The sequence below is a fragment of the Pseudomonas sp. 01L34 genome (genome assembly GCF_056400265.1).
In genome coordinates, this window is record NZ_JBFTSX010000011.1 from 57,172 (window position 1) to 112,715 (window position 55,544).

General features: G+C 60.0%; 54 protein-coding genes, 4 tRNA genes and 1 pseudogene (2 of these 59 only partly in view). 39 read left to right on the top strand and 20 right to left on the bottom strand.

Features of this window, described 5'->3' with window-relative positions:
- From fabB to AC1DQM_RS27690, 5 genes are all read right to left on the bottom strand, one after another.
- Positions 1-702, bottom strand: partial view of a beta-ketoacyl-ACP synthase I gene (gene fabB / locus AC1DQM_RS27670; protein ID WP_007937568.1) — the 5' portion only. Its footprint begins 519 nt before the window's first position; only the first 702 of its 1,221 coding nucleotides appear in the window; its start codon is at positions 700-702; the stop codon falls past the left edge of the window.
- An 11-nt stretch (positions 703-713) separates the two neighbouring features.
- Positions 714-1,229, bottom strand: coding sequence for a 3-hydroxyacyl-[acyl-carrier-protein] dehydratase FabA (gene fabA / locus AC1DQM_RS27675; protein WP_018926285.1), 516 nt, complete (start codon positions 1,227-1,229; stop codon positions 714-716).
- Between the two features lie 245 nt (positions 1,230-1,474).
- Complete coding sequence (locus tag AC1DQM_RS27680) at positions 1,475-3,376, bottom strand: ATP-binding protein (protein WP_477747122.1); 1,902 nt, start codon at positions 3,374-3,376, stop codon at positions 1,475-1,477.
- A complete protein-coding gene (locus AC1DQM_RS27685; protein ID WP_111455163.1) occupies positions 3,373-4,305 on the bottom strand; it encodes an ABC transporter substrate-binding protein in 933 nt (310 codons plus the stop codon). The genes AC1DQM_RS27680 and AC1DQM_RS27685 overlap by 4 nt, the downstream gene beginning before the upstream one ends.
- 1 nt (position 4,306) lies before the next feature.
- On the bottom strand, positions 4,307-6,424 hold the full coding sequence (locus AC1DQM_RS27690; protein WP_192350862.1) for a TonB-dependent receptor plug domain-containing protein: 2,118 nt from the start codon (positions 6,422-6,424) through the stop codon (positions 4,307-4,309).
- A 196-nt stretch (positions 6,425-6,620) separates the two neighbouring features.
- Here AC1DQM_RS27690 and AC1DQM_RS27695 point away from each other — a divergent pair, with 196 nt between their 5' ends.
- The 10 genes from AC1DQM_RS27695 (at position 6,621) to AC1DQM_RS27740 (ending at position 15,181) form a co-directional block, all read left to right on the top strand.
- A complete protein-coding gene (locus AC1DQM_RS27695) occupies positions 6,621-7,643 on the top strand; it encodes an NAD(P)H-dependent glycerol-3-phosphate dehydrogenase (protein WP_018926281.1) in 1,023 nt (340 codons plus the stop codon).
- 35 nt (positions 7,644-7,678) lie between these two features.
- Positions 7,679-8,029 (top strand): DUF4389 domain-containing protein, encoded by a 351-nt coding sequence (locus AC1DQM_RS27700; protein WP_018926280.1) that lies wholly within the window; start codon positions 7,679-7,681, stop codon positions 8,027-8,029.
- Complete coding sequence (gene sixA, locus AC1DQM_RS27705; protein ID WP_018926279.1) at positions 8,026-8,478, top strand: phosphohistidine phosphatase SixA; 453 nt, start codon at positions 8,026-8,028, stop codon at positions 8,476-8,478. Before AC1DQM_RS27700 ends, sixA begins: the two co-directional genes overlap by 4 nt.
- Before the next feature lie 100 nt (positions 8,479-8,578).
- The gene (locus AC1DQM_RS27710) at positions 8,579-10,246 is read left to right on the top strand and encodes an AMP-binding protein (protein WP_477747123.1); all 1,668 of its coding nucleotides are present in this window, start codon (positions 8,579-8,581) and stop codon (positions 10,244-10,246) included.
- 32 nt (positions 10,247-10,278) lie between these two features.
- Positions 10,279-10,722 carry a hotdog fold thioesterase gene (locus AC1DQM_RS27715; protein ID WP_019581216.1) on the top strand — a complete coding sequence of 148 codons (444 nt, stop codon included), beginning with the start codon at positions 10,279-10,281 and terminating at the stop codon, positions 10,720-10,722.
- A 151-nt stretch (positions 10,723-10,873) separates the two neighbouring features.
- Positions 10,874-11,680, top strand: a complete 807-nt coding sequence (locus AC1DQM_RS27720; RefSeq protein ID WP_477747124.1) for an alpha/beta fold hydrolase — start codon at positions 10,874-10,876, stop codon at positions 11,678-11,680.
- Positions 11,677-12,531, top strand: coding sequence for an alpha/beta hydrolase (locus tag AC1DQM_RS27725; protein WP_477747125.1), 855 nt, complete (start codon positions 11,677-11,679; stop codon positions 12,529-12,531). Before AC1DQM_RS27720 ends, AC1DQM_RS27725 begins: the two co-directional genes overlap by 4 nt.
- 50 nt (positions 12,532-12,581) lie before the next feature.
- Positions 12,582-13,241: a glutathione S-transferase family protein gene (locus AC1DQM_RS27730; protein ID WP_310398327.1), complete on the top strand. Its 660-nt coding sequence runs from the start codon at positions 12,582-12,584 to the stop codon at positions 13,239-13,241.
- Positions 13,242-13,249: 8 nt separating this feature from the next.
- A complete protein-coding gene (locus tag AC1DQM_RS27735; protein WP_018926273.1) occupies positions 13,250-14,056 on the top strand; it encodes a DUF4892 domain-containing protein in 807 nt (268 codons plus the stop codon).
- A gap of 69 nt (positions 14,057-14,125) precedes the next feature.
- Entirely contained in the window at positions 14,126-15,181 is a 1,056-nt protein-coding gene (locus AC1DQM_RS27740; protein WP_019581211.1) for an AI-2E family transporter, read from the top strand.
- A 38-nt stretch (positions 15,182-15,219) separates the two neighbouring features.
- Here AC1DQM_RS27740 and xopAW read toward each other — a convergent pair whose 3' ends face one another.
- From xopAW to AC1DQM_RS27755, 3 genes are all read right to left on the bottom strand, one after another.
- The gene (gene xopAW, locus AC1DQM_RS27745) at positions 15,220-16,071 is read right to left on the bottom strand and encodes a XopAW family type III secretion system calcium-binding effector (RefSeq protein ID WP_064616533.1); all 852 of its coding nucleotides are present in this window, start codon (positions 16,069-16,071) and stop codon (positions 15,220-15,222) included.
- 142 nt (positions 16,072-16,213) lie between these two features.
- Entirely contained in the window at positions 16,214-17,266 is a 1,053-nt protein-coding gene (locus AC1DQM_RS27750; protein WP_477747126.1) for a sensor histidine kinase, read from the bottom strand.
- Positions 17,266-18,024 (bottom strand): response regulator, encoded by a 759-nt coding sequence (locus AC1DQM_RS27755; RefSeq protein WP_019581208.1) that lies wholly within the window; start codon positions 18,022-18,024, stop codon positions 17,266-17,268. The genes AC1DQM_RS27750 and AC1DQM_RS27755 overlap by 1 nt, the downstream gene beginning before the upstream one ends.
- A gap of 292 nt (positions 18,025-18,316) precedes the next feature.
- Between AC1DQM_RS27755 and pyrF the strand changes: the two genes are divergently transcribed.
- On the top strand, positions 18,317-19,015 hold the full coding sequence (gene pyrF / locus AC1DQM_RS27760; RefSeq protein ID WP_477747127.1) for an orotidine-5'-phosphate decarboxylase: 699 nt from the start codon (positions 18,317-18,319) through the stop codon (positions 19,013-19,015).
- A gap of 72 nt (positions 19,016-19,087) precedes the next feature.
- Here pyrF and AC1DQM_RS27765 read toward each other — a convergent pair whose 3' ends face one another.
- A complete protein-coding gene (locus AC1DQM_RS27765) occupies positions 19,088-20,092 on the bottom strand; it encodes an NADP-dependent oxidoreductase (protein ID WP_477747128.1) in 1,005 nt (334 codons plus the stop codon).
- Positions 20,093-20,327: 235 nt separating this feature from the next.
- Here AC1DQM_RS27765 and AC1DQM_RS27770 point away from each other — a divergent pair, with 235 nt between their 5' ends.
- From AC1DQM_RS27770 to AC1DQM_RS27785, 4 genes and pseudogenes are all read left to right on the top strand, one after another.
- On the top strand, positions 20,328-21,089 hold the full coding sequence (locus tag AC1DQM_RS27770; protein WP_477747129.1) for an SDR family oxidoreductase: 762 nt from the start codon (positions 20,328-20,330) through the stop codon (positions 21,087-21,089).
- Between the two features lie 342 nt (positions 21,090-21,431).
- Positions 21,432-22,808 carry an aminotransferase-like domain-containing protein gene (locus AC1DQM_RS27775; RefSeq protein WP_442115366.1) on the top strand — a complete coding sequence of 459 codons (1,377 nt, stop codon included), beginning with the start codon at positions 21,432-21,434 and terminating at the stop codon, positions 22,806-22,808.
- 425 nt (positions 22,809-23,233) lie between these two features.
- Positions 23,234-24,298, top strand: a pseudogene (locus tag AC1DQM_RS27780) (HAMP domain-containing protein); the annotation flags it as partial.
- Positions 24,296-25,159: a methyl-accepting chemotaxis protein gene (locus AC1DQM_RS27785; protein ID WP_477747134.1), complete on the top strand. Its 864-nt coding sequence runs from the start codon at positions 24,296-24,298 to the stop codon at positions 25,157-25,159. The pseudogene AC1DQM_RS27780 and the gene AC1DQM_RS27785, both read left to right, overlap by 3 nt.
- Before the next feature lie 111 nt (positions 25,160-25,270).
- On the opposite strand, the gene AC1DQM_RS27790 is transcribed toward AC1DQM_RS27785, so the two are convergent.
- Positions 25,271-26,029 carry a hypothetical protein gene (locus AC1DQM_RS27790; protein ID WP_230139514.1) on the bottom strand — a complete coding sequence of 253 codons (759 nt, stop codon included), beginning with the start codon at positions 26,027-26,029 and terminating at the stop codon, positions 25,271-25,273.
- Between the two features lie 394 nt (positions 26,030-26,423).
- On the opposite strand from AC1DQM_RS27790, the gene AC1DQM_RS27795 reads away from it, so the two are divergent.
- From AC1DQM_RS27795 to AC1DQM_RS27810, 4 genes are all read left to right on the top strand, one after another.
- Positions 26,424-26,499 (top strand) — tRNA-Glu (locus tag AC1DQM_RS27795).
- Between the two features lie 2 nt (positions 26,500-26,501).
- A tRNA-Gly gene (locus tag AC1DQM_RS27800) sits at positions 26,502-26,577 on the top strand.
- A gap of 104 nt (positions 26,578-26,681) precedes the next feature.
- A tRNA-Glu gene (locus tag AC1DQM_RS27805) sits at positions 26,682-26,757 on the top strand.
- A 3-nt stretch (positions 26,758-26,760) separates the two neighbouring features.
- Positions 26,761-26,836, top strand: a tRNA-Gly gene (locus AC1DQM_RS27810).
- A 59-nt stretch (positions 26,837-26,895) separates the two neighbouring features.
- Here the strand turns inward: AC1DQM_RS27810 and AC1DQM_RS27815 are convergent.
- Positions 26,896-27,759, bottom strand: coding sequence for a helix-turn-helix transcriptional regulator (locus AC1DQM_RS27815; protein WP_436275170.1), 864 nt, complete (start codon positions 27,757-27,759; stop codon positions 26,896-26,898).
- A gap of 412 nt (positions 27,760-28,171) precedes the next feature.
- Here AC1DQM_RS27815 and AC1DQM_RS27820 point away from each other — a divergent pair, with 412 nt between their 5' ends.
- The 12 genes from AC1DQM_RS27820 (at position 28,172) to AC1DQM_RS27875 (ending at position 38,462) form a co-directional block, all read left to right on the top strand.
- On the top strand, positions 28,172-28,366 hold the full coding sequence (locus AC1DQM_RS27820; protein WP_018926261.1) for a Flp family type IVb pilin: 195 nt from the start codon (positions 28,172-28,174) through the stop codon (positions 28,364-28,366).
- A gap of 154 nt (positions 28,367-28,520) precedes the next feature.
- A complete protein-coding gene (locus AC1DQM_RS27825; RefSeq protein ID WP_018926260.1) occupies positions 28,521-28,715 on the top strand; it encodes a Flp family type IVb pilin in 195 nt (64 codons plus the stop codon).
- A 27-nt stretch (positions 28,716-28,742) separates the two neighbouring features.
- On the top strand, positions 28,743-29,273 hold the full coding sequence (locus AC1DQM_RS27830; RefSeq protein WP_018926259.1) for an A24 family peptidase: 531 nt from the start codon (positions 28,743-28,745) through the stop codon (positions 29,271-29,273).
- Between the two features lie 2 nt (positions 29,274-29,275).
- The gene (locus AC1DQM_RS27835; protein WP_442115295.1) at positions 29,276-30,601 is read left to right on the top strand and encodes an AAA family ATPase; all 1,326 of its coding nucleotides are present in this window, start codon (positions 29,276-29,278) and stop codon (positions 30,599-30,601) included.
- A 15-nt stretch (positions 30,602-30,616) separates the two neighbouring features.
- On the top strand, positions 30,617-31,423 hold the full coding sequence (gene cpaB / locus AC1DQM_RS27840; protein WP_064616549.1) for a Flp pilus assembly protein CpaB: 807 nt from the start codon (positions 30,617-30,619) through the stop codon (positions 31,421-31,423).
- A 75-nt stretch (positions 31,424-31,498) separates the two neighbouring features.
- Complete coding sequence (locus tag AC1DQM_RS27845; RefSeq protein ID WP_026286434.1) at positions 31,499-32,842, top strand: TadE/TadG family type IV pilus assembly protein; 1,344 nt, start codon at positions 31,499-31,501, stop codon at positions 32,840-32,842.
- An 8-nt stretch (positions 32,843-32,850) separates the two neighbouring features.
- Positions 32,851-33,330: a TadE/TadG family type IV pilus assembly protein gene (locus AC1DQM_RS27850; protein WP_018926255.1), complete on the top strand. Its 480-nt coding sequence runs from the start codon at positions 32,851-32,853 to the stop codon at positions 33,328-33,330.
- Entirely contained in the window at positions 33,330-33,824 is a 495-nt protein-coding gene (locus tag AC1DQM_RS27855; protein ID WP_018926254.1) for a TadE family protein, read from the top strand. Before AC1DQM_RS27850 ends, AC1DQM_RS27855 begins: the two co-directional genes overlap by 1 nt.
- Positions 33,818-35,038, top strand: coding sequence for an AAA family ATPase (locus AC1DQM_RS27860; protein WP_018926253.1), 1,221 nt, complete (start codon positions 33,818-33,820; stop codon positions 35,036-35,038). The genes AC1DQM_RS27855 and AC1DQM_RS27860 overlap by 7 nt, the downstream gene beginning before the upstream one ends.
- Positions 35,039-35,041: 3 nt before the next feature.
- Positions 35,042-36,481: a CpaF family protein gene (locus tag AC1DQM_RS27865; protein ID WP_477747130.1), complete on the top strand. Its 1,440-nt coding sequence runs from the start codon at positions 35,042-35,044 to the stop codon at positions 36,479-36,481.
- Positions 36,478-37,464, top strand: a complete 987-nt coding sequence (locus AC1DQM_RS27870) for a type II secretion system F family protein (protein WP_018926251.1) — start codon at positions 36,478-36,480, stop codon at positions 37,462-37,464. The genes AC1DQM_RS27865 and AC1DQM_RS27870 overlap by 4 nt, the downstream gene beginning before the upstream one ends.
- A 29-nt stretch (positions 37,465-37,493) precedes the next feature.
- Positions 37,494-38,462, top strand: a complete 969-nt coding sequence (locus AC1DQM_RS27875) for a type II secretion system F family protein (RefSeq protein ID WP_064616559.1) — start codon at positions 37,494-37,496, stop codon at positions 38,460-38,462.
- Positions 38,463-38,895: 433 nt separating this feature from the next.
- Here the strand turns inward: AC1DQM_RS27875 and AC1DQM_RS27880 are convergent, their stop codons facing one another.
- The 6 genes from AC1DQM_RS27880 to AC1DQM_RS27905 all read right to left on the bottom strand — a co-directional run bounded on the left by AC1DQM_RS27880 (position 38,896) and on the right by AC1DQM_RS27905 (position 43,957).
- The gene (locus tag AC1DQM_RS27880; RefSeq protein ID WP_018926249.1) at positions 38,896-39,168 is read right to left on the bottom strand and encodes a DUF3613 domain-containing protein; all 273 of its coding nucleotides are present in this window, start codon (positions 39,166-39,168) and stop codon (positions 38,896-38,898) included.
- An 18-nt stretch (positions 39,169-39,186) separates the two neighbouring features.
- Entirely contained in the window at positions 39,187-39,903 is a 717-nt protein-coding gene (locus AC1DQM_RS27885; RefSeq protein ID WP_026286433.1) for a tetratricopeptide repeat protein, read from the bottom strand.
- 122 nt (positions 39,904-40,025) lie between these two features.
- Complete coding sequence (locus AC1DQM_RS27890; RefSeq protein ID WP_442115296.1) at positions 40,026-41,255, bottom strand: type II and III secretion system protein family protein; 1,230 nt, start codon at positions 41,253-41,255, stop codon at positions 40,026-40,028.
- A gap of 572 nt (positions 41,256-41,827) precedes the next feature.
- Complete coding sequence (locus AC1DQM_RS27895; protein WP_138866990.1) at positions 41,828-42,466, bottom strand: LysE family translocator; 639 nt, start codon at positions 42,464-42,466, stop codon at positions 41,828-41,830.
- Position 42,467: 1 nt separating this feature from the next.
- Positions 42,468-43,238: a 2OG-Fe(II) oxygenase gene (locus AC1DQM_RS27900; protein ID WP_428634287.1), complete on the bottom strand. Its 771-nt coding sequence runs from the start codon at positions 43,236-43,238 to the stop codon at positions 42,468-42,470.
- Between the two features lie 92 nt (positions 43,239-43,330).
- Positions 43,331-43,957 (bottom strand): alanyl-tRNA editing protein, encoded by a 627-nt coding sequence (locus AC1DQM_RS27905; RefSeq protein WP_018926244.1) that lies wholly within the window; start codon positions 43,955-43,957, stop codon positions 43,331-43,333.
- A 90-nt stretch (positions 43,958-44,047) separates the two neighbouring features.
- On the opposite strand from AC1DQM_RS27905, the gene AC1DQM_RS27910 reads away from it, so the two are divergent.
- Positions 44,048-45,046 (top strand): LysR family transcriptional regulator, encoded by a 999-nt coding sequence (locus AC1DQM_RS27910; RefSeq protein WP_064616565.1) that lies wholly within the window; start codon positions 44,048-44,050, stop codon positions 45,044-45,046.
- A 69-nt stretch (positions 45,047-45,115) separates the two neighbouring features.
- Here AC1DQM_RS27910 and AC1DQM_RS27915 read toward each other — a convergent pair whose 3' ends face one another.
- Both AC1DQM_RS27915 and AC1DQM_RS27920 read right to left on the bottom strand, forming a co-directional pair.
- Positions 45,116-45,523 carry a PA2817 family protein gene (locus AC1DQM_RS27915; protein ID WP_007938686.1) on the bottom strand — a complete coding sequence of 136 codons (408 nt, stop codon included), beginning with the start codon at positions 45,521-45,523 and terminating at the stop codon, positions 45,116-45,118.
- Positions 45,524-45,631: 108 nt separating this feature from the next.
- Positions 45,632-48,088 (bottom strand): acyl-CoA dehydrogenase, encoded by a 2,457-nt coding sequence (locus AC1DQM_RS27920; RefSeq protein WP_477747131.1) that lies wholly within the window; start codon positions 48,086-48,088, stop codon positions 45,632-45,634.
- Between the two features lie 237 nt (positions 48,089-48,325).
- Here AC1DQM_RS27920 and AC1DQM_RS27925 point away from each other — a divergent pair, with 237 nt between their 5' ends.
- The 4 genes from AC1DQM_RS27925 (at position 48,326) to AC1DQM_RS27940 (ending at position 51,494) form a co-directional block, all read left to right on the top strand.
- Positions 48,326-48,985, top strand: coding sequence for a transglutaminase-like domain-containing protein (locus AC1DQM_RS27925; protein ID WP_018926241.1), 660 nt, complete (start codon positions 48,326-48,328; stop codon positions 48,983-48,985).
- A 43-nt stretch (positions 48,986-49,028) separates the two neighbouring features.
- Positions 49,029-49,652 (top strand): glutathione S-transferase family protein, encoded by a 624-nt coding sequence (locus AC1DQM_RS27930; RefSeq protein ID WP_018926240.1) that lies wholly within the window; start codon positions 49,029-49,031, stop codon positions 49,650-49,652.
- A 133-nt stretch (positions 49,653-49,785) separates the two neighbouring features.
- Positions 49,786-50,718, top strand: a complete 933-nt coding sequence (locus AC1DQM_RS27935; protein WP_018926239.1) for an ABC transporter ATP-binding protein — start codon at positions 49,786-49,788, stop codon at positions 50,716-50,718.
- Positions 50,715-51,494, top strand: coding sequence for an ABC transporter permease (locus AC1DQM_RS27940; RefSeq protein WP_018926238.1), 780 nt, complete (start codon positions 50,715-50,717; stop codon positions 51,492-51,494). The genes AC1DQM_RS27935 and AC1DQM_RS27940 overlap by 4 nt, the downstream gene beginning before the upstream one ends.
- 71 nt (positions 51,495-51,565) lie before the next feature.
- Here AC1DQM_RS27940 and AC1DQM_RS27945 read toward each other — a convergent pair whose 3' ends face one another.
- Positions 51,566-52,087: a DUF2062 domain-containing protein gene (locus tag AC1DQM_RS27945; protein ID WP_018926237.1), complete on the bottom strand. Its 522-nt coding sequence runs from the start codon at positions 52,085-52,087 to the stop codon at positions 51,566-51,568.
- 136 nt (positions 52,088-52,223) lie between these two features.
- On the opposite strand from AC1DQM_RS27945, the gene AC1DQM_RS27950 reads away from it, so the two are divergent.
- The 3 genes from AC1DQM_RS27950 to AC1DQM_RS27960 all read left to right on the top strand — a co-directional run.
- Entirely contained in the window at positions 52,224-54,458 is a 2,235-nt protein-coding gene (locus AC1DQM_RS27950) for a DNA internalization-related competence protein ComEC/Rec2 (RefSeq protein ID WP_442115298.1), read from the top strand.
- A 97-nt stretch (positions 54,459-54,555) separates the two neighbouring features.
- On the top strand, positions 54,556-55,191 hold the full coding sequence (locus tag AC1DQM_RS27955) for a MotA/TolQ/ExbB proton channel family protein (RefSeq protein ID WP_007941964.1): 636 nt from the start codon (positions 54,556-54,558) through the stop codon (positions 55,189-55,191).
- Positions 55,188-55,544, top strand: partial view of an ExbD/TolR family protein gene (locus AC1DQM_RS27960; RefSeq protein ID WP_105342963.1) — the 5' portion only. Its footprint extends 72 nt past the window's final position; only the first 357 of its 429 coding nucleotides appear in the window; the start codon lies at positions 55,188-55,190; the stop codon falls past the right edge of the window. The genes AC1DQM_RS27955 and AC1DQM_RS27960 overlap by 4 nt, the downstream gene beginning before the upstream one ends.

The following is a 55,544-nucleotide window of genomic DNA, read 5'->3' on the forward strand; positions in this document are numbered from 1 at the left end:
GCCGCCACCGCCGGCGATGACGAAACCGTCACGCTTGGCGTCGTAGGCACGGGAAGCTTTTTCCGGGGTTTCGTTGTATTGGCTGGACAGGGCGCCCATGGCGTCGAACAGGAACGACTGGCTCCAGTGCTCTTCTTCACCGCCGCCGGCGAATACGATGTCCTGCTTGCCCATCTGGATCTGTTCCATGGCGGTACCGATGCAGTGAGCACTGGTGGCGCAGGCAGAAGCGATGGAGTAGTTCAGGCCCTTGATCTTGAACGGGGTGGCCAGGCAAGCGGAAACAGTGCTGCTCATGGTCCGCGTTACGCGGTATGGGCCGACGCGCTTGACGCCTTTCTCGCGCAGGATGTCCAGCGCTTCCATCTGGTTCAGCGTGGAGGCGCCACCGGAACCGGCGATCAGGCCGGTACGCGGGTTGGAAACTTGCTCTTCGGTCAGGCCGGAGTCTGCGATGGCATCTTTCATGGCCAGGTAGGCGTAAGCCGCCGCGTGGCCGACGAAGCGATAGATCTTGCGATCGATCAGCTCTTCGAGGGGAAGGTCAATGGAGCCGGAAACCTGGCTACGCAGACCCATTTCGGCATATTCCGGGTTGAACCGGATGCCAGGGCGGCTTGCACGCAGGTTAGCGGAGACGGTCTCTTTGTCATTGCCCAGGCACGAAACGATGCCCAGACCAGTGATAACGACGCGGCGCATGCGGATAACCCTTAGAAGTTGTCAGTGGAGGTGAAAACGCCGACCCGAAGGCCTTCGGCGGTATAGATTTCGCGGCCGTCGACAGTCACGGAACCATCGGCGATGGCCATGTTCAGTTTGCCTTTGAGGACGCGTTTGATATGGATGTTATAGGTGACTTTCTTGGCGGTCGGCAGTACCTGGCCAAAGAATTTCACTTCGCCCGAACCCAGGGCGCGACCGCGGCCCGGCAGGCCTTGCCAGCCGAGGAAGAAACCGACCAGTTGCCACATGGCATCGAGGCCCAGGCAGCCCGGCATCACCGGATCACCTTCGAAGTGGCAGGCGAAGAACCACAGGTCTGGAGTGATATCCAGCTCGGCGACCAATTCACCTTTGCCGTACTTGCCACCCTCTTCGGAGATCAGGGTGATGCGATCGACCATCAGCATGTTCGGGGCGGGCAGTTGCGCGTTACCCGGGCCGAACAGCTCACCACGACTGCAGCGCAGCAGGTCTTCCCGGGTAAAGGCGTTTTGTTTGGTCATGCGAGCTCCTCAATAGTCCATGCGGCAGGGGGGCGAATCTTCCCGGCCGATCGAAGCGTTCATGCCTCGAGTCAGCAGCCTACTCATAGACTATTGCGTTGTAGTGAAAGTCACAGTACCAAGGACATGAATGTACACTTGTGCACTGAAATTATTATTCAAGCCCCTTTTAGGGCCTGTTCGGGTGCCTAAGACTGCCGCACTTTCGTCTTTCACGCCAGTCGCAGATCGTCGAAAGGCCTGCACTACTGCACCCAACGCTGCAGAATTTGCTGCAGATCAGTGCGTTTAAAGGGCTTGGCCAGGTAATCGTTCATTCCCGCGGACAAACAGGCTTCACGATCGCCCTGCAAGGCGTTGGCCGTCAGGGCAATGATCGGCACGTCAGCGCAGCCGGGCAGTTGGCGAATCTGTCGGGTGGCCTCGTAGCCGTCAATGACCGGCAGTCGGCAATCCATCAGAATCGCTTCGAAAATCAGGCTCTCGGCGCTGCGCACCGCTTGTGCACCATCGGTGACGACGCTGACAGTAAAGCCCAGGCTGCGCAACATTGCTTCAATGACGGTGCGGTTGACCGGGTTGTCTTCCACCAGCAACACATTGCGACCTTCGCCGTGGCCATTGCCGGTATGTACTCGCGGCGTCAGCACCGGCAACGACTGCTTATACAGCGCCAAAGGAATTTCCAGGGTGAACACCGAGCCGACGCCTTCTTCGCTTTGAGCACGCAAGGTGCCGCCCATTCGTTCTGCCAGAGTGCGGGCAATCGGCAGCCCCAGCCCGGTGCCACCGTAACGTCTTGAAATAGTACTGTCGGCCTGCTGGAACGCGTTGAACATCAATTCCAGGCTTTCGGCCGGGATGCCGATCCCGCTGTCGCGCACGGTGCAGGTGAACCACAGCAATTCGTGATCCAGCGACTGCCACTGCGGTTCGATCGTGACGCGGCCCCGTTCGGTGAATTTCAGCGCATTGCCGACCAGGTTGACCAGGATCTGCCGGATCCGCGTCGGGTCGCCCTGAACCTGCAGGGCGCGCATGTCCTCGGGGATCTGCAGTTGCAGGTCAAGCCCACGTTGCACTGCGCTGTGCTGGAACGACTGGGCGCAACTGGTGATCAGGTCCGCGAGGTTGAATGCAATGTGCTCCAGCTCCAGTTCCGAGCGTTCGATGCGCGAGAAGTCGAGAATGTCGTTGATCACTTTGAGCAGGTGTTCAGTCGATTCAGAAGCCAGCGCGGCGTACTCGATCTGTTCCTCGGTCATCGCGGTGGTTTCCAGCAGTTGCAGCATGCCCAGCACGCCATTCATCGGCGTGCGCAGCTCATGGCTCATCATCGCCAGGAAATCGGATTTGGCGTTGTTGGCCTTTTCCGCTTCCTCGCGGGTCTGGATCAATTGCGCCATGGCCTGATGCTGTTCGCGGCTGGCTTGTTCAAGGCCCTGGGCAAGGTTGTTGATGTGTTGTGACAGGGCGCCCAGTTCGGTGTCATCGACAATCGGCAGGGGCGTTTTGTAGTCGCCTTTCTGGATCGCCTTGACCGCATTGCCGATGTCATGGATCGGTTGCGACAGGCTGCTGGCCAGACGCCGAGCCAGCAGAAAGGTAAACAGCAGGGCGAACAGGGCCAGGATCCCGGCCTTGAACAGGATTTCCTGCTGGCGCTGGTTGAAGGCGTCATTGGACAGACCAACGATCACCCGGCCCAGGTAATCCTCTCCCGGCTTCGTGGGGGCGGTGCGGCTGTTCTGGAAGAAGTCATTGTTGAGCGCGATGCGTTGCAGCCGCACCGGTGCCTGGAACACTTCGACCTGGTGCGAACGATTGTGGGCTTCCGACGGTTGTTCGACGTACACCAGAACCCGGTTGGTGCTGTCCTGAACCTCCAGAAAACGCACATTGGGCGTGGCCAGGGTGGCTTTGAGCAAACTCTCGAGCACGTCGTTATTACCCGAGATCACCCCGTATTCGGTGGCCGGCGCCAGTTGGTTGGCGATCAGTTGACCGGTGTGGTTGAGCTCCTGGCGCAGGTCCTGGATTCGCACGAAGGTGAAGAAACTGATCAGCAGCAACGTCAGCAGCAGCGCCGGGCCGAGGCTGATGATCTGGGTACGGGTATTGATGTCCCAACCGCTATGGAAGGTCATGGGCGATGTTCTCCTTCGGCCAGCTGTGTTGCGACAGAGGCTTCATTCATCGGTTCAATGCTTAATGAACGAGCCACTTGCGGGTTGCTCAAGACCTTGAAGTGCTGCGGATAAAGGGTGCGCGGCCAGGTGCTGGAGGGGCGGTCGAGCAGTTCGTCGAGAATCTTCAGCCAATCGCTCTGGTCGCTGTAGGTGCTGGCGAGGCTGCCCGCCCTGACGAAGGCGGCATTGGGACCGATCAGCGGCAGCTGCCGTGCGTAGCTGCTGAGCAGCAGGTTTTTCACGGTTTTGGGGTTGTACAGATCAGGATCATCCAGGCCCAGCAGCACATCGCTGTTTTTCAGCAGGGCCTGCAACGGGCGACTGTCATTGGTGTTGTCCCAACGCTCGGTGACCACTTCAAGGCCCAGGGGCAGGGCTGCCTGATGCAGTTCCTTCAGCAGGAATTCGCTGTGGCTGTCGAACAGCACGCCGACCCGTCGAGCCTCGGGCAGGACGAGTCGGGTCAGGCGCAATTGTCGATCCAGCGGCGGATCGCTCCAGAGCAGGCTCAGGTGCGGTGGCGAAACATCGCCAAAGCGTTGGTGGGCTTGCAGACGGCTGATGCGCAGCACCAGCGTTGCCGGGCCTTGGGCGTCTTGCAGGCGCCAGTCGAGGCTTTGCAAGTCGAGCAGAATCAGGCGGGTGCTCGCAGGCAGTTGGCCGGGTGCCGGCAAGCTGGCGACCGGCTGGAAACGCACGCTGTCGGTGGGGCGCAACTCGCTCAGGGCCTGGACGAAAGACTGCACGCCAGGGCTGTCGTCGGCGCCGGTCAGCAGAATGTCGGCGGCCCGGGCCGGCAGATTGCACAGCAGCCCGGCAAACACCAGGCACAGCCCGGCCAGCAGGCGGCCAAGGGTTGGCGTCTTCCGTGGCAGGCAATACGGCATCTTAAAACTCCAGCTCCGCGCTGAAGTAGAGCACCCGGCGTTCGTCGTAGTTGTTGTCGACGAAAGTGGTGGGCTGATTGTCGAGGCGTTGCTGGAGGATCCCGGCCAGCTCCAGATTGGCCTTGCCCAAGCCGATACGTTTGGCGAGGCGGGTGTCGACCCGTTCGAAGCGGTAACCGTTGAGGGCGTCGGCGCCATAGTAGAAGAGCGCGCTGTTCCAGCCCTGGCCCCAGTTGCGCAGCCAACCGGCGGAGCCGCTGTTGCGCGCCGTTTGTTGTGCATCCAGCGGGTTGCTCGCCTCGGCATCGACATAGGCGTACGTCAGGCGCAGACGATCGGTGCTGCTGACGCGCCAGTCCAGTTGGGTTTCCGTCCCTGAGAATCGTGAGCTGTTCGAGTTGCTGGCAATGTACTGATTGTTGCGCAGCGGTTCGCTGATCATGCCGTTGATTTCGTCGTAGAACAGCTTCACATCGACCGTCAGCCCCCAGTCTGTGAAGTAGCCGTTGTAGCCCAATTCCCGGGAACGCATGCGTTCCTGTTCGAGGTCACCCGGGCCACGGGTCCTGACGAAATAGCGGGCGCTGGTCTGGCCATAGGCACTGGGTTGCAGGTTGGTCACCTGGTAACTCCAGTTGACGCTGTTCTCGAACATGTCCGGCGAGCGGACGGCTTCCGAATACACCGCGCGCAAACCGTGGCGCGGGTTGATCAGATAGTTGACCGCCAGTCGCGGGGTCAGTGAACTGCCGGTCAATTGCGTGTCTTCGAACATCGCCCCGCCTTGCAGCAACCAGTGCTCGGTGGCGCGCCACTCGAGTTGGCCGAACGCCCGCCAAGTGGTGTCGTCGAGTGTGCCATTGAAGTAGGTCTCGGAATCGGCCCGGTCGTAACGATAGTTCATGCCGCTGACCAGCCGCAGCGTGTCGGACAGGCTGAGGGTGTCTTGCAGTTCGAGGTCGTAGCGCGACTCTCGGGCACTCTGGTCGATGTCGCCGCACAGCGTTTTGTTCGCGCCGTTTCGCCATTGCGCCAAAACCTGATTGGCCAGGTCTTGTTCTGCCGCTGTACCGGGGGGCGCGCCGGTGAAACGAGCGATGTTGCGCGCCAGGCGTTCGGTGTAATTGGGATTGAGGTGCCAAAGTTGGGTCAGCTCCGGGCTGAACGAGATCTCGGCATCGCAGGCACGCCAAGTCTGCTGACGATCCCAGTGTTGCGCCGAGCCTTGAATATAAAGGCTGTGATCAGGGTTGATGTCCAGGTTCCAGCGCAGCGAGCCGGCGTAGTCCTTGGCGATGACGTCGGAATTGTTCCCAGCGGCGGTAATCCCTGAGAACACCGGGCTGTAGGTATAGGGCCGCTGGTTGGTCCCGTCCTTGGCGTTCAGTTGCCAATCGATGCTCTGATTCTCATTGAGCGTCTGGCTGACGGCGAGGCTGAAGCGATTCAAACGACGGTTGTCGCGATAATCGGCGCCGGTGCGGTCCGAGTCGAACCCATCGTCTTGTTGGCCGGACAGCGACAGGCGCAAGTCGCCGCTGTCCCAGCCCATACCCTGGCTGGCGTAGAAATCGTTGATGCCGCGTTGGCCTCGGGTGATTTTCAGCCGCGTGCCGTGGCTGTCGGCCGGTTTGCGGGTGATGATATTGACCACCGCCATCAGCGCGTTGGCGCCGTAGCTGACGGTGTTCGGGCCACGGAAAACCTCGATGCGCTCGATGTCTTCCATGGCCACCGGAATATCACTCCAGTCCACCGTGGCCAGGCCCGCGCGGTACACCGAGCGGCCGTCGATCAGCACTTGCATGCGCCGCGCTTCGCTGGCGTTGGTGCCGTGGTAGTTCACCGCTGCCTGGTTGCCGCTGATATTGCCGACCATCATCCCCGGCACCAGCCGCAGCAACTCACTGATGTCCCGCGCGCCGCTGGCGTTGATCAGTTCGCTGTCGATCACCGTCATGCTGCCCGGCACGGCCGCCGGCGACTGCTTCAGGCGCGTCGCGGTGAGCACTTGCGGCAACGGACCGTTGTCCAGGAACAGGTCGTCGGCCAGCAATGGCGAGCTGAACATCAGCGCCAGCACCAGTGGCGAGCGAGGAGAGGGAGAGCCAAAAGACACGGCACGGCCTTGATAGCGATTAATTGGCGCGCATGTTAACCGAGCGCAATGACTTTTCCAGTCACGTTGTGGGCATTTTCCTCGGTTTTCTTGGTCTTCTTCCTACAAGTGCCGGTAATTGATGTCGGGGCTGGCCGCGACTGGGCCGCTCCGTATAATGCGGGCATCGCCACTGGTATGGATTAACGGATTGCATATGACTGAACAGCGCCCAATTGCGGTCCTGGGAGGCGGAAGTTTTGGTACCGCCGTGGCTAATCTGCTGGCCGAGAACGGGCATCAGGTGCGGCTGTGGATGCGTGACCCCGAGCAGGCGGAGGCCATTCGGGTCAATCGCGAGAACCCGCGTTACCTCAAAGGCATCAAGATTCTTCCGGCGGTGGAGGCGGTCACAGACCTGCAAGCCACGCTGGAAGCCTGCGACCTGTGCTTCGTCGCGTTGCCCTCCAGCGCGCTGCGCTCGGTGCTGGCGCCTTACGCTCAGCTTTTGAGCGGCAAAATGCTGGTGAGCCTGACCAAAGGCATCGAAGCCCATACGTTCAAGCTGATGAGCCAGATTCTTGAAGACATCGCCCCGCAAGCGCGCATCGGCGTGCTGTCGGGGCCGAACCTGGCCCGTGAAATCGCCGAACACGCGCTGACTGCCACGGTAGTCGCCAGCGAAGACGAAGACCTTTGCCAGCAGGTTCAGGCCGCGCTGCATGGCCGGACCTTTCGCGTATACGCCAGCGCCGACCGCTTTGGCGTGGAGCTGGGCGGGGCGCTGAAAAACGTTTACGCCATCATCGCCGGCATGGCAGTGGCGTTGGGCATGGGCGAAAACACCAAGAGCATGCTGATTACCCGGGCACTGGCGGAAATGACCCGCTTCGCGGTCAGTCAGGGTGCCAACCCGATGACGTTCCTGGGGTTGGCGGGCGTCGGCGATTTGATCGTCACCTGCTCATCGCCTAAAAGCCGCAATTATCAGGTCGGGTTTGCCCTCGGCCAGGGCTTGAGCCTGGAGGATGCGGTGACGCGTCTGGGCGAAGTGGCCGAAGGCGTGAACACCCTCAAGGTGCTCAAGGCCAAGGCTCAGGAGGTCGGCGTGTATATGCCGCTGGTCGCCGGATTGCACGCGATCCTGTTCGAAGGGCGCACGCTGGATCAGGTGATTGGGTTGTTGATGCGTGGCGAACCGAAAACCGACGTGGACTTTATTTCCCCCAGTGGTTTCTAAGCACTTAACCGATACGAGCAGGGAGCGAGACAGACATGAACGATCCGAAAGTAGAAGAAGGCAAGTACGAATCCATCCTGCTGCGGGTGCTGTGGATGATTGTCTACGTGCTGGTCTGGCAAGTGGCGCAATTGATCCTCGGCGCAGTGGTGCTGGTGCAGCTGATCTATCGTTTGATATATGGCGCACCGAGCGCCAGCCTGATGAATTTCGGCGACAGCCTGAGCCAGTTTCTGGCGCAGATCGGTCGTTTCGGCAGCTTTCACAGCGACCAGAAGCCCTGGCCGTTCGCCGACTGGCCAGCGCCGCGTACACCGGAAGGTGAAGCCCCGCACGTTGTGGCGCCGGCGCCGCATCCGGCCCGAGATGAGGAACCGAAACTATGAAACTCTGGGTATTGCGTCATGGTGAAGCCGAACCTCACGGTACCCGTCCGGACTCCGAGCGGGCCCTGACCGATAAGGGGCGCAAAGAGGTGAAGCGCATCGCGGCCAAATTGAAGGGCAAACACCTGACTGCCATTTATGCCAGCCCTTACCTGCGAGCGCAGGAGACCGCAATGCTGGTGCGTAAGGAGCTGGGTTTTGCACCGGAGATTCGCACCGTCGAATGGCTGACGCCCGACAATAATCCGCAAGCAGTGGCAGAGCAGTTGGTTTCCGTGGATCACGCACTGCTGGTCAGCCACAACCCGCTGGTCGGTAACCTGCTGGGCTATTTGCAGCATGGTCACGTGCAAGACCCGGAGCGGGTCGGCACCGCCGGACTGGCGGAGCTTGAGGGCGATGAACTGCTGGTTGGGGCGATGAAGCTCAACGGCATCAAAACCCCGTAACCGGCTCCCACAGGACGCTGATTTTTGTGTGAAATAGTCAACCAAGCACTTGCTTGGTTGACTACGCTTGCTCCAGACCAGAAATATGGGAGCAAGTCGCATGTCTGCTGCTTTTCGTTTGCCACTGGACGTCTTCTACGAGCGCGAAGCCCGTCATCCACGCCAGCGCTTTCTGGTTCAGCCGACAGGGGGCGGCCAGGTCGAGACGCTGACCTGGGCCGACGTCGGTCATCAGGCGCGCTGTGCCGCCCACTGGCTGCGGGCTCGTGAATTGCCGCAAGGCAGCCACATCGCATTGATCTCGAAAAACTGTGCCCACTGGATCATCGCCGACCTGGCGATCTGGATGGCCGGGCATGTCTCGGTGCCGCTGTACCCCAATCTGACCGCCGAATCCGTGGCCCAGGTGCTCGAACATTCTGAAGCTGCACTGGCGTTCATCGGCAAGCTGGATGACTGGCCGGGCATGTCCGTCGGGATTAGGCCTGACCTGCCGACCATCAGCCTGCCGCTGTGCCCGGTGGGCACTTTCGATTTCAGCTGGGCCGACCTGCAACGCAGCTCACCGATTCAGGACGACCCCAAACCCGCCGCCGATCAACTGGCGACCGTCATTTACACCTCTGGCACCACGGGCCAGCCCAAAGGCGTGATGCACAGTTTCGGCACGCTGGGATTTGCCACCACCCATGGCACCCGGTTGTTTAGCCTGAATGAGTCGGATCGCCTGCTGTCCTACCTGCCGCTGTGCCATGTCGCCGAGCGGATGTTCGTCGAGCTGGCAGCGATCTACACCGGGCAAACGGTGTTTTTCGCCGAGAGCCTCGACACCTTCCTCACCGATTTGCAGCGTGCCCGACCGACCGCGCTGTTCGGCGTGCCACGCATCTGGACCAAATTCCAGATGGGCGTGTACGGCAAGATCCCGGCAAAACGCCTCGACTTCCTGCTCGGCCTGCCTTTCATCGGCAAACGGGTAGGGCACAAAGTCCTCGCCGGGCTGGGGCTGGACGCTTTGCGCATCGCCTTGTCCGGGGCGGCGCCAGTGCCGCAGACCTTGTTGGATTGGTATCGAAAACTGGGGCTGGACGTGCTGGAGGTGTACGGCATGACCGAAAGCTGCGGTTACTCCCACATCGGCCTGCCCGGCCAAAACAACCCTGGCTGGATCGGCAAGCCATGCCCGGAGGTCGAAGTACGGGTTGAGCCATCAGGTGAAGTGCTGGTGCGCAGCGGCGCGACCATGCTCGGCTATTTCAAGGAGCCTTTGAAAACCGCCGAAACCCTCACCGAGGACGGCTTCCTGCGCACCGGTGACAAGGGCGAGGAAGACGCCGAGGGCAACCTGCGCCTGACCGGGCGCCTGAAGGAAATCTTCAAGACCAGCAAAGGCAAATACGTGGCCCCGGCGCCGATCGAGAATCGTCTGGCGGTGCATTCGCGGATCGAACAAGTGTGCGTGGTCGGCGATGGCTTGAGCGCGCCACTGGGGTTGTGCGTGTTGTCGGCGGTCGGTCAGCAGGACGCCAGCGGGACGGCGAGGGCGGGTTTGCATTCAAGCCTGGAACAACTGCTGGAGGAGGTCAACGGCGTCCTCGACAGGCATGAACGCTTGCATCGGCTGGTGGTGGTCAAGGACAGTTGGGCGGTGGAAAACGGCTTCCTGACACCGACCCTGAAGATCAAGCGCAACATGATTGAAGCGGCTTACGGTGCGCGCTTCGAAGAATGGAGCGCGCGCAGCGAGGCGGTGCTGTGGCAGGATTGAGTCACGAACAACACCAACAAAGGAACGCAACGATGACTCTGTGGCGCACCACTCCCAACATCGAGCAGTTGAACGCTATCCAGAAAAACACCATCGGCGAAGTGCTGGATATTCGCTTCGAAGCCTTCGATGACGAGTCCCTGACCGCGAGCATGGTCATCGACCACCGTACGCACCAGCCTTATGGCTTGCTGCACGGCGGCGCTTCGGTGGTGCTGGCCGAAACCGTTGGCTCGATGGCCAGTTTCCTGTGCATCGACGCCAGCAAGTTTTATTGCGTGGGCCTGGAAATCAACGCCAACCATTTGCGCGGTCTGCGCAGCGGGCGGGTGACGGCGGTGGCCAAGGCGATTCACATCGGGCGCACCACCCATGTCTGGGATATTCGCTTGACCAGTGATGAGGGCAAGGCCAGTTGTGTGTCGCGCCTGACCATGGCGGTGGTGCCGTTGGGGGAGAAACCGCCGGCGCGTTGAAGCTGCAAGATCAAAAGATCGTGCCCCGAAGGCTGCGATCTTTTGATCTTAGCGACATCTCCTACCACCATTCCTGGCAGTTATGGTCATTGCTGTAGGACACGGTCTTACGGACAATCAACGTCTGTTTTTCGCACATGGATCTGCCGGTATGTCGCAACAGATATTTTTCGCCCACGCCAATGGCTTTCCTTCGGGGACCTACAGCAAGTTGTTCGCGGCGCTGGCGCCGGAGTACCAGGTGGCGCATCTGGAGCAGCACGCCCATGACCCGCGTTTTCCGGCGGACGATAACTGGAACAATCTGGTGGATGAGCTGATTCATCACCTCCAGCAGCAGCCGGAGCCGGTCTGGGGCGTCGGCCACTCTTTCGGCGGCGTGCTGCACCTTCACGCCGCGTTGCGTTGCCCTGAGTTGTATCGCGGCGTGGTCATGCTCGACTCACCGGTGCTGACCCGCACCGATCAATGGGTGATCCGTGCCGCCAAACGCTTTGGTTTCATCGATCGCCTGACCCCGGCCGGTCGCACGTTGGGACGACGGGAAGAGTTCGCCGATCTGGAAGCGGCCCGCCTGTATTTCGCCGGTAAAACCCTGTTTCGTGGCTTCGACCCGGAATGCTTCGAAGCCTATCTTCAACATGGTTTGCAAAAGGTCGGCGACAAGCTGCGCCTGCGTTTCGACCCGGCCACGGAAATCAGCATCTACCGCGGCGTACCGCACACCAGCCCTGGCCGCGCGCGACAGTTGAAAGTGCCGCTGGCAGTAGTTCGCGGGCACAAGAGCCGCGTGGTGATGCGTCATCACGCCCGATCCGTCGGGCGCATGCCGCTGGGCGAGTCCTTGACCCTGCCCGGTGGCCACATGTTTCCCCTCGAACGTCCACAAGACACGGCCACGTTGCTGAAGAACCTGTTCAGTCGCTGGGATGGTCGCCGCCAACAGGATTGCGCATGAACAGCGTCGTCGAAGAAGTTCGCCTGAGCCTGCCGCACATCGAGTTGGCGGCGCACCTGTTCGGTCCCGAGGACGGTTTGCCGGTGATTGCCTTGCATGGCTGGCTGGACAACGCCAACAGCTTTGCCCGGTTGGCGCCGAAGCTCAACGGCTTGCGCATCATCGCGCTGGACATGGCCGGGCACGGTCACTCGGGGCATCGGCCGAGCGGCGCCGGTTATGCGCTGTGGGACTACGCCCACGACGTGCTGCAAGTGGCCGAGCAGTTGGGATGGAAACGTTTTGCGCTGCTGGGGCATTCCCTGGGGGCGATCGTCTCGCTGGTGCTGGCCGGGTCGTTGCCGGAGCGGGTGACTCACCTGGCGTTGATCGACGGCATCATTCCTCCTACAGACAAAGGCGAAAACGCCGCCGAACGCATGGGCATGGCCCTGCAGGCGCAGCTGGATCTGCGGGAAAAACGCAAACCGGTCTACAACACCCTCGACCGGGCCATCGAAGCGCGCATGAAAGGCTTGGTGGCGGTCAGTCGCGAAGCCGCCGAACTGCTGGCCCAGCGCGGCTTGATGCCGGTGCCGGGCGGTTATACCTGGCGCACCGACAACCGCCTGACGCTACCGTCGCCGCTGCGTCTGACCACTGAGCAGGCGATGGCTTTCGTCCAGCGCGTCAGTTGTCCTGCACACCTGGTGGTCGCGGCTGACGGCATGCTCGCCAAACATCCCGAGTTGCTGGAACGTCTACCCTTTAGCCATGAACAGTTGCCTGGCGGCCATCACTTGCACCTCAATGACGAACCCGGTGCCGGTCTTGTCGCAGACTGTTTCAATCGGTTCTTCGCCGTTCCTTGACTTGCGTCGGGCAACTGTCGAGGCTGGGCGGGTTGAAATGGGAGACAACCATGATAGATCTGTACACCGCAGCGACCCCGAATGGCCACAAGGTCTCTATCGTGCTCGAGGAACTCGGCCTGCCCTACACGGTGCATGCCTTGAGTTTCGACAAAAAGGAACAGAAGTCCGAGGAGTTCCTCAAGATCAACCCCAATGGCCGGATTCCGGCGATTGTCGACCGCGCCAATGGCGATTTCGCCGTGTTCGAGTCCGGCGCGATTCTGATTTACCTCGCCGAGATGACCGGCAAACTGCTGCCCCAGGATCCGAAAGGGCGCTCGGTGGTGTTGCAGTGGCTGATGTTCCAGATGGGCGGCATCGGCCCGATGCAGGGCCAGGCCAACGTATTTTTCCGCTACTTCCCGGAAAAGCTCCAGGGCGCCATCGATCGCTATCAACATGAAACCCGACGCTTGTATGAAGTGCTAGACACGCGTCTGCAAACCGTGGAATTCCTGGCGGGCGAGTACAGCATCGCCGATATCGCGACCTTTCCGTGGGTCCGTGGCCATGACTGGTCCGGTGTCTCGGTGGACGGCTTGCCGGCCTTGCAACGCTGGCTGGCCGTCATGGAAGCACGCCCTGCGGTGCAGCGCGGTTTGCGGGTGCCGGAGCGCATCGATGATGCCAGTGTCATCAAGGGTGCCCAGGCCATGTTGATCCGATGAACCTATCCATGCGTTCACTCACTCTGCTGGCGCTGTGCAGTTTCAGTCCCTGGTTATTGGCCGCTGACATCCCTGGCAGTCAGGACCTGCCTATCGTGCCGCGCATAACCGATGCGCAGATCGTCGACTATCGCCCGACGGTAGAACTCGAGCGGATTTACCCGCTGGGTTCGATCCGCAAGATCAGCGGCCAATTGCGTTTCGACGGCCAGGTCACCGCTCGCGGTCAAACCACCTCGGTCACCTACGAATTGCCACCGGAGCATTCCTCCACCGATGCCTTCACCGCCGCCCGCGAAGCCTTGCAGAAGCAGGGCGCCGAGCTGTTGTTCTGGTGTCAGGCCCGGGATTGTGGCGAAAGCAGCCTGTGGGCCAATGAAGTCTTCGGTAACGCCAAGCTCTATGGCGCCGATAATCAGCAGGCTTATTTGCTGCTGCGTCTGGCGGCCCCCCAAGAAAACACCCTGGTGGCGCTGTACAGCATCACTCGCGGTAATCGCAGGGCTTATCTGCATGTCGAACAGTTCGATGCCTCGGCGCCGTTGGGTGATTTGCTGCCGACGTCCGCGACGTTGCTGCGCCAGCTCAAAAGCACCGGGAAACTCGATTTCCCCAAACTCGACGGCGACCCTGACGACACCTGGCTGCGTTTGATTTCCCGAGGCCTGAACCTGGACACCACACTGCGAGTCAGCGTTTCCGGGCCCAGTGCCGAAGCCTGGCGCCAGGCGTTGATCGGCCAGGGCGTGCGCACGGCGCGGATGGAAACCGGCAGCGTCGAAGGCTCTGGCCTGCACTTCGAACTGTTGCGATAAGCTTCATTTGGCGAATGCGTTCTGCGCATTCGCCAACTCTTTGCGGACTGACTTTTTTCGGGATCTTACATGGTCAATAACGATCGGCTGTTGGTGCAGATCCTGCTGCTGGTGCTGTTTGGCGCGAGTTTATGGGTAATGGCGCCGTTCTGGTCGGCGCTGTTCTGGGGGGCGGTGCTGGCGTTTGCCAGTTGGCCGTTGATGCGTCTGTTGACCCGTTGGCTCAATGGTCGTGAATCCCTGGCGGCGCTGTTACTGACCCTCGGCTGGATGCTGCTGGTGGCGGTGCCGCTGGTGTGGCTGGGGTTCAACCTGGCGGATCACGTGCGCGATGCCACGGCGTTCATCAAGGATGTGCAAGTCGATGGTCTGCCCGAAGCGCCGGCCTGGGTTGGCAGTATTCCTTTGGTCGGCGAGCGGCTGGTAGGGATCTGGAACAGCATCGATCAGCAGGGTGCGGCGATGATGTTGGCGATCAAGCCCTATCTGGGGCAGGTCGGTAACTGGTTGCTGGCACGCAGTGCGCAGATTGGCGGCGGGATCCTCGAGTTGACGCTGAGTATCGTATTTGTGTTCTTTTTCTACCGGGACGGGCCGCGTTTGGCGGTGTTTGTCCATGGGTTGCTGGAGCGGCTGATTGGCGACCGCGCCGGGTATTACATCGAACTGGTGGCGGGCACCGTGCAACGGGTGGTCAACGGGGTGATCGGTACAGCGGCGGCGCAGGCGGTGCTGGCGTTGATCGGCTTCCTGATTGCCGGCGTGCCTGGGGCGCTGGTACTGGGGATCGTGACGTTCTTGCTGAGCCTGATTCCGATGGGGCCGCCGTTGGTGTGGATTCCGGCCACGGCGTGGCTGGCCTGGAAGGGTGAGTATGGAATGGCGGTGTTCCTCGGGATTTGGGGCATGTTCATCATCAGCGGGGTCGACAATGTGCTTAAGCCGTACCTGATCAGCCGGGGCGGGAATTTACCGTTGGTGATTGTGCTGCTTGGGGTGTTTGGCGGGTTGATTGCGTTCGGGTTTATAGGCCTGTTCATCGGCCCGACGTTGTTGGCAGTGGCTTACAGCCTGTTGACCGATTGGAGCAAGAGCCAGGCTCGGGTTGAAGATCGCCGGCCCTAAGTTTTTTGTTGGGTCTTAGGGCCGCGAAGTTTTTTGACTCAGGTCGCCACGTTCAGGTGTTTGCCTACGGTCGCCACGTTGTCGAGCGAATACTGCTTGCTCAGGTTGGCGATCATTTTGTTCAGGGCTTCGGTCACGTTGAACTGATGGGTGGAGCTGTCGGAGTTCTGCTCGCGGCCGGCTTGCAGGACGGCTTTCAGTTCATCGTTGCTGACGCCACCGCTGCTGTCGCTATCGAGTACTTTGAGCAACGCGGCGCTGGTGTCGGTGGCGGTCGATGAAGTGCTGTCGCTCGCCTGCAACGCGCTGCTCAGTTCCGTGGCCGTGACACTGCCATCGCTGTCGGTATCGAGTTGGCTGAACAGCTCTTCGCTGGACATCTGCTGAGGTGGCGGTGGCGGCGGGGTCAGGCTGGCGGCGAGTTCGTCCTGGCTGACGGTGCCGTCTTCATTCTTGTCCAGGGCCGAGAAGATTTTCGAGCTGTCGGCCGTGCTGCCGGCACTGGTCAGGCCATTGCTCAGCTCATCGCTGTTGATGGCGCCGTCGCCGTCTTTGTCCAAAGCGCTGATCAGCGCATCGGCCAGCTCGGTGTTCGGTGCCTGATCGTGCGGCGGTGGCGTCGGAGGGGCCATCGCGGCCATCTCTTCGCTGCTCAGGCTGCCGCTTTTGTCGCTGTCCAGATCGCTGAAGTTCTTGCTCAGGCTGACCAGCAGACCATCGTCGTTTTTCTGCGACAGGGCGCTCTTGAGCTCATCCTGATCCACCGCACCGTCGCTGTTGTTGTCGAGTTTGGCGAGCAGTTCTTTCTGGAATTGCTGGCTACGGGCGCTGTTGGTGGCGGTACTGCTGGTGCTGGTATAGCTCGTGTAGCTGCTGACACTACCGATCATTGTGCTCACTCCTTGGAATGGGAAACCGGTGGGTGCACCGGCTTATGCAGCCTCAAGGGGCAAGTTGTCGTGGGTATGTGGGATTTGTACCGATGGGTACACACAACTTATCCAGTCAGACCCGGATCCTGTGGGTGCGGGCTTAGACGCGGGGCAGGCGGATGACGGCGGTCAGACCACCGCCGGGCGTTTCTTCCAGGCTCAACTGCCCGCCCAAACGCTCCGCGGCTTCCCGGGCGATGGTCATGCCCAGGCCGACGCCGCCGGAGTTGCGATTACGCGAACCTTCCAGGCGAAAGAACGGTTCAAACACCGCTTCACGTTTTTCCGCCGCGATACCCGGGCCATGGTCAATGACCCGGATCACCAGTTGTTCGCGACTGTCCTCAAGCGTGATCAGCGCGTCCCCGGCATAACGCAAGGCGTTGTCCAGCAGGTTGTTGATGCACGAGCGCAAAGCCATCGGTTGAACCTGCAGCGGGGCACAATGGCCGCGGGCCTGGACGTCGGCGCCTTGGTCCTGGGCGTTTTCGCTCAGGGACTCCACCAGCGCTTGCACGTCCATCCATTGTGGCGCCTCACTGGTGCGCTGCTCGTGCAGGTAGGTGAGGGTGGAATCGAGCATGCCGATCATGTCATCCAGGTCCTGACGCATCTGGCTTTGCAGCTTCTCATCGTCGATCTGTTCCAGCCGCAGCTTGAGTCGCGACAGCGGTGTGCGCAGGTCATGGGACACCGCGCCGAGCATGCGCGAACGTTGCTGCATTTGTTCAAGAATGCGTTTCTGCATCAGGTTGAAAGTGTGCGCCGCTTGCCGCGCCTCCCGTGGGCCGGACTCATCCAGCGGCGGACTGTCGAGATTTTCACTCAGGCGCTCGGCGGCGTCGCTCAGGCGCTGAATCGGGCGGGTCAATAGCTTGGCGCCGTACCAGGCGGCGATGATCAGCGAGACAAACTGAAAGGTCAGTGGCACCAGCGGCCCGCCGAACCATGGCCGCGGTGGTCGATTGCCGAAACGCGGGTCCATTGGTGGGGGAGGGCCGTCGAAGCGCTCGGAAAAACCCGGTGGCGGTGGGGGAGGCGGGGGCGGCCCGTAATGTTTGAACCATAAAAAAGCTAACAAGTGCGCCAGTACGATCGCCACCAACAGCACGCCGAACAGGCGGCCGAACAGCGTATCGAAGCGCGCACGCATCAGCTGATGTCTCGTGCGTCGAACAGATAACCCTCACCGCGAACGGTCTTGATCAACTGCGGGGCTTTCGGGTCGTCGCCCAGTTTCTGGCGCAGGCGCGACACCAACAGATCGATGCTGCGATCAAACGCTTCGATCGAGCGACCGCGCGCCGCGTCCAGCAGTTGTTCGCGGCTGAGCACCCGGCGCGGCCGTTCGATGAACACCCAAAGCAAACGGAATTCGGCGTTGGACAGCGGCACCACCAGGCCATCGGCGGCGATCAACTGGCGCAACACGCTGTTCAATCGCCAGTTGTCGAAGCGAATATTCGCACGCTGTTCAGTACGGTCGTCGCGCACCCGACGCAGAATGGTCTGAATCCGCGCAACCAGTTCCCGCGGCTCGAACGGCTTGGCCATGTAGTCGTCGGCGCCCAGCTCCAGGCCGATGATCCGGTCGGTGGGTTCGCAGCGGGCGGTGAGCATCAGAATCGGGATGTCCGATTCGGCGCGCAGCCAGCGGCACAGCGACAAACCATCTTCACCCGGCAGCATCAGATCGAGCACCACCACATCGAAATGCTCGGCTTGCAGCGCCTGACGCATGGCGGCGCCGTCAGAGACGCCGCTGGCGTGGATATTGAAACGGGCCAGGTAGTCGATCATCAGTTCGCGGATCGGAACGTCATCGTCGACGATCAGGGCGCGAATGCTCCAGCGTTTGTCATCGGCCGGCGCTTTTTGATCGTCGTTCAGAGGTGCTGGGGAGTTGTGCATGCGTGCGTTCATCTGCCAGGTAGGCTGCCAACCACAAAGATAGGCTGCGAGGTTGTGGCTTCAGCATAGGCGTCCGGCCGTGAGGCGGGAAGTGCTGTAGGGCTTGTTGCGGCTGACGAGGGTAGCGTTGAAGGGTGTTGTGGGCGTGTCGTGTGTGTATCGGGGTCGACACAATTGCCGCAGCAGCTAGTCTTGCCTGAGCCGCGACGACGAATTACCGATCATCGGGTCCCGCAGCGGCGCTGGTTCCGCTACAATGCGCGCCGATTTCGACTTGCCTGAGAGCCCACTCATGTCCGCCTGCCAGACGCCTATCATCGTCGCCCTGGATTTCCCCACCCGTGACGCCGCACTGAAGCTGGCCGATCAACTGGACCCGAAACTGTGCCGGGTCAAAGTCGGTAAAGAACTGTTTACCAGTTGCGCTTCGGAAATCGTCGGCACCTTGCGCGACAAGGGTTTCGAAGTATTCCTGGACCTCAAGTTCCACGACATTCCGAACACCACCGCCATGGCCGTCAAGGCGGCTGCGGAAATGGGCGTATGGATGGTCAATGTGCACTGCTCCGGCGGCCTGCGCATGATGGCCGCCTGCCGCGAAGTGCTCGATCAGCGCTGCGGCCCGAAACCGCTGTTGATCGGCGTGACCGTGCTGACCAGCATGGAGCGTGAGGATCTGGCGGGTATTGGCCTGGACATCGAGCCGCAGGAGCAGGTGCTGCGCCTGGCCGCGCTGGCGGAAAAGGCCGGGATGGACGGTCTGGTCTGCTCGGCCCAGGAAGCCCAGGCCTTGAAAGCCGCCCACCCGTCGTTGCAACTGGTGACGCCGGGGATTCGTCCGGCGGGCAGTGCCCTGGACGATCAGCGCCGCATCCTGACGCCGCGTCAGGCGCTGGATGCCGGTTCCGATTACCTGGTGATCGGCCGTCCGATCAGCCAGGCGGCGGATCCGGCCAAGGCGTTGGCGGCGGTCGTCGCAGAAATCGCTTAAGCGGCGATTCGCGGGCAAGCCTCGCTCCTGTAGGAGCGAGCGGTGCGGCGATCCGACTTGCCCGCGAAGCTTTTATACCTTCAACACCAACTTCCCGAAATTCTCGCCGCTGAACAACTTCATCAGCGTCTCCGGGAATGTTTCCAGTCCCTCGACGATGTCTTCCTTGCTCTTGAGCTGCCCCTTGGCCATCCAGCCGGCCATTTCCTGCCCGGCAGCGGCGAACTGTGCGGCGTAATCCATCACCACGAAGCCTTCCATCCGCGCGCGGTTGACCAGCAAGGCCAGGTAGTTGGCCGGGCCTTTGACCGCTTCCTTGTTGTTGTACTGGCTGATGGCACCGCAAATCACCACCCGTGCTTTCATGTTAAGGCGGCTCAGCACGGCGTCGAGAATATCGTCGCCGACGTTATCGAAATACACGTCGACGCCTTTCGGGCATTCACGCTTGAGGCCGGCGATCACGTCTTCGTTCTTGTAATCGATGGCACCGTCAAAACCCAGCTCATCGATCAGGAACTTGCACTTGTCCGCGCCGCCGGCGATGCCGACCACCCGGCAACCTTTGATCTTGGCGATTTGCCCGGCGATGCTGCCCACCGCACCGGCCGCGCCCGACAACACCACGGTGTCGCCGGCTTTCGGCGCGCCGACATCGAGCAGGGCGAAGTAGGCGGTCATTCCGGTCATGCCCAGCGCGGATAAGTAACGCGGCAGCGGCGCCAGTTTCGGATCGACCTTGTAGAAACCTCGCGGCTCGCCAAGGAAGTAATCCTGCACACCCAAGGCACCGTTGACGTAGTCCCCCACGGCAAAGCCCGGATTGTTCGAGGCGATGACTTTGCCTACGCCCAATGCACGCATCACTTCACCAATGCCGACCGGCGGGATGTAGGACTTGCCCTCGTTCATCCAGCCACGCATGGCCGGGTCCAGGGACAGGTATTCGTTCTTGACCAGGATCTGACCTGCCGCAGGCTCACCGACTGGTACTTCTTGATAGGTGAACGTCTCGCGGGTAGCTGGCCCCACGGGACGTTTGGCGAGCAGGAACTGGCGATTGGTCTGGGTAGTCATGACAGGCACTCAAGATGAATGAAACCTTGTTGATAGACCTTCATGGACGATGCTGCAAGGTTGGCTGACACGGCGAATGCACATCGATCCAGTGCAGTGATAGTCAGGGCGGCAGTTCCATCACTGCTACTCATGGGCGCCCAACCGGCCTTCTGATAGTGCTGCCGTGTCACAAGGCGCTGTGGCTAACTGAAAACACGTGACTCCCCACATTCTTCTCTTCGAGGACATAACAATGAGCATGACGTTTTCCGGCCAGGTCGCCGTTGTGACGGGCGCGGCCAATGGGATTGGCCGCGCAACCGCTTTGGCGTTCGCCGCCGAAGGGTTGAAAGTGGTGGTGGCCGATCTGGACGTGGCCGGTGGTGAAGGCACTGTGGCGCTGATTCGCGCTGCCGGCGGTGACGCGACCTTCGTGCGCTGCAATGTCACTGTGGAAAGCGATGTAAAAAATCTGATGGACGAGGTCGTGAATGTCTACGGCCGTCTCGACTATGCCTTCAACAATGCCGGCATCGAAATCGAGAAAGGCAAACTGGCCGAGGGCACGCTCGATGAGTTCGACGCGATCATGGGCGTCAACGTCAAAGGCGTCTGGCTGTGCATGAAGTACCAGTTGCCATTGCTGCTGGCCCAGGGCGGCGGCGCGATCGTCAATACCGCTTCGGTCGCCGGCCTGGGGGCTGCGCCGAAGATGAGCATCTACGCCGCCTCCAAACATGCGGTGATCGGCCTGACCAAATCGGCGGCCATCGAATACGCCAAGAAAAAGATTCGCGTGAATGCGGTGTGCCCGGCGGTGATCGACACCGACATGTTCCGTCGGGCCTATGAAGCGGACCCGAAGAAGGGCGAGTTCGCCAATGCCATGCACCCGGTCGGACGTATCGGCAAGGTCGAGGAGATTGCCAGCGCGGTGCTGTACCTGTGCAGCGACGGCGCGGCGTTCACCACCGGTCATTCGCTGGCGGTGGATGGTGGGGTCACGGCGTTTTAACTCTTTCCAGGCCGCGATGGTTTGGAATCTGTGGATGTTGTGGGAGCGGGCTTGTGTGGCGAGGGGGCTTGCCCCCGTTGGGTCGCGAAGCGGCCCCCGGCGCCCGTCCAGACGGACCGAGTTGTCTGGATTTACGACTGCTTCGCAGCCGAACGGGGGCAAGCCCCCTCGCCACACAAGCCCGCTCCAGGTTTTTATCATTCGGCGCCAGGTTCCGTGAAAGCACTGGGCATTGTGTTTCAAATGGTTAGAACCGACGGTTTTGGCGGTTTTGTCGCACATCTTGTCGAGCGCTCCTGTGATTAACTGTTTTCCGCAAAACAGACAGGAGTTTGCTTGCTCATGGAGTTGAGAATCGATCGACAGGCATTGGTGCCGGTCGTGCAGCAAATCGTCGACGCGATGGCCGACTGGCTCCATCGTGGCGAGGTGTCGCCGGGGACACGTTTGCCTTCCGTGCGGCAAATCGCGCGGATCAATCTGCTCAGCCAATCCAGTGTTGTCGAGGCCTGTGAACGGTTAGTGGCCCAAGGTGTGCTGGCCACGCGTAGCGGGGCGGGTTTCTTTGTCGCGGCAACGGCGCTTGCCGCTCACGGGCAACGGGATTTTTCCTGGTTCGAGGGGGTTGAGCAGCAGAGTGGCGTCGCGGGCGAACTGAAGCTGGGTAGCGGCGGATTACCCGAAAGCTGGCGCGAGACTGACGACCTGAGCTATGCCATACGCCAGGTCAGCCGCACCGATATGGCCGGTTTGTTCAACTACAGCACACCGCTGGGCCTGCTTGCCCTGCGCCAACAGATCCTCAAACGACTGAAGCAGCTGGATATCGCGGTGGATGAAAGTCGAATCCTCACCACGGCGGGTGCCAGTCATGGGCTCGACCTGATCGTGCGCACGTTGTTCAAACCGGGCGATTGCGTGGTGGTGGAGAACCCCGGTTATTCGATGCTGTTCGATTTGCTCAGGCTGCACGGGGTCAGCATGATCGAAGTCCCACGAACGCCTCACGGACCCGACACCGAAGCACTCCAGGCACTGTTGCTGAAATACAAACCCCGTGGCTTGTTCATCAACAGTTTTTATCACAACCCCACCGGCAGCAGTTTGACCCTGGGCGTGGCTCGGCAGGTTATGCAGCTGGCCAGAAAGCATGGCGTACTGGTGATCGAAGACGACGTCTATGCGGATTTGTACCGCGGTCCCGGGACGCGTCTTGCGGCACTGGGTATCGATGACAACGTGATCTACGTCGGCAGCTACTCCAAAACCCTCAGCAGTTCGTTGCGGGTCGGCTTTGTCGTGGCGGGTGCCGACGTCATTGCACGACTGGCCGAGGTCAAGATGATCAGCAGCATGGGTGCTTCACGGTTTTGCGAATCGGTGCTGGCTTCTTTATTGGCCAGTGGTGCCTATCGCAAATTGGTGCAGCGTCAGCGCCAGCGTTTAAGCACCGACAGGGACGCGGCCTTGCAGGTGCTTGAAGACGCGGAATGGGAGGTTTTCGGCAAACCCGCAGGTGGCCTGTTCATCTGGGCGCGATCGCGCAAGGCCGACGCCGTTCAGGTGCAGGTTCAGGCGCGACGCTTCGGCATCCTGCTGTCTTGCGCAACGGCATTCAGCCCCACCGGCGAGGCTCATGACTGGCAGCGCATCAACGTTGCCTATGCCTGTGATCCTCGTGCTCGGGCATTTTTTCAGGCTACCGCCAGGGTCTGTTGACGTTTGGTGGCGAGCCGCGTTGCGATGCCAACGTGCGCGAGGCAAGGCGCGGGATGCCGCCAATGGTTGTTCCCTTGGCAAATCCCGCAACGCAGCCTCGCGCACGTTGGCGCGCAACCCGAAGGGACGGAGCCAACGTTGCGCAGGGCTGCGTTGCTCGGAACTTATTTGGAACAACCAAACCACGTTCCTCGCGCCTTGCCCTGCGCAACGTTGGCATCCGTCGCGGTCGTCACCAAACGTCAACAGACCCTGAGGATCGACCTAAAGCATTCTGAAAACGACGCGGGCGTAGCTTTTTGCCATTATTCCGACGTCAGAGACTTGTGTTGGCACAAGCCCGTTGCGAATCTGCATCAACAGATAATGGCAGGGGACTAAGCGCAATGATTTCGGCCGTGCAAGGACGTTTTGCCAACCTCGGTATGGCGAAAAAACTGGGTGTCGGGTTTGTACTGGTGCTGCTGTTGACAGCCCTGGTGGCGGCCATTGGCGTATGGTCCCTGCAAACCATCAGTCATCGCTTCGACGGGCTCAAGCAGATGTCGTCGCTCAACAGCCGTTTGCTCAAGGTGCGTCTGCTTGAGCAGGACTACGTCTTGCGCGGCGACCCGAAAACCGTGGAAGCCTTGCACGCGGGGGTGGACGCGTTGATCGCGCTGGCGACCGAGCTCAAGGCTCAGTCCGCAGCCAACGTGCCGGTCATGAATGACGTCGAACAGTCTCTGGGGGCTTATCGCAAGGCCTTTGACGAGTTCGTCTCGCTGAGTCAGGCCAAGGACCTGGCGCTGGAAATGGCCAGTTGGTCGGTGTCCAGTGTGGCCAATAACCTGGATGTGCTGCAGTCCGGGCTTAGCGATGATGGCGCCTATGCCTTGAAGGAGTCCGAGGGCAAGGACGGTGCGCAATTCATCGAGCAGGCGAATCAGGTCAGCCAGGTCTCGCGACTGATGTTGCAGGCCATGAACGAAGCGCACGTACGCCTGGATCAGAGCCGCAAGGGCGACGACAGTGCCGGGCAGGGCAAGATCGAGCAAGCCGACCAGGCGCTGGCCCAGGCCGAACAGTTGAAAGCTACCGTAAAGGATGAGGGTTACCAGACGGTCCTCAATGAAGTGTCGGGTCATATCGGCAGTTTCACTGAAAAACTCGCCGAGTACACCGGCCTGTTGGCGCAGGAAAAGACCGTCTCCGAGCAACTCCACCAGCGCGCCGCGCAAGTGGTGGAGCGGGTGGATCAGGCCTATGTTGCCGAAGACCGGTCGATGCAGGCAGAGCTGAAAAAGAACTCGCTGTTGATCATCGGCTCCTCGGCACTGGCCTTGCTGGTCGGGCTGATTGCCGCGTGGGTGATTACCCGATTGATCGTCGCACCGTTGCGCAGTGTGATCCGTGTCGCCCAGCAGATCGCCGCGGGCGATTTGAGCGCGACGATTGAGGTGACCCGCCGTGACGAGATCGGCCAGTTGATGCAAGCCATGCAGCAAATGGGCGCTGGGCTCAGCAGCATTGTCAGTGGTTTGCAGGCCGGTATCGAACAGCTGGCAAGCTCTGCGCAATCGCTGTCGGCGGTGACCGAGCAGACCAACTTTGAAGTCAGCAGCCAGAAAGAAGAAACCGAGCAGGTCGCCACTGCGATGAACCAGATGACCGCCACGGTGCACGATGTGGCACGTAACGCGGAGGAGGCCGCCCAGGCGGCGCAGACTGCCGATGGCAAGGTCGAAAGCGGTCAGCAGGTGGTGCGTCAGAGCATGGCGCGAATTGAGCAACTGGCGGACTCGGCCACCTCGGCCAGCTCCAGCATCGAAAGCCTCAGTGCAGAAATCCAGAACATCGGCACGGTGCTCAGCGTGATCAAAAGCGTTGCCGAGCAGACCAACCTGTTGGCGCTCAATGCGGCCATCGAGGCGGCGCGGGCCGGCGAGCAGGGCAGGGGATTTGCGGTGGTGGCCGATGAGGTCCGGGCGCTGGCCAGGCGAACCCAGCAATCGACCGAGGAAATCGAACGCCTGGTTAGTGCCTTGCGCTCGGCGGCGCAATCGTCGGTGCAGCAGATTCAGAGCAGTGGCGAGTTGGTGAAGCTGGCGGTGAGCGATGCGTTGCAGACCGAAAGTGCATTGGGGAGTATTGCGGCGGCGGTGTCGCTGATTCAGCAGATGAACCAGCAGATAGCAGCGGCTGCGGAGGAGCAGAGCTCGGTGGCCGAGGAGATCAATCGCAGTGTCACGAGCATTCGCGCCAGTGCGGATCAGTCTTCATTGGCGATGCAGGGCAATGCGGCGTCGAGTATTGAACTGGCGCAGTTGGGGAGTGAGTTGAGGGGGATGGTGGGGCATTTCAAGCTGTAGCAGCTGCCGAAGGCTCGGGCTGTGTCCGGATGATCTATTGACTCTGGCGGGCATCAATCCCAACGCAAAAAAAAAGCCACCTGACCCGGTGGCTTTTCAGCATTTGCATGATCAGTCGTAGATCACTTTCTTCTTCCAGTCGGCGTCAGCCTCGACGTCTTTGAGCCCTTCAGTCAGTTGGTTCACTTCGCCTTCAACCGGGGCGATCTTGTCCATGACCTGGTCGTTGGCGCGGGCCAGGAGTTTTTCCAGGTACTCGAGTTGTTCGCTGTAGACCTGGGGCTCCGGCTGTTTGCGCAGGTATTGCACGCCGCGTTCGAAGGCCAGTCGGGCCTGGCCTGGCTGGTTTTGTTGCAGGGCATGCTGGCCGAGGTTGTTGAAGAACTCGATGTGCAGCAGGACCAGGATGTGGCGGACCTCGCGGATCCAGTGCTTGGCTTCGTTGGTCGGCAGGTAGCCGTCCTGTGCGGCACGGGTGATCTGGCCATGCAGGGCTTCGAGCAGGAAGCGCACGTCTTTGGCCTTGGCTTCGGTCTGGATCGGTGCCGGCGGGTTGTTGACCGGGATCGATTCGCCCTGAGCGACCAAGGCACTGAGCTCGGTAATCCGTGGCTTTAGCGTGGGGCTGGTTTTTTCCAGGTTGAGCAGGCGCTGGCAGACGTTCAGTTCCAGACGGGTCAATAGCAACTTGAGCGCGGGTGTCATGAACTGACCGGGAAAGGTCTCGGTGATTTCGCCGCAGCGACGCAGGCGGTCGTTGAGTTCAACCTTGGTGCGGGCTTTTTCCAGCTTATTGTTTTCCACCACATGGTTCATGTAGCCAATGGCGATCAATAGTGCGATCCCGGCTACGACTAGCAGGGTGATCATGAGTGGTGTCACCGGTAAGACCTCTTTATGGGGTTCGCGTTCGAGTCGAGTGTAGTTGGCTTGGCATATGGGCGCATAGGGTTGCTCGACGAGTGAATCGGCTATAGCTCTTCTTATATCGGCCGCAATGCCGCTTCTATAAGTAAATAGCGTGCGAGGTGCACATTGCCATCATCTCGGCATGGACTATAGCGTCTTGATGGATGCCAGAATATAGGCGCCAAAGGTCAGGCGACACAAAAGCCTGAATCGCTGCCAAAAGCAGGGCGAAGTCATTGATTTAAATAAATTTATATCTGGGGGTTGACGACCCCTCAATCCATCCATAGAATGCGCGCCACTTACAGCGTAAAGCACACAGCGAAACGCGGTAGGGAGTGAATGTTGTACGTGTGTCCCCTTCGTCTAGTGGCCTAGGACACCGCCCTTTCACGGCGGTAACAGGGGTTCGAGTCCCCTAGGGGACGCCAATGCGGGAATAGCTCAGTTGGTAGAGCACGACCTTGCCAAGGTCGGGGTCGCGAGTTCGAGTCTCGTTTCCCGCTCCAATTTTAAACAGCGTTGCTTTCGGGCAAAGCTGAGTGAAACCAGAACCAAGTCTTCGGATACGGGTCTGGGCACCGAAACACACACCATGTGTTCCGGGCAGCGTGTCCCCTTCGTCTAGTGGCCTAGGACACCGCCCTTTCACGGCGGTAACAGGGGTTCGAGTCCCCTAGGGGACGCCATTTGCGGGAATAGCTCAGTTGGTAGAGCACGACCTTGCCAAGGTCGGGGTCGCGAGTTCGAGTCTCGTTTCCCGCTCCAAATTCAAAAAAACGCCGCTCATTTGAGCGGCGTTTTTTTATGCGCGTAAAAAACCTGCTTCAATTTCCAAGGCTCTGCACCAGGCTTTCAAGTGCTTCAATGGTTGTATCTTCCAGGGGCGGTTGCGCTGCTACCGCTCTAAGTTGGCTGGCCAAACGGTATTCGCTGGGCGTGCAGTTGACGAACTGCTTGAAGGCGCGGGCGAAGTAGGAAGGATCCTTGAAGCCGGCCTCATAACCGATGCTGGTAATCGGCATCTGGCTGTTGTCGAGCAGCTGTTTGGCAAAACTCATGCGCTTGTCCAGGATGTAATCGGTGAAACCGACGCCATTGGCTTCCTTGAACAGGCGACTGAAGCGAAAAGTCGTCATGCCGCAGCGCTTGGCCAAATCCCTCTGATCGATGCTGTCCCGAAAGTGCTGGTCGATGTACAGCATGGTATGGCTCAGCGCCTGGTGTTTTTGGTGCCCGGAGGTCAGGCGGATGCTCTCTGGCAGAGTGGGCGAGTGGTCGATCAGCAATGTCTTGTCCTGACCGGCATTGCGGCGCAATTCGCAGAGCTGCATCAGTGCCGTCAGGTAGCGCTTCCTCTCGGCGTTGGTGAGCGGGAGCACCATGTATTCCCAGACACTGGAGCGCATGGCCCAGACGGCCAATTCTTCTGAGTGCTGCACGGTGAACATGGTAATCGGGATGGTAGGGGTGGTGCGTTTGATCTCCAGCAACAACCTCAAGCCGGGGGTGTCGGGGCGATCGAAATGGATGCAGATCATGTCTGCCTGTTCCCCGCTGGGCAGCACGGAATTTTTCGCCAGTTTGCAGTCGCAAGTCTCCTCGAACTGCGCGATGAGTTCCTTCGTGGAACGATCGTGAGTCAGATCGAACCAAAGCAGCGATGGCCTTCTGGTCATGTTGGACGTCATGTCTCTACTCTGCGGTTCTACGGGCCCCTCTTCGCTGAGTAGTATTGCTAACGTGCCATCACTTTGCAGATTAAATACTGATAAGAAAGACGAATTTTAGTTCTATCCGCTCTATGCGTTGCCTGGAAATCAGTCCCAGGCAACAGCCTGTTGGTGTGTCGTCTATGAACCAGGTATCAGCCGCTCGTCGCTTGTAAATCGAAGTCAGTGGTATTCGCGAGCCATCCCTTGTTTTACCCCTCCTGCTACTTCTGCAAAGGCCAATAACCGTATTTGGCCGCACCCGCAAAAAAGTCCTAGTGATGTGCAAAATCTTCCTAACGCCCATGCCTTGCCCCTGACTAGGGTTGCATCAGGCAGTGCAGAACGTACTGCCTTCCGGAAAAAACAACATTCGAGTGAGGTGGGCAAAATGAATCTGCAGACAATCAAGGCTTCGGTAGTGAAGTTCGCCAAAGACGAAGACGGCCTGACCATCGTGGAATACGCCGTGGCCGGTGGGCTGATTACGGTAGCTGTTGCCGCTGCGTTCGTTCTTTTGGGCGGTGCCGTGAATACCAAAATCAGGGCGCTGTGCCAGGCCGTCAACGGCAACGTTGCGTGCTGATAACGAAATTTACGGTGGCGGGACGCGGCGAAGTCCATGAATGACCGGTTGTTGCTGTTTTGCTGATAGAGCGACCGGATAACTCAATGGACTTCGCGCTGTCCCCGCCAATGTACTTTCCGAGCCGTATGACCGCTGAAGTGAGGTACACAAAATGACTCTGCAAACAATCAGAACTTCGATAAGCAAGTTCGCCAAAGATGAAGATGGCCTGACCATTGTGGAATACGCGGTGGCAGGTGGGTTGATTACGGTAGCTGTGGCTGCAGCCTTCGTTCTTTTGGGCGGCGCTGTAGATACCAAGATCAGAGCGCTGTGCCAGGCGGTCAACGGCAACGTTGCCTGCTAACGATAATCCCGGTAGGGGAGACGCGCCATGTCCATGGAATTGCTGGTGTCGACTGTTTTACTGCTAGGACTGCTGGGCGTCGCGGTGGTGAGCGATCTGCTTCGCCACCGTATCCCCAACACGCTGGTCCTGTTGGGCATTGCCCTGGGATTGGCCGGTCAGACTTATTCAGGTGGTATCAGCGGATTGGGTGACAGCCTGTTGGGTATCCTGATCTGTTTTGCGTTCTTTCTGCCGATGTATGCCCTGGGAGGCATGGCCGCCGGCGACGTCAAGTTGATGGCCATGGTCGGCAGCTTTCTTCCGTTCCATTTCGCCTTGTGGGCAGCCATGTTCAGCCTGATAGCTGGTGGGGTGTGCGGTTTCCTGATCGTGCTGGTTCGCGGGCAATTGTTGCAGACCCTGGGGCGTTATTGGCTGATTCTCAGGGCGCAGGCCTATCTGGCGCCGACTTCGGATGAAGTCGCCGGCAAACCTTTTCCTTATTCGATCGCAATCTTGATCGGCACTTTAAACAGCGTCTACTGGCAACTGGTTGCCGGTGGATTGGGAGGTTAGTCATGCACGTCATTGTCGATAGTGATGCCTACTCCAGCGATCGGGAAGCGGTGCAACGGCTGGCTCCTCAGCCTTGCACAATCCGCGAGACGGGTCTGACCGACAGTTTTCTCGGTGAGTTGGTATGCAAGCATTTGTACGACGCCGGCGTGCTGGACATGCCGCGACTGGTGGAGCGCCTGGCGCTGACTGGCGCCGTACTTGAAGAAGTCCTGGCGTTTCTGCGCAAGGACGGTCGTGTCGAAGTCCTGGGTCAGGTGGGGCAATCGGGTGGGCAGCTGCGTTATAGCCTGACCGAACGCGGTCGCAGTGCTGCCCGCGATGCCCTGTCACGCAGCGGCTATATTGGCGCGGCCCCCTTCCCGGTGAGTACCTACCGTTCCCTGATCAAAATCCAGACCATTCACCATGGTCGCATCAGCTCAAGCGATATGCACAAGGCCCTCACCGGCGTAGTGCTCACGGAGGGGATGCTCGATCAACTGGGTGTGGCCCTGAACTCCGGGCGCGCAATCATGATTTATGGCCCCGCGGGTACCGGCAAGACCTACGTCAGCAGTCGGTTGATTCGTCTGTTCGCCGAGGCCATCTGGGTACCTCATGCCATCGTGATCAACGAGTCGGTGATCGAGATCTATGACCCGCAGGTGCATCAGCGGCTGGATGACAACGGTCAACAGAACAATCTGATGCTCAACGAAGGGATCGATCGTCGACTGCTGTGCTGCAAACGCCCGGTCGTCATTACGGGCGGTGAGTTGAGCATGGAACAGCTGGATGTTCGCTATGACCCCTTCACCCGCCAGTACCAGGCCGCCTTGCAGCTCAAGGCCAGCAATGGCCTGTTCATCATCGATGACATGGGCCGCCAGCGCATGGCACCCGCCGAGCTGTTCAATCGCTGGATCGTACCGATGGAGGAGAAGCGCGACTTCCTCAATTTGGGCGGTGGTCGGCATTGCGAGCTGCCATTCGATCTGATTCTGGTGTTCTCCACCAACCTCAATCCCCTGGAACTGGCTGATGAGGCCTTCCTGCGGCGGATTGGCTACAAGTTGCAGTTCGGTTACCTGAAGCCCGAGGAGTACGAAAAGATCTGGCGTCAGGAATGTGAGCGTATGGGTATTCCTTTTGACCCCCTGCTGCTGCGTTATGTACTGCAAAGGCTTTATGCAAGTGAAGGCATGCCCCTGGTGCCTTGCCATCCCCGAGATCTCCTGAACATGGCCCTCGATCGTCAGCGTTATATGGGCGGTTCCGGAGCCTTGTCGCCACAAGAGTTGGAATGGGCCTGGCACAACTACTTCGTCCAGCTCGACTTTCTTTGATACGGAGATACTGACATGAGCTCTCGTACTGTTTCCCTGATAGGCGTTTCCTTGGTCATGGGCCTTGGGGCCGCATGGATGGCCGACTCCTGGCTGAGCGCGAGGCTCAATGCCACTCCGGACGACCATCTTCGAAGCGTGGTAGTCGCCACGGTAGAGATTCCATTCGGGCAGATGGTCGAGGCCCAACAGGTCACGACCGTACGCATGCCCATGGACACGATCCCGGACGATGCTCTCGACTCCAGCGACAAGGCCGTGGGCAAGATCGCAACGTTCGACATCTTGCGTGGCGACGTCATGCGCAGCGCACGCCTGAGCGAGCACCTGGGCGGCAGTACCCTGGCCTCTCTGATTGCCACAGACAAACGTGCCATTTCGGTACGCGTGGACGACGTGGTGGGTGTGGGCGGATTCCTCCTGCCAGGTAACCGGGTCGATGTACTGGCGACCAAAACCACCAGTGCCGGCAGCAACAGCGCCGTGTCCAGGACCATCCTCGAGAACTTGCGGGTGTTGGCGGTGGACCAGACGGCGGGTACTGACAAGACCCAACCGGTGGTGGTGCGCGCAGTGACGCTGGAGATGACGGCCGCCGAAGCTGAAACCCTGGTCACGGCGCAAACGGAAGGCAAGCTGCAACTGGCGCTGCGCAATCCGCTGAACTCCGAGAAAAAAATCGTGACCGCCGCGCCTGCTGCGCCGGCCCCCATGGTTGTGGCCGCCGCCCCGGTGCAAAAACGCGTGGTGCACCGTGCCGAGGGTGGCGGGGCTGTCACCATCATTCGCGGGATCCAGACCAGTTTAGTGAAAGTTCGTTGACAGAGCGGTAGGGGTGCCTGTGCACCAAGGTATTGGCGGAGCCGATCCGGATCAGTATCGGCAAACGAGGGCTTGATGATGAATCTTCGTATCCAGCGGCCGTTCACTGCGACGCCAAGGCGCCAGGGAGGAGCGGTGAGCGTACTGATGGTGATCGCCTTGGCGGCGATTTCCATGATAGCGGCGTTGGCTCTGGACGGCGGGCACATGATGTTGAACAAGACGCGCCTGCAAAACGCTGTGGATGCCGCCGCCCTGAGTGGCGCCAAAACCCTGCTTGAGGTGGCAGGTGCTGCCACCATGGCCAGCGCGACACGCACTGCCGCGCTCAATACGCTGACGCAAAATGCCAATGCCACGGGCAACACCGAATTGGCAACGGCGGTCGCCGGCAACCCAGGCGCATTTGCGACGGTGGAACTCTCCAGCAGCGTCTATGGCCCGTTCTCCTATCCCGGGCCGGCAAATGCCAAATACGTTCGGGTATCGGTACCGAGCTATCGCCTGACCGGTTTTTTCTGGAGTTTCGTCCAGACATTAGGCACTGCGGGCCTTGGGAACAAGGCCGTGGCGGCAATCGCCACCGCCGGCCCCAGCCCTACCAGCCCCTGTGATCTTGCACCATTGATGGTCTGTGGCGACCCGACTAAATACAACCCGGCCGCCGGCGTGTTCTGGGGCTTCCAGTTTGGCGATTTGCAGGTGTTGAAGACGGCTGCCGGCAATTCATCTCCCATTGGCCCAGGCAACTTTCAGTTGCTCGACTTTGGCTCCGGCGGCAGTACCGTCAGGGATGACCTGGCCGGAGGCGGCACGGTTTGCCGCAACGTCGGGCAAAATGTCCAGACCGCCCCTGGCAACAAGGTCGGCCCTACCTCTCAGGGGTTGAATACGCGCTTCGGCATCTACAACGGCCCGGTCAGTGCCTCGGACTACCCGCCAGATCTGGTAACCACGTCCAGCACGCCCGCGATCACATACGACGATGCAACGGGACAAAAGATGTACAAGGGGCAAACCGTCACATCGAGCGGCGGCAATCTCACGGCGGGCGCCAACGCGATACTGGACTACAACGACTGGCGTGCAAGCACTGCCGCGTGTGTGGCCGGGACCGGCAGCGGCTGTCAGAGCGGTGGGGTGTTCGAGCGTCGGATGCTGAAAATCGTGGTGGGCGACTGCACCGGTAAACAGGGGGGTACAACCTCGGTGCCGGTCCTGGGTTTTGGTTGCTATTTCGTGGTGCAGCCCATGAGCAACGGCGGCACGGAATCGCAGATCTTCGGCCAGTTTGTGAAGGAGTGTACAGGCGACAACGTAGCCGGCCCCTCGCCGTCCACCGATGTCGGCCCGCAGATCATTCAACTCTACAAAACCTATATTGGCAGCGGCACTGGCACTCCGAGCACAGACTCGTAGGAGGCGTCATGGGACTTCACTCATTCAAGCGACCACAGGCTCAGCAAGGCGTGGCATTGGTGGAATTCACCCTAGTCCTGCCGCTGTTGCTTCTGTTGTTACTGAGCCTCGGCGAATTCGGCCGCATGCTCTATCAGTACAACGTCCTGTTGCAGGCCAGCCGTGATGCCGACCGTTTTGTCGCCAGCCAGGCCTGGGACTCGACGCTCGGCGCTATCGCTCTGAGCAATACGCTGCTGACCCAGACGAAAAACGTCGCGGTCTATGGCGTGCCCAGCGCTACCGGCAGCGCTGTGGTGTCAGGGTTGACGACCGCGAACGTAGCGGTCGCCGCGGTAGGCACCGACCATGTGCGAGTCACCATCACCTATAGCTTCTGCCCGGTGATTGGCAGTGGCAATTGTGTCGGCACGTTTCCTGGTCTTATCGGTGGGCAGTTTGCGCTGGCCATTCCGTTGGTTGCCACCACTGTCATGAGGGTGCTGTGATGAATAAAAAACGCATGCACGGCACCTATGTCGTGGAGTTCGCCTTCATCGGCATGCTGGTGTTCATCCTGTTGTTCGGCGTGGTGGAAATGGGCCGCCTGTACTTCACGGTCAGTGCGCTGGATGAAGCCGCGCGGCGTGGTGCGCGGCTGGCAGCGGTGTGCAACATCAGCGATCCGGTGGTCTTGCGGCGGGCAATTTTCAACGCCTCGACCGACGCCGGTACGAGCCAGCTGATCACAAGTCTGGCCACCACCAACCTGACGCTGACCTATCTGGACGTTAACGGTGCTGTGGTGGCCAATCCCGGCGACCTGGTCAGCGCCACTGGTTTTCGTGCCATCCGTTATGTCCAGTTGAGTCTGCAAGGCTTCGTTTTCAATCTGTTTATTCCCGGGTTCGGCGTGCCCATTACCTTGCCTGCATTCAAGGCAACTTTGCCACGCGAAAGCCTCGGGCGTCATTCCGATTCCGGGGAGATCACACCATGCTGAATACCAAGGACACCCCGCTCTCCAGCTCGACCGGCAAGACCGGGCTGCGGTTGCTGATCAGCAGTCGTGATGCCACCTCGTTGCGCGATCTGCAGAGTGTCTGCCAGCGCATGCCCTGCCTGGAGGTGAGCACTCGCCTGGTGAGTAATGGGCATGTCGACCCGCTCTACGGCCTGGACCGCATGCCCGATCTGTTGCTGTTGCGCGTCAGCCATCTGTGGCGCGAAGAATTGGCGGCGCTGTTGCAGCGTCCGGCCCATGAGCGTCCGCCGATGTTGGTGTGCGGTCTGCTGACCGAGCAGGAAGGCATGCGCCTGGCGATGCAGGCCGGCGCCCGTGACGTGCTGCCGGAGCCTATCGCCGAGACCGAACTGGTTGCCGCCTTGAATCGCCTGGTCATGGAGGTTCGCACCGGCAGCGGGACAGAAGGGAAATTGATCGCCGTGATGAGCGCCAAGGGCGGCTCCGGCGGAACCTTGCTGGCTTGCAACCTGGCTCAACAGCTCAGCGTCAAGGGCGGCAGTACCCTGCTGTTGGACATGGACTTGCAATTCGGCAGTGTGACGCATTACCTGGATGTGGCGCAGACGCACAGCCATCTCGAGGTGTTGCATCAGATCGATGGCATGGACAGCGTCGCGCTACGCGGTTTTTGCAGCCACTTCAGCCCGACCTTGCATGTGCTGGGTGGTCGGGCCGGTGAGCTGTGCCTGCCGCAGGACGCCCAACCCGAGCAACTTGACACCCTGTTGCAACTGGCCCGCGCCAGCTACGACTGGGTGGTGATCGACCTGCCGCGGCAAATCGACCACCTCACCGGCTCCGTGCTGGAACAGGTGGATCGGGTGTACGTGGTGGTGCAGCAGAGCGTCAGTCATCTGCGCGATGCCAGCTCCCTGGTGCGGATTCTTCGCGACGATCTGGGTGTGCGCGGCGATCAGTTGCAGATTGTGGTCAACCGCTATGACAAGGCCGCAGCGATCAGCCTCAAGGATATTGGCGAGGCACTGCGCTGCACCAATCTGTCGAAATTACCCAACGACTTCAACCTGGTCAGCCAGAGTCAGAACACTGGCGTGCCGTTGGGGCTGCATGCGCCGAGGGCCGCGATTACTACCGCCCTGCGCGACATGACCGAGGACCTGGTCGGTCAACAGGTGGCCGGGAACAAAGGCTTACTCAAACGCGCCTTCAACCGTTTTTTCGGGGGATGACCCATGATCAGCGACTTTCGTAACCGCTTGCGCAAACAGTCCGGTAAACCCGCAGCATCGTCAGCTGCTCAGGGCGACGACCTGCTGGATCCGGCAGAGGAAACAATGGCGTGGGAGCGTGCAACACCGGACGTTCTTTACGAAACCAGAAGCCAGGTCACCCCGGTGGAAGCCGAGTGGCGGGAAAAAATCTACCAGCAATTGCTCAAGGTCATGGACCTGTCCTTGCTGGACTCCCTTGAACAGGCCGAGGCCTCACGGCAGATCCGTGATATTTGCCAGCGCCTGCTCGACGAGCATTCGGCACCGGTGAGTACCACCAGCCGCCAGTTGATCATCAAGCAGATCACCGACGAGGTGCTCGGTCTGGGGCCCCTGGAGCCGTTGCTGGCCGATCACAGCGTGTCCGACATTCTGGTCAACGGCTATGCCTCGGTCTATGTCGAGCGCTTCGGCAAACTGCAACGGACCGATGTGCGTTTTCGCGATGATCACCATTTGCTGAATATCATCGACCGCATCGTGTCCAGCCTGGGTCGGCGTATCGACGAGTCCTCGCCATTGGTGGACGCCCGGCTCAAGGACGGTTCGCGGGTCAACGCGATTATCCCGCCGCTGGCCATCGACGGCCCGAGCATGTCGATTCGCCGTTTTGCGGTGGACCTGCTCAATACCGACAGCCTGATTCAGGTGGGGACATTGACCCCGGCCATTGCGCTGCTGCTCAAGGCGATTGTCCGCGGGCGCCTGAACGTGCTGATTTCCGGCGGTACCGGTAGCGGCAAAACCACCATGCTCAACGTGTTGTCCAGTTTCATCCCGCACAACGAACGGATCGTCACCATCGAAGACTCGGCCGAGCTGCAACTGCAGCAGCCCCACGTGGTTCGCCTGGAAACCCGGCCTTCGAACATTGAGGGGCGTGGCGAGGTGAGTCAGCGCGAGTTGGTGCGTAACAGTTTGCGGATGCGCCCGGACCGCATTGTGATCGGCGAAGTGCGTGGCGCCGAGGCGCTGGACATGCTGACCGCCATGAACACCGGCCACGACGGTTCATTGACCACGATCCACGCCAACACCGCGCGCGATGCGTTGGGGCGAGTCGAGAACATGGTGTCGATGAGCGGGGCGACCTTCCCGATCAAGGCCATGCGTCAGCAGATCGCGTCGGCCATCGATGTGGTGATCCAGCTGGAACGTCAGGAGGACGGCAAGCGCCGGCTGGTCAGCGTGCAAGAGATCAACGGCATGGAAGGCGAGATCATCACCATGACCGAAATTTTCTCCTTTGCGCGCCAGGGCATGGGTGAAAACGGTGAAGTGCTTGGCGATTATCGCCCCAGCGGCATGATTCCGGCCTTCCGCGATGTGCTGGCCAAGCGCGGCATCGAGTTGCCGCTGACGATGTTCAGGCCTGAATGGATGGAGGCACGGCAGCCATGAGCCATATTCCTGCTGAATTCATTGTGATGTTCCTGGGCATGGTGTTTATCGCCGTGTTCCTCTTGTCCCAGGGCGTGGTGGTGCCGGTGTTCGGCGAAGCGGGCAAGATGCGCAAGCGCATCCGCGGCCGTTTGCATGTACTGGAAAAAGCCAACAATTTGCCCAACATGCAGACGGTGTTGCGGCAGAAATACCTGACACGTTTGTCGCCACTGGAGGCCATGCTCGAGCAGTTGCCGTTCATGGCGAGCCTTACGCAGATGATCGAGCAGGGCGGCCATGAATACCGCGCTTATCGAGTGATCTTGCTCGGGCTGTTCCTGGGCGTGTGTGCGGGCATCTCGATCTGGATGGTCGTGACCGTCTGGTGGATGGCGTTGCTGGCAGGCTTCGGGGTGTTCTGGTTACCCCTGCTGAAAATTTCTCGTGACCGTAGCAAACGTTTCGCTGCGTTTGAGGAAGGCCTGCCGGATGCGCTGGATGCCATGTGCCGGGCCTTGCGTGCCGGGCACCCGTTCAACGAAACCCTGCGTCTGGTCGCCGAGGAGCACAAGGGGCCGGTCGCTCATGAGTTCGGCCTGACCTTTGCCGACATCAACTATGGCAACGATGTTCGCCGGGCCATGCTCGGCCTGCTGGAGCGCATGCCCAGCATGACGGTGATGATGTTGGTGACTTCGATCCTCATCCACCGCGAGACTGGCGGCAATCTGACGGAAGTGCTGGAGCGTCTGAGTCGGCTGATCCGCGGGCGTTTCCGCTTTCAGCGCAAGATCAAAACCCTGTCGGCGGAAGGGCGCATGTCGGCCTGGGTGCTGGTGGCGATTCCCTTTGTGCTGGCTATTGCGATCGTGCTCACAAGCCCCAGCTACATGCCTGTGCTGCTCAATGATCCCATCGGCCACAAGCTGATCATCGGGGCTTTCTGCGCCATGTTGATCGGGATTTTCTGGATACGAAAAATCATCCGGATTCAGGTTTAAGCGATATTCGCTACCGGGAGGTACAGGTCATGGACTTTTTACTCGGGTTGTTCAGTCGGTTCACGGGGAACGAGGAAGTAGCGCGCCTGTTGTTCCTTGGCGCGATCGGTTTGAGTACGGTGCTTGCGGTCGTCGCCTTGATGTTGCTGATGCTGGGTCTCCAGGACCCGGTACAGCGTCGTCTGGCGCTGATCAAGCGCGGTTATTTGGGCAATACGGCAGGGCAGGAAGCGCCGAGTAATCTGCAGCTGTTGCTGGAGCGGGTCGGCCAGCGCTTTGCCTCGGCTGAATCGGCCCAGGCGTCAGTTACCCAGACTCTGTTGACGCATGCGGGTTACCGCTCCTCTTCGGCGGTGCAGATGTACTGGGCGGTGCGCTTGATGTTACCGCTATTGATGGTCGGCCTTGCGTTGTTGCTGTTGCCGCTGATTCCCAAGGTTTCCCTGGCTGTGGGGCTGTTGTTGGTGGTCATGGTGGCCGGTATCGGATGGTTGCTGCCAGCGCTGTATGTCGCCAAGCGTAAGCAGGCGCGTCAAAACCGACTGCGTATCGCGTTTCCAGATGCGCTGGATCTGATGGTGGTCTGCGTGGAGTCAGGCCTGTCACTGCCCACGACCATTGAACGGGTGGCTGAAGAAATGTCGGTCAGTCATGTTGAACTGGCTGAAGAGCTGGCCCTGGTCAATGCGCAGATCCGCGCGGGCATCACCAGTACCGAGGCGCTCAAACAACTGGCCATACGCACCGGTCTGGAGGACGTGCAAGGGTTGGTCAGCTTGTTGGCGCAGAGTATTCGCTTTGGTACCAGCGTGGCCGACACCCTGCGCATCTATGCCGATGAATTCCGTGATCGGCGTACGCAGGCCGCCGAAGAGGCGGGGGCGAAAATCGGCACCAAGCTGATATTTCCACTGATTTTCTGCCTGTGGCCGAGCTTCTTTCTGGTCGCCATCGGCCCGGCCATGATTGGCGTAATGAAAGCATTCGGAAATATGTAAGAGGATCGGGTGGGGGGCTGTCGAATCAGATGGCCTTGCCACCCGAACCTGATCTGTACTTCCCCTCCCAAGATCTACACCGCTCGCTCCTACGGGCAATGTTGTTCACTTAAGCCGTAATGCGATCTGTAGCAGCTGGCGAAGCCTGCGTTCGGCTGCGAAGCAGTCGTAAAATCAGCCATTGCGGTGCGTCAGGTACATCACGGCAGCCGGACTCACGACTGCTGCGCAGCCGAACGCAGCCTTCGGCAGCTGCTACAAAGAATGCGTCGCGGCTGAAACTGTTTAAGTGAACAGCATTGCGCTCCAGGGGGACTCGGTCAGAACTGAACAATGTGTAGATGCCAATACTTTCCAGCAGACGTGATTAAGCCTGGCGTTTTAGCCAGGCTACTCTGGACGATGCCAGAGGTTGATCATCCATTGACGTCCCTCAGTTGCTGCTGGAGGTCATTTTCCCCCCAGCCTTCTGCTCAAAGAACATCGGGATCGGGTAGGTGAAGCTGTTCAGCCAGCGCTGGAAGGACAGGTCACGCTCAGTGACCGATGCAGTTTGTCGAAAAGGGGAGGCAACCACACCACGAATCTGTAGCTGCATCCACTGTTCGGTGCCCTTTTGCGGCGCCGAGGAGGGACCTGGCTCAATAGCCCAGGCACTGGTGGACAGGCAAGCCATGCACACAATCAACAGCCCTTTGGTATTCATCTCGACTCCTCGTACGTTCTACTTGATCGCAGCATTGGCTGAGGCATCGACTACGGCCTCAGTCTTGCGATTCCCCTCGGAAGCCACCGCTTTTTTGGCAGAGGCCTTGAGTTTTTCCGCTCGGGTTTGAGCCTCTGCAACTTGCTGGGGACTCAAGCTGGCGCGGTTCGCGAGTTCGGCAGCCGCCTTCCAGTTATCCTGATAGATCAGCAGCGTCACCATGTTGAGTGCCGCCAGTGAATCCGCCTGCTTGAGCTCCATGGCCGTCATGAACTCGAAGCGTGCTTCAGGGATCCGTCGCTGATTGAGGTAGACGACCCCCAGGTCATTGCGCATCTTGTCGTCGGTGGGGGACATCTTCACCGCGCGTTCGAGGTGAGTGGTAGCGCCGGCGTTATCATTTTTGGCCGCGGCCAACTGGCCCAGGCCATGTTCCCCTTCAGCGGCCAGACAGGTGCCGAGCAGGCTTTGATACAACGGCTCCGCATCTTTACGCCCCATCAAGCGCAGCACCCGGGCCTTGCGCAGACGAACCTGGACCAGGTCATCGGGCAAACCTTCCAGGTTCGCCAGGCTGGCATACAAACGGCCTTCGTTGGCCATGTTGTCGGCCAGGTTCAGGGCCAACTCTTGCTCCGAAGCGGGTTTGGCACAACTGCCCGGTCGCGAAACAATACCGTTGGTGGCACAACCTGCGAGCATCAATGTCGCCGTTATTGCAATGACTGCTTTCATCGAGTGTCCTCTGGCTACAACACGTTGAACGCCTGGCCAATGGCAATACAGCTGGCCCGCCAAGCGCTCAAGGTCACCGTTAAGAGTGAGGGCGAAAGCCCGGTTCAGCGTCTGGCTCCGGTTCATTGCGAGAGCCCGGTCTTACTGTCGAAATCACCATTTTCGAGGAAGAACATGCGGTAGAAGTTCGGGTCGTAATTGCGCAGCTGCTCGCCAGGCAACGACGGCAGTTGTGCATTGGCAGCCAGGGGCTGGACCAGATGCGGGGTGACGATCATCAGCAGTTCGCGCTCCTCACGGTTGACGGAGTTGTCGCGGAAGAACGCGCCCAGAATCGGGATATCGCCCAGCCCCGGAAATTTGTTCACCTGGGAATTGTTGCGGGTGCTGATCAGGCCGCTGATGACGAAGCTTTCGCCGTCGGCCAGGGAGATGCTGGTGTCGGTACGGCGTATGGTCAGCGCCGGAACTATCGTGCCGGCGATGCTCACGGCGTTGGTGAAGTCCAGTTCACTGACTTCCGGCGCCACCTTCAGGGCGATACGGTTTTTCTCGATGATGGTTGGCGTCAGAGTCAGGCGGATACCGAACTCCTTGTACTCGATGGAGATGTTATCGCTGCCCGAACTGGGCACCGGAATCGGTACTTCACCGCCGGCCAGGAAGCTCGCACTCTGCCCGCTGAGCGCCACCAGGCTTGGCCGCGCCAGGGTATAGGCGAAACCGCTGCCTTCCAGCGCGTTGATCGCTACCAGGGTGTTACCGGTAGCAAAGTTGAGGTTGAACATGCCGTTGTCCACCGGCACCGACGGTGTGACGACGCCGCCAATGGTAGGCAAGGTTCTCGGCGAGCCGAACAGGAAGTTGCCGCGGGTGCCGAAAATAGACGCTGAGGCTTCCTTGAGTTTGGTCCGGCTGACTTCAACGAAGCGAATATCGGTCTGTACCTGGCTCGGCAGCAGCGGGTCTTCGTAAGGTCCGGTCGACGCGCTGGTCAGCGCCGAGGTGGCCCGGCCCTTGACGAACACCATGCTATGGCGCGGCTCTTTCGAACAGCCGGTCCAGACCATCAGGCTGGTGGTGCCCGGTGTCAGACCAGTGAGCAGGAAGGCGTTGGGGTTGTTGCCGCTGGGTTGCACATCGGCAATTTTCGGGTCACCCACGGCCAGTTGCGTCACCGGAACCGGAGTGCGCAGTTCACTCTGAAGCCCCTGACCGACCTCGAACGTTGCCGGCAATTTGTCCATCTGCGAACAATTGGCCGCCGCGGCCTGAGCCGCGTCCACGCTGAGGCCCATCCAGAACAGGCCATGGATAATTCGCTTGAAAGCGGGCACGGTACGATAGCTCATTAAGTGCATCCTCGCTGAATAGGCCATCTACAAGGCAAACCAAGTTGCCTCGGATCACTACAAGGGGCCTTAGTCGACCCTCAACCTCGCCAGAGCACTTACCACTAACGATTAATGCCCCCGGCAATATTCCTTGGTGCTACACGCAAGCAGGTGCAATACGCTGATCCGAATGGACAGCGAGCGACCTTCTAAAACGGCTTTTAGTGATCCAGATACCTGGGCTGCCGACCCGAGCAACAGGCTCAGGCTCGACAACCATCGCGGTTATAGGCGGCACTTCCCGCCAACCTGACTCCCCTAAAAAGCAACCGGCAATCACAGCTCTGCGCCGGTAAACGCCTGTCAGGATCATAGTGAGGTAACTCCTTTTGCCAATTCGCTATCTGATCTCTGAACCTAAACGTCAAAATTCAAACCGTTATGACTTCTTCTTGTTTGAAGGTAGTTCAAACAAAGCAAAGCGCCATGATTTCAAACAAAACTTTAAGGGCAGAGTGTGGAGATAGCCGTGTTGCTGGCGTTGGAGCCGCAAAAAATGCTGTTCTACGAGGCGACCAAGGCGGCAGGACTTACATGGACAGAATCAGGCGCCCGGCGAACAGAATGAGGATCACCCCCATGGTTCGTTCGAACCAGTGCCCCATGCGCATGAACAGCAGTCGCACCCGGGCGCTGGAAAAGAACAGGGCCACGATCACGAACCACAAGGCGTTCACGAAACACATCCACAACCCGTACAGCGCCTGTATCTGCAACGGTGTCGAGGCACTGATGATGGTGGTGAAGATCGCCAGAAAGAACAGCGTAGCCTTGGGGTTGGTGGCGTTGGTCAGAAACCCCGTGCTGAAGGCCTTGAACAGGGTCTGCTGCTCAGTTGACGCTGCCGCGCCGTTGTCGCCTTCAGTCGCCACTTTGGGTTTGCTGCGCAACAGGCTCACACCGAGATACAAAATGTAGGCCCCCCCGATCACCTTGGCCACCGTCAATAGCCAAGGCGTGGTGTGCATCAATGCGCCGACGCCGAGCAAGGTGTACAGCACATGCACGGAAATGCCTGCGCCGATGCCCAGCGCCGTGCAGATGCCCACTAAACGCCCGAAACGCACGCTTTGGCGGATGGTCACGGCGAAGTCCGGCCCGGGAGCTACCACGGCCAGAAAATGGATGGTTGCCAGCGCCAGAAACTCGCCCAGGTAATTCGAAAACATCTCAACTCCAGAAAGTCAGGGGGGATGCATTGCCGCGGTAGCCGACAAAGAAAGAAAGGCTCAATCGCGGATCGTCCACACCCGGCGTCACCGAGTGCATGCGGCGTGAATTGAACATGATGAAATCACCCGGCTCAGGGCGAACCTCCAGGGTCGGAGGTCCGAGCAAGGCCGGATCGATGCCGTAACTGTCGCCACGCATCTCGTCGAACTGGTCCGGGGAAATGTCGTGGTCCCACATCTGCAATGCGCCGCCCTCGGTCGGCATGTTCAGGTAAACATTGCAGGCGAACTGCGCTTCCAGGCTTCTGGCCTGGAAACTGTCCGGGGCGTCCTTGGCGAAAATGTCGTGATGGGCGAGGAAGCACACGCCGGGTTTGACCACGCGCGATAGCCCGACATACATCTTGCGGCCATAGAGATTTTCCAGATGCGCCCCCGCCGGCCAGGACTCATCGAGCATGCAGCGCAGGGTGTCGACAGGCGAGGAGTAGGGCGCACAACGGCTGCGCAACTCGGCGATGTTGCTGGTGGCGCGCTCGAAATAGTCTTCGATCAGCAGTGGCTGGTTTTCCGCTTCGTAAAACGCCATGCCGATGCGACCGATGCTCGGTGCGTTGATGTAGCCTTCGAAGCCGGGGGCGAGGATCTTGTCGCCGATCTGGATCGCCAGTGGCCGAGGCAACAAGCCTCTGACGCGGATGGCGAGGACTTCTTCGTTGGCCAGTTTTTGTATGCACGTCTCATCGAGACGCTCGACGTCAAGCATCATGTCTTAGGTCCATCTATCAGATAGTCAACAGAGCCCGCGAACGCAGGCTCCTCCGGCGTCAGGCGATGACGGGGTCGACATCGCCCAAAAGCTCAATCCACGTGGTAGTGGACTGACAGCGTTCCCTTTTTCTGCGAAAGGGAAGCGATCGTGACCTTGCCCAAATCCTTCAGGCTACGTACATGGGTGCCGCCGCAGCCGTAGGCGGGCAGCTCACCGAAACCGATTTCACGGGCGCCTTCGCGCAACGACGTCAAGCGTGGCAGATCATGGGCGATCCATTGCTTGATGCCGTGCTGAATCGTCTGGGCATCAACCTCCTGCGCGCCATCGCCCGGTTTGAATTGCACACGTCCTTCATCCGGCCAGTGATGAGCCTTGATCGGCATCCAGCCCATGGCCTGAACAAAGTGACCGATCAGGTGCCCCGCCGAATGCATGCGCGTATTGAACTGGCGGCGTTGCTCGTCGACCCGAATCTGGATCATGCCGAGTTTTACCGGGTGGTCGACGAAATGGATGATCCGCTCCGTTTCCTGCACCACGCGCAGCACCTGGCTTTCGCCGATCCAGCCGGTATCACAGGGTTGCCCGCCGCCCTGAGGGTGAAACAGAGTGGCGCGCAGCACCACGGCGAACTCGTTCTCATAGGGCGTGCAATCCAGGACTTCCACGTTGGCCCTGAGGTCATCACTATGGAAAAAGAGGCGAAGCGTCATATTCCATGCCCTTATTAAAGTTTCTATTTTTATTATATGAACCGTGGAATTGCGTGATAATCCGTTCAACCATCAAAGGACTGTTGCGCTGTGAGCATAAATCTTCCCCTGCCGCTGCTCGGTGAAATGGCGATTTTCGTCAAGGTTGTCGAAACCGGCAGTTTCTCCGAAGCGGCGCGTCAGTTGGGGTCTTCCCCCTCGGCGGTGAGTCGCAGCATTTCGCGGCTGGAGAAGGCGCTCGCCACGCGTTTGTTGCAACGAACCACGCGCAAGCTACGCCTGAGCGACGGAGGCGAAGAGGTGTTCAAGCGCTGCCAGGAGATGGTCAGCGCGGCGAAGTCGGTGATGGAAATCAGCGGTCAGTTCACCCAGGAAGCGGAAGGGCTGGTGCGCGTCAGCGTGCCCAAGGCCGTCGGGCGATTTGTGATTCATCCACATATGCCGGAGTTTCTGCGGCGTTATCCCAAAGTGGATGTGGAGTTGTTGCTCGAGGACCGCCAGGTGGATTTGATCGATGACAACGTCGACCTGGCCATCCGTATTACCGATCGGCCCCCTGCGGGGCTGGTGGGGCGCCAATTGCTGACCATCGACCATTTGCTCTGCGCCACGCCGCAATACCTGGCCGAGCACGGCACACCGACTCATCCCCACGACTTGCTCAATCACAGCTGCATCTATCTGGGCGAAACCCCGAGCGATGCGCGCTGGAAGTTCAAGAAAGGCAGTAAAGCCGTGACCGTCGGCGTGCGCGGACGTTACGCCGCCAATCACACGGGCGTGCGATTGGGCGCGGTATTGCAACACATCGGGATCGGTAGCCTGCCGTACTTCACCGCCCGTTATGCGCTGGAACAGGGGCTGATTGTGCAGGTATTACCGGACTGGACCTTTCTGGCGTCCTACCACGGAGGCGCCTGGCTGCTGCATTCGCCCACCCGCTATCTGCCGCCCAAGTTACGGGTGTTCATCGACTATCTGGTGGAATGCCTGGAGAAGGAGCCGACCTTGAGCAATCCGGGCAAGCCAAGCGCGATGGGCAAGGGCGCGGCAGCGTATGAGTTGCCGGAGAGTGATGGGTTGTTTTGATCTTTACCCGGCCAACAAAAAAGGCCCGCATGATTAACCATGCGGGCCTTTTGCGTTACTGATTGGAGATCAGTGCTTGCTGTCCTGGTTCGACATCGCCAGCAGCTGTTTTTCCTGATTCCAGTCGAACGGTTCATCGTTCTGTTCGGCTTCGAAGCGACGTTCTTCCAGCGCCTGGTACAGGTCGATTTCATCATCGGGCATGTAGTGCAGGCAGTCACCGGCGAAGTACCACAGCAGATCGCGCGGCACCAGGTGGGCGATTTGTGGGTAGCGGGTGATGATCTGGCACAGGATGTCCTGGCCCAGGTATTGGCTTTCGATCGGGTCGACCGGCAGCAACGCACGCAGTTCGTCGAAGCGCTCCAGGAACAAGGCATGGCTTTCTTCGGGAACCTGTTCGGCCTCACCTACGGCGACCAGGATACTGCGCAGGTGGTCGAGCAAGACGAGATGATCGGCAACGACATTGGACACGAGATAAGTCCTCAAGAGCAAAACGGGCGCAGGAGTATAAAGCTCCCGCGCCCCTTTTTCACAGGGTAAAGCGCCCCATGATGGTAAGGCGACACACGGTCCTCTGGATTAGCGGACCTTGCCCTTGCCCAGCACCAGCACCTCTTTATCGAAATCATCGACGTCGATCACCTTGCGCCGCGCCACCTCCACCTCACGCAAGGTCTCGGCTTCAACCGGTTGCAAGACGCCAGCCTCCAGTGCGGCATCGATGACAGACTCCCCGACAGTGGGTTTGACCTGGCGACTTCTCAGCGCCGTGTTGAGTTTTTTCTGTAGCGGTTTGGCGGCGTTCAGCAAGTCGCAGGCGTGCTGCAGGGCGCCGACCGGATCCTCTGTCGATTGCGGGCGGTAGCAGCCCGCCAATAACTCCTCAAGGGTCGGGTCGCCCTTGGCGCGGCCGAGGACTGCTGCGACTTTGGCCGCCAGTCTGTCCGACGGGCCTCTGTGCCGGCGACCGAACGGGAACACCAGTACCCGCAGCAGGCAGCCGAGTACCTTGTTCGGAAAGTTGGTCAGCAGTTCGTCCAGCGCACGCTCGGACTGGCCGAGGCTCTCTTCCATGGCCCAGGCGAACAACGGACGCATATGCTCCGGCGAATCGAGATCGTGATATCGCTTGAGCGCAGCGGAAGCCAGATACAGGTAGCTGAGCACATCGCCCAGACGTGCGGACAAGCGTTCGCGGCGTTTCAGGTCGCCGCCCAGCAGCATCATGCATTGGTCTGCAAGCATGGCAAATGCTGCGGCCTGACGGTTGAGGGCGCGCACGTAGCGTTGGCTGAGCTTGTCCCCGGGCATGTGTTCGAAGTGCCCGAAGCCAAGGTTCAGCACCAGGGTGCTGGCGGCGTTGCTCACGGCAAAACCAATGTGATTGAGCAGCAGGGCGTCGAATTCGATCAGCGCCTGTTGTTTGTCTTCGCGGTGGACAAGGGCCATTTCCTTGAGCACGAACGGATGGCAGCGAATAGCCCCCTGGCCGAAGATCATCAGGTTGCGTGTCAGGATGTTCGCACCTTCGACCGTGACGGAAATGGGCGCACCTTGCCAGCTACGCGCGAGATAGTTGTTCGGGCCCATGATGATGGCCTTGCCGCCGTGAACATCCATGGCGTGGCTGATGCACTCGCGACCGCGTTCGGAGAGGTGGTATTTGATGATGGCGGAGGGCACCGACGGCTTTTCGCCGAGGTCGACGGCGTTGGCGGTGAGCATCCGCGCGCTGTCCATCAGCCAGGTACTGCCGCCGATCCGCGCCAGTGCTTCCTGAATCCCTTCGAAGGCTGACAGCGGTGCGTTGAATTGCTCGCGAACCTGCGCATATTGGCCTGTCACCAGGCTGCTGAACTTGCCCGCGGCGGTACCGATGGCAGGCAGCGAAATGGAACGCCCGACCGACAGGCAGTTCATCAGCATCATCCAGCCTTCGCCGAGCATTTCCTGACCGCCGATGATGAACTCCAGCGGTATGAACACATCCTTGCCGGCGTTCGGGCCGTTCATGAAGGCGGCGCCCAGCGGCAAGTGACGGCGACCGATGTCTACACCGGGAGTCTGGGTTGGAATCAAGGCGAGACTGATCCCCAGGTCGACTTTGTCACCCAATAGATGGTCCGGGTCATAGGCCTTGAAGGCCAGGCCGATCAAGGTCGCCACCGGACCGAGGGTGATGTAGCGTTTTTCCCAGTTCAGGCGCAAGCCAAGGGTTTCCTGGCCTTCCCATTCACCTTTGCAAATCACCCCGGTGTCGGTCATGCCCCCGACGTTGGAACCGGCCATCGGGCCTGTCAGGGCAAAGCAGGGGATATCGTCGCCGCGGGCCAGCCGTGGCAGGTAATGATTGCGTTGTTCGTCGGTGCCGTAGTGCAGCAGCAGTTCCGCCGGGCCGAGGGAGTTGGGCACCATGACGGTGGAGGCCAGGTCACCGCTGCGGGTCGCCAGTTTCATCGCGATCTGGGAGTGCGCATAAGCCGAGAAGCCTTTGCCGCCGTACTCCTTGGGAATGATCAGGGCAAAAAAGCCATGCTGCTTGATGTGATCCCAGGCCTTGGGCGGCAGATCCATCAACTGGCCGATCTGCCAATCGGTGACCATCGCGCAGAGCTCTTCGGTCGGGCCATCGATAAACGCCTGTTCCTCTTCGCTCAGCTGCGCTTTTGGATAGGCCAGCAGCTTGTTCCAGTCCGGACGACCGCTGAACAGCTCGCCATCCCACCAGACCGTGCCGGCTTCAATGGCTTCACGCTCGGTTTGCGACATGGGCGGCAGGTTTTTTTGAAACCAGTTGAATATGGGCGCCGTGAACAGTTTTCGGCGCAGGTCCGGCAGCAACAGGGGGGCGGCCACGGCCGCGAGCAACACCCAGAAAATCAGCAGTAGCCAGACGGGGGCATGGCTCGCATGTCTGAAGATGCCCATCGCCAGCAGATAGGCAGCGATGATGCCCAAAGCGGGCAGAGGCGCGGTGCGGCGATGTGCCAGATAGGCAATCCCGACCACCAGAACCAGTATCCACAACAGCAGCATAATTAATTCTCCTGAAGCCAGGGGCAAAACCACTCTCAGAGCTTAGACGGCATCCATAAAAGTGGGTGGTCGGAGCGATCGGGTTGAGCTTGTAGGACGAAACGGCCGGACTTCGTCAGTTATTTCGATGCAGGGCTCGTCAACAGGGCGGGCAAGCGCTGATATTTGGCCGAAACGTCGTTATCTCTGTGCTGAAGGTGTCGCTAGACTCGTGGCTTCCCCCAGGAGATAGCTCCCATGCACGCGTATCTGAGCCCCGGCCGCTTCATCGACAGTGACCATCCCTCGGTGGTGGAGTTCGCCGAAAAACATCGTGGCGCCGGGCGCGATCCGCAGGAGCAGGCGATCAATCTCTATTACGCCGTGCGCGAGGCCGTGCGCTACAACCCCTACACCTTCAGCCGTGATCCGCAGACCTTGCGCGGCAGCTATGCGCTGGCGGCCGGGGAGAGTTATTGCGTGCCCAAAGCCACGCTGCTGGCAGGTTGCGCTCGGCATTGCGGGATCCCGGCGCGTATCGGTCTTGCGGATGTGCGCAATCACCTGTCGACGCCGCGCCTGCTCGAACTGCTCAAGAGTGATGTGTTCGCCATGCACGGCTACACCGAGTTTTATTTGAACGAGCGTTGGGTCAAAGTCACGCCGGCCTTCAATCAACAACTCTGCGAGTTGTTCAATGTCGCGCCGCTGGAGTTCGACGGGATCAACGACAGTGTGTTCCATCCCTTCAACCGTGACGGCGAGCAGTTGATGGAGTACCTGGTTGATCACGGCCAGTTCACCGATGTGCCTGAAGCGTTCTTTTTCGAGCACCTCGAAAAGTGCTATCCGCATTTGTTCGGCGAGTGGCTGCCGCTGCAACTGGGTGACATGCAGAGCGATTTGAGTCGCGCCTGATCCGGCGTATGCTGCCTGCGCATTCATCCAACAAGGGGCGGTCATGCTGAAAATCTGGGGTCGGAAAAATTCGTCGAATGTCAGAAAACCGTTGTGGGCCGCCGAAGAGCTGGGCCTGGCCTATGAAGCCATCGATGCCGGCGGTGCCTTTGGCGTGGTCGACACGCCTGAGTACCGGGCGATGAATCCCAACGGTCGCGTGCCGGTGATCGAAGACGACGGCTTCGTGCTGTGGGAATCCAACACCATCGTGCGTTACCTGGTGGCTCGCCATGCCAGCGGCACTGCCTGGTATCCGACGGACCTGCAAGCCCGTGCCTCGGCCGAAAAGTGGATGGACTGGACCACCTCAAGTTTTGCCGCGCCGTTTCGCACGGTGTTCTGGGGCGTGTTGCGCACCCCGCAAGAGCAGCAGGACTGGCCGGCCATCAAGGCTGCGATCAAGGAGTGCGACGATCTGCTGTCGATGGCTGATCAAGCGCTGGCGGTTAAGCCATACCTGTCGGGCGATGAGATCGGCATGGGCGACATTCCCTTGGGCAGCTTCATTTATGCCTGGTTCGAGATGCCGATCGAGCGCGCGCCGCTGCCACATCTAGAAGCCTGGTACGCACGGTTGAAACAGCGTCCGGCCTATCGCAAAGCCGTCATGACCGCGTTGACTTAATACTCACTATCAACACGCGTGACTGTACTTGTGTGGCGGCGACAAGCACCATTGCGCTCATGCGCCGCGGTTGCATTGCTCGCCGCCCGCCCTTATTTATTCCTTTCTTCCCTTCCTGGTGCGTAAATCCGATATGAGTTCCGCTCTGTCCATCCGGCAGCTAACCAAAACCTACGGCAACGGTTTCCAGGCCTTGAGTGGTATCGATCTGGACGTCGCCGAAGGTGACTTTTTCGCCTTGCTCGGCCCGAATGGCGCCGGCAAATCCACGACCATCGGCATTATCTCGACCTTGGTGAACAAAACCAGCGGCACGGTGAATGTGTTCGGTCACGACCTGGACAAGGAACCAGCGGCGCTCAAGCGCTGCATTGGTGTGGTGCCCCAGGAGTTCAACTTCAACCAGTTCGAAAAGACCTTCGACATCGTCGTGACCCAGGCCGGTTACTACGGCATCCCGGCGAGAATCGCCAAGGAACGCGCCGAGCAGTACCTGACCCAACTGGGGTTGTGGGACAAGCGCGATGTGCCGTCGCGCTCCCTGTCCGGCGGCATGAAGCGCCGACTGATGATCGCCCGGGCGCTGGTTCACGAGCCACGCCTGCTGATCCTCGACGAACCGACGGCGGGGGTGGACATCGAATTGCGTCGCTCGATGTGGACCTTCCTCACTGAACTGAACAAGAAAGGCATCACCATCATCCTCACCACCCACTACCTGGAGGAGGCTGAGCAGTTGTGCCGCAACATCGGCATCATCGACCACGGCACCATTGTCGAGAACACCAGCATGAAGCAGTTGCTCAGCCAACTGCATGTCGAGACGTTCCTGCTGGACCTGAAGAACACCTTGCAAGTGGCGCCGCAGTTGCTTGGTTACCCGGCCAAACTGATCGACAGTCATACCCTGGAAGTCCAGGTCGACAAGGCCATGGGCATTACCGCGCTGTTTACCCAGTTGGCGCAGCAGAACATCGAAGTGTTGAGCCTGCGTAACAAAACCAATCGCCTCGAGGAGTTGTTCGTGTCCCTGGTGGAGAAAAATCTGTCGAAGGTGGCGGTATGAGTTCCGAGCTGCAACCCAACCTCGTTGCCCTCAATACCATCGTTTACCGTGAGGTCAAGCGCTTCACCCGGATCTGGCCGCAGACCTTGCTGCCGCCAGCCATCACCATGGTTCTGTACTTTGTGATCTTCGGCAATCTGATCGGTCGGCAGATCGGCGGCATGGGTGGCTTCACGTACATGGAGTACATCGTGCCGGGGCTGATCATGATGTCGGTGATCACCAACTCCTATGGCAACGTGGTGTCGAGTTTCTTTGGCAGCAAGTTCCAGCGCTCCATCGAAGAACTGATGGTGTCGCCGGTGTCGCCCCATACGATTCTGATCGGCTACACCCTGGGCGGCGTGCTGCGCGGGTTGATGGTCGGGCTCATCGTGACGCTGCTGTCGCTGTTCTTCACCACGCTACAGGTGCATCACCTGGGCGTGACCGTTCTGGTGGTGCTGCTGACGGCGACGATCTTCTCGTTGCTGGGTTTCATCAACGCGGTATTTGCGCGCAATTTCGATGACATCTCGATCATCCCGACCTTCGTGCTGACACCGCTGACGTACCTGGGCGGGGTGTTCTACTCGATCAGCTTGTTACCACCGTTCTGGCAGACCGTTTCGCTGGCCAACCCGGTGCTGCACATGGTCAACGCCTTCCGTTACGGCATTCTTGGCGTGTCGGACATCAAGATCAGCGTGGCGATCGCTTTCATGCTGGTAGCGACTGTTGTGCTGTACATCGGTTGTGCGCGGCTGCTGGTGAGTGGGCGCGGGATGCGTACCTGATCGAGACCGTGTCACGGCCTTCGCGGGCAAACACCGCAAAAAGAAACGGCCTCCCAAGTGGAGGCCGTTTTTCATTCCTGCATCCGGCTGCGCTTACGCCGTGCCCACTGCCGACTCACCCACCAGCGCCAATACATCATCACCAGACAATAAGCCAACGCCCCAAGCACCAGCCCCGTTACCACCGAACCCAGTAAAAACGGTTGCCACAAAGTCGAGAGCTCGCCGCTGATCCATGCCCAGGTCAACTCGTCCGGCAAGCTCCTGGCGGGGACGTCCATCAACCAGGCGCCGGTCTGGTAGGTGCAGAAGAACACCGCCGGCATGGTGATCGGGTTGGTCAGCCAGACCAGGCTGACCGCTATCGGCATGTTGCCGCGCACTACGATGGCGAGGATGGCCGCCAACAGCATTTGCAACGGGATGGGCAGGAACGCCGCGAACAGGCCGACGGCCATGGCCCGCGCGACGGAATGACGATTGAGGTGCCAGAGGTTCGGGTCATGCAGCAGGGTGCCAAGAAAGCGTAAGGATTTGTGTTCCCTGATGCTGGTCGGGTCTGGCATGTAGCGTTTGAATAAGCGCCGGGGCATAAGGCTTCTCGGTCGGTTAAGGCGGCAAGTATGTCTGGATTCTACGAACCGCCCATTCAGACTTTGTGACAATTGTTAACGACGCCTGTGCGGCGCGACGGCTAAGCCTAGGGAGGGGACTCTCAAGGACGGGCTTATGCGCACAGGGATGATGGCGCTGGCGTTGGGTCTGCTGGCCCTGCGTTTTTTGCCGGCACTGCCGCCGACAGGGTTGTGGCTGTTGTTGCCGGTAGTGGGTTTGATGTTGTTGCCGTTTCGAACCTTTCCACTGGCATTTTGGTTGTTTGGCTTCAGTTGGGCGTGTGCGAATGCGCAGTGGGCGCTGGATGATCGCCTGGCGCTGAAGCTCGATGGCGAGACTCGCTGGGTCGAAGGCCGGGTTACCGGGTTGCCGCAGCAGGCCGAGGGTGTAGTGCGTTTCGAACTGACAGACAGTCAGTCGCGTCGCACCCAACTGCCCCGGCACCTGCGTCTGGCCTGGTATGGCGGGCCGCCCGTCAACAGTGGCGAGCGGTGGCGGCTGGCAGTCAAATTGAAGCGTCCTGCCGGGCTGCTCAACCCTCATGGTTTTGATTACGACGCCTGGTTGCTGGCCCAACGTATTGGCGCCACTGGGACCGTCAAGGACGGTCAGCGACTGGGGCAAGCGCAGTGGGCCTGGCGCGACGGCATTCGTCAGCGTTTGCAGGCCGTGGATGCGCACGGGCGAACGGGAGCGCTGACGGCGTTGGTGCTGGGGGACGGCGCCGGGCTGAGCCGTGAGGACTGGCAGGTGCTGCAAGACACCGGCACCGTGCATCTGTTGGTGATTTCCGGGCAACACATTGGTTTGCTGGCGGGGCTGGTGTATCTGCTGATCGCCGGGCTGGCGCGCTATGGCTTATGGCCCAGGCGCTTGCCGTGGCTGCCATGGGCGTGTGGGCTGGCGTTCGCGGCGGCGCTCGGTTATGGGCTGCTGGCCGGTTTCGAGGTGCCGGTGCGTCGGGCCTGCCTGATGATTGGTCTGCTGTTGTTGTGGCGGCTACGGTTTCGTCACCTCGGCGCCTGGTGGCCGCTGTTGCTGGCGCTTGACGGTGTTTTGCTGCTGGACCCGCTGGCAAGCCTGCAACCGGGTTTCTGGTTGTCCTTTGCGGCAGTAGCGGTGCTGATTTTCACCTTTGGTGGGCGATTGGGCCCGTGGCGTTGGTGGCAAACCTGGACCCGTGCCCAATGGCTGATCGCAATCGGTCTGTGCCCGCTGCTGTTGGTACTGGGGTTGCCGATCAGTCTCAGCGGGCCGCTGGCCAATCTTCTGGCGGTGCCCTGGATCAGCCTGCTGGTCTTGCCGCCGGCCTTGCTCGGAACGCTGCTGTTGGCCGTTCCCTATGTGGGCGAGGGGTTACTGTGGTTGGCTGGCAGTCTGATCGACCTTTTGTTCAAGGGGCTGGCGTTGGTGGCCGGGCAATTGCCCGCGTGGGTGCCGGTGGCGGTTCCGTTGTGGGTTTGGGCGTTCGGCGCACTGGGCGCATTTCTGCTGTTACTGCCACCGGGCGTGCCGTTGCGCCCGCTGGGCTGGCCGATGTTGCTGTTGCTGGTTTTTGCGCCCCGGCACACGCTGCCTGAAGGCGTTGCCGAAATCTGGCAACTGGATGTCGGCCAGGGGTTGGCCATTCTGGTGCGCACCCGCCATCACACACTGCTGTATGACGCCGGGCCACGGTTCGGCGATATCGACTTGGGTGAGCGGGTGGTGTTGCCAACATTGCGCAAACTGGGGGTGAATGGACTTGATTTGATGCTGATCAGCCATGCCGACGCCGATCACGCCGGCGGTGCGCGAGCGATTGCCAGCGGTGTGCCGGTGACTCGGGTACTGAGTGGCGCCCCACTGGCCCTGCCGGACGAGCTACATGCCGAGGGCTGCGAGAGCGGTCAACAGTGGACCTGGGACGACGTGCGGTTCCAGCTCTGGCAGTGGTCGTCGGCCAGCGACAGCAATCAGAAATCCTGCGTGCTGCAGATCGAAGCCAACGGCGAGCGGTTGCTGCTGACCGGCGATATCGATACCGCGGCCGAGCGGGTGCTGCTCGACAGTCCACTGGCGGTGCCGACGGACTGGTTGCAGGCCCCGCACCACGGCAGTCGCAGCTCATCTTCGATGGCGTTGCTCAGCGCTCTGCTGCCTAAAGCGGTGCTGATTTCCCGTGGCAACGGTAATTCTTTCGGTCATCCCCATCCCACAGTCGTGGCGCGTTATCAAAAGCGTGGCATGGCGATCTACGACAGCGCCGAGCAGGGTGCCATTCGTCTACAACTGGGGCGCTTCAAACCACCTTGGACGATGCTTCAGGAACGGCGTTTCTGGCGCGATCCGCCAGCATTGCGCCAGTAGCCCGCGTCATTAAAGCCCGACCGGATGCGACATCGCGGTCTTCGGTGCGCCCAACCCCTATGTTAGAGTGGCGCACTTTTTCGAGGGGACTGTCACTGTGTGGGAATTGGTCAAATCCGGCGGCTGGATGATGCTGCCGATCATTCTGAGTTCCATCGCGGCCATGGCGATCGTCGCCGAGCGTCTCTGGACCCTGCGCGCCAGCCGCGTGACCCCGGAGCACTTGCTCGGGCAGGTCTGGGTCTGGATCAAGGACAAGCAACTCAATAAAGAAAAACTCAAGGAGTTACGCGCCAACTCTCCGCTGGGCGAGATCCTCGCTGCCGGTCTGGCGAACTCCAAGCATGGTCGCGAGATCATGAAAGAGTGCATCGAAGAGGCCGCCGCGCGGGTGATTCATGAGCTCGAACGTTACATCAACGCCTTGGGCACCATCGCCGCCATGGCTCCGTTGCTGGGGCTGCTGGGTACGGTGCTGGGCATGATCGATATTTTCAGTGCGTTCATGGGCACGGGCATGGGCACCAACGCCGCGGTGCTGGCCGGGGGTATTTCCAAGGCCTTGATCACCACCGCCGCGGGCCTGATGGTCGGCATTCCGGCCGTGTTCTTCCACCGCTTCTTGCAACGCCGGATCGATGAGCTGGTGGTGGGCATGGAGCAAGAGGCGATCAAACTGGTCGAGGTTATTCAGGGCGATCGCGACGTGGACCTGGCCGAGGGTAAAGCGTGAAATTCCGTCGTAAACCACGGGAAACGATAGACATTAACCTCGCGTCGCTGATCGACGTGGTGTTTATCCTGTTGCTGTTTTTCGTCGTGACCACCACCTTCACCCGTGAAACCCAGTTGCGCGTCGACCTGCCGGAAGCGGTCAGCGGCTCCCCGGCCGAAGACCAGCAGCTCAAGCAACTGGACATCGCCATCAGCGCCGACGGGGCGTATTCGGTCAACAACCAGCTGTTGCCGAAGAACGACCTGACCAGCCTGATGGAAGCGCTACAGAAAGAATCCAATGGCGACACCAATCTGCCGTTGTCCATCAGCGCCGATGGCAAAACCCCCCATCAGTCCGTCATCACCGCG

Coding starts and splice junctions, on each gene's coding strand:
- AC1DQM_RS27845 (WP_026286434.1), top strand. CDS start 31,499: ATGATGAATCTTCGTATCCAGCGGCCGTTCACTGCGACGCCAAGGCGC.
- AC1DQM_RS27770 (WP_477747129.1), top strand. CDS start 20,328: ATGAGCATGACGTTTTCCGGCCAGGTCGCCGTTGTGACGGGCGCGGCC.
- AC1DQM_RS27835 (WP_442115295.1), top strand. CDS start 29,276: ATGCACGTCATTGTCGATAGTGATGCCTACTCCAGCGATCGGGAAGCG.
- AC1DQM_RS27945 (WP_018926237.1), bottom strand. CDS start 52,087: ATGCCCCGGCGCTTATTCAAACGCTACATGCCAGACCCGACCAGCATC.
- AC1DQM_RS27865 (WP_477747130.1), top strand. CDS start 35,042: ATGATCAGCGACTTTCGTAACCGCTTGCGCAAACAGTCCGGTAAACCC.
- pyrF (WP_477747127.1), top strand. CDS start 18,317: ATGTCCGCCTGCCAGACGCCTATCATCGTCGCCCTGGATTTCCCCACC.
- AC1DQM_RS27730 (WP_310398327.1), top strand. CDS start 12,582: ATGATAGATCTGTACACCGCAGCGACCCCGAATGGCCACAAGGTCTCT.
- AC1DQM_RS27935 (WP_018926239.1), top strand. CDS start 49,786: ATGAGTTCCGCTCTGTCCATCCGGCAGCTAACCAAAACCTACGGCAAC.
- AC1DQM_RS27820 (WP_018926261.1), top strand. CDS start 28,172: ATGAATCTGCAGACAATCAAGGCTTCGGTAGTGAAGTTCGCCAAAGAC.
- AC1DQM_RS27930 (WP_018926240.1), top strand. CDS start 49,029: ATGCTGAAAATCTGGGGTCGGAAAAATTCGTCGAATGTCAGAAAACCG.
- AC1DQM_RS27830 (WP_018926259.1), top strand. CDS start 28,743: ATGTCCATGGAATTGCTGGTGTCGACTGTTTTACTGCTAGGACTGCTG.
- AC1DQM_RS27725 (WP_477747125.1), top strand. CDS start 11,677: ATGAACAGCGTCGTCGAAGAAGTTCGCCTGAGCCTGCCGCACATCGAG.
- AC1DQM_RS27940 (WP_018926238.1), top strand. CDS start 50,715: ATGAGTTCCGAGCTGCAACCCAACCTCGTTGCCCTCAATACCATCGTT.
- AC1DQM_RS27850 (WP_018926255.1), top strand. CDS start 32,851: ATGGGACTTCACTCATTCAAGCGACCACAGGCTCAGCAAGGCGTGGCA.
- AC1DQM_RS27785 (WP_477747134.1), top strand. CDS start 24,296: ATGGGCGCTGGGCTCAGCAGCATTGTCAGTGGTTTGCAGGCCGGTATC.
- AC1DQM_RS27880 (WP_018926249.1), bottom strand. CDS start 39,168: ATGAATACCAAAGGGCTGTTGATTGTGTGCATGGCTTGCCTGTCCACC.
- AC1DQM_RS27885 (WP_026286433.1), bottom strand. CDS start 39,903: ATGAAAGCAGTCATTGCAATAACGGCGACATTGATGCTCGCAGGTTGT.
- AC1DQM_RS27855 (WP_018926254.1), top strand. CDS start 33,330: ATGAATAAAAAACGCATGCACGGCACCTATGTCGTGGAGTTCGCCTTC.
- AC1DQM_RS27825 (WP_018926260.1), top strand. CDS start 28,521: ATGACTCTGCAAACAATCAGAACTTCGATAAGCAAGTTCGCCAAAGAT.
- sixA (WP_018926279.1), top strand. CDS start 8,026: ATGAAACTCTGGGTATTGCGTCATGGTGAAGCCGAACCTCACGGTACC.
- AC1DQM_RS27775 (WP_442115366.1), top strand. CDS start 21,432: ATGGAGTTGAGAATCGATCGACAGGCATTGGTGCCGGTCGTGCAGCAA.
- AC1DQM_RS27700 (WP_018926280.1), top strand. CDS start 7,679: ATGAACGATCCGAAAGTAGAAGAAGGCAAGTACGAATCCATCCTGCTG.
- AC1DQM_RS27870 (WP_018926251.1), top strand. CDS start 36,478: ATGAGCCATATTCCTGCTGAATTCATTGTGATGTTCCTGGGCATGGTG.
- AC1DQM_RS27905 (WP_018926244.1), bottom strand. CDS start 43,957: ATGACGCTTCGCCTCTTTTTCCATAGTGATGACCTCAGGGCCAACGTG.
- AC1DQM_RS27875 (WP_064616559.1), top strand. CDS start 37,494: ATGGACTTTTTACTCGGGTTGTTCAGTCGGTTCACGGGGAACGAGGAA.
- AC1DQM_RS27685 (WP_111455163.1), bottom strand. CDS start 4,305: ATGCCGTATTGCCTGCCACGGAAGACGCCAACCCTTGGCCGCCTGCTG.
- AC1DQM_RS27710 (WP_477747123.1), top strand. CDS start 8,579: ATGTCTGCTGCTTTTCGTTTGCCACTGGACGTCTTCTACGAGCGCGAA.
- AC1DQM_RS27750 (WP_477747126.1), bottom strand. CDS start 17,266: ATGCGTGCGCGCTTCGATACGCTGTTCGGCCGCCTGTTCGGCGTGCTG.
- AC1DQM_RS27740 (WP_019581211.1), top strand. CDS start 14,126: ATGGTCAATAACGATCGGCTGTTGGTGCAGATCCTGCTGCTGGTGCTG.
- AC1DQM_RS27765 (WP_477747128.1), bottom strand. CDS start 20,092: ATGACTACCCAGACCAATCGCCAGTTCCTGCTCGCCAAACGTCCCGTG.
- AC1DQM_RS27890 (WP_442115296.1), bottom strand. CDS start 41,255: ATGAGCTATCGTACCGTGCCCGCTTTCAAGCGAATTATCCATGGCCTG.
- AC1DQM_RS27715 (WP_019581216.1), top strand. CDS start 10,279: ATGACTCTGTGGCGCACCACTCCCAACATCGAGCAGTTGAACGCTATC.
- AC1DQM_RS27735 (WP_018926273.1), top strand. CDS start 13,250: ATGCGTTCACTCACTCTGCTGGCGCTGTGCAGTTTCAGTCCCTGGTTA.
- AC1DQM_RS27680 (WP_477747122.1), bottom strand. CDS start 3,376: ATGACCTTCCATAGCGGTTGGGACATCAATACCCGTACCCAGATCATC.
- AC1DQM_RS27860 (WP_018926253.1), top strand. CDS start 33,818: ATGCTGAATACCAAGGACACCCCGCTCTCCAGCTCGACCGGCAAGACC.
- AC1DQM_RS27790 (WP_230139514.1), bottom strand. CDS start 26,029: ATGATCACCCTGCTAGTCGTAGCCGGGATCGCACTATTGATCGCCATT.
- xopAW (WP_064616533.1), bottom strand. CDS start 16,071: ATGATCGGTAGTGTCAGCAGCTACACGAGCTATACCAGCACCAGCAGT.
- cpaB (WP_064616549.1), top strand. CDS start 30,617: ATGAGCTCTCGTACTGTTTCCCTGATAGGCGTTTCCTTGGTCATGGGC.
- AC1DQM_RS27815 (WP_436275170.1), bottom strand. CDS start 27,759: ATGACGTCCAACATGACCAGAAGGCCATCGCTGCTTTGGTTCGATCTG.
- fabA (WP_018926285.1), bottom strand. CDS start 1,229: ATGACCAAACAAAACGCCTTTACCCGGGAAGACCTGCTGCGCTGCAGT.
- AC1DQM_RS27925 (WP_018926241.1), top strand. CDS start 48,326: ATGCACGCGTATCTGAGCCCCGGCCGCTTCATCGACAGTGACCATCCC.
- AC1DQM_RS27755 (WP_019581208.1), bottom strand. CDS start 18,024: ATGCACAACTCCCCAGCACCTCTGAACGACGATCAAAAAGCGCCGGCC.
- AC1DQM_RS27895 (WP_138866990.1), bottom strand. CDS start 42,466: ATGTTTTCGAATTACCTGGGCGAGTTTCTGGCGCTGGCAACCATCCAT.
- AC1DQM_RS27900 (WP_428634287.1), bottom strand. CDS start 43,238: ATGATGCTTGACGTCGAGCGTCTCGATGAGACGTGCATACAAAAACTG.
- AC1DQM_RS27950 (WP_442115298.1), top strand. CDS start 52,224: ATGCGCACAGGGATGATGGCGCTGGCGTTGGGTCTGCTGGCCCTGCGT.
- AC1DQM_RS27695 (WP_018926281.1), top strand. CDS start 6,621: ATGACTGAACAGCGCCCAATTGCGGTCCTGGGAGGCGGAAGTTTTGGT.
- AC1DQM_RS27920 (WP_477747131.1), bottom strand. CDS start 48,088: ATGCTGCTGTTGTGGATACTGGTTCTGGTGGTCGGGATTGCCTATCTG.
- AC1DQM_RS27720 (WP_477747124.1), top strand. CDS start 10,874: ATGTCGCAACAGATATTTTTCGCCCACGCCAATGGCTTTCCTTCGGGG.